Source organism: Roseburia lenta (assembly GCF_014287435.1).
Taxonomy (GTDB): domain Bacteria; phylum Bacillota; class Clostridia; order Lachnospirales; family Lachnospiraceae; genus Pararoseburia; species Pararoseburia lenta.
The window spans coordinates 346,029-403,699 of record NZ_JACOPG010000003.1 but is presented as its reverse complement, the minus strand read 5'-3'; the positions used below and the strand labels follow the sequence as shown (position 1 = coordinate 403,699).

Here is a 57,671-nt window from a genome sequence, read left to right as displayed (position 1 = left end):
CTTATATATCTCGCTTGTATCTGAATAATGCAAACCAGCACTCTTCTTTACATCAGATTCAAATTGATTTATATGTTCTTCTACATCTGCCTCACCAGCAGACCAATCTTTATTCTCATATATAGCATTTTCAGCAGATTGAATATAGGTGTCAATAATAGTCGGATATTCAGAACTACTGTAGATTGCCCGCGTAATATCTTGCTGCAAGTCCCCCATACTCCTATCATCTTCCTCAGAAGATGTTTCCGTATAATGTTCAAAAATTGCAACAAACGGGAAACTATCCATGGCATTACTAACCCAGAACTGAATATTGGACGCCGTCATAATTTGCATAATATGAATTGAAAAGCAGAATATAACAATACATGTCAGTACTCTTTCTTGTTTCCAGCTACATCTTCGCTCTGTCAGTGCCTTTTGTAACCTATATGCATCTTCTTTTGAAAACTCATTGTTTGGTATTTTTAGTAAATGTAAAATGCTATTTTTCATCCTGCCTGCTTTCATACTCATATAACTTTCTTCGGAGTCTCTTTTCCCTGTATTTTTCCATGTTATACCGGATAAAAGCAATCGCAAACATAGGAATAATGTAAAATAAACTCATACCCATACTATAATTTGCCCTATGCTGTACCACGGTCGTGCAGAACCAACTATATATTTCATAATTCATCCCCGCACACAAAAGCCCAGCACTGCACCAGATGAAAACAACACCTTTCTTCCACAAGACTTTTTTTGTTTTTCGATACCATAACAATGCAATTATAAATATTAAAGCTTCGATTGCAAGACCATTATAACCCGACGCAAACCTATAATACAGCTTTACTTCCTTTCTGTAATTTTTGCTCAACTCATCGTATAGCATTTGTGCACGTTCTGTTAATGTCTTCTCGACATCCTCATTACATTCTTCTGTGACATAATTCACATTATCATTCGGATATCTTTTCTTCGCCTGGGATTCCATTTCTTTCCCTATCCGAGAAACATAACCTGTAATATCCACCTCTGATGCATCAAATGCTTTATCCTCGCATACCGCATTGCTAATTAACTTTTCGTATTCTATAACTACTTTCGAATACCCTTTGCTATTCAGAAAGTCTGATTGCATTTCATAATAAATTTTAGTAGACTTTGATTCATCAAAGTATGATTGTTGCATTTCACAGCGATAATAATCGTCTGCACAGTTTTTCAATGCATCCGATAACAACAGCCACATTCTGACATTAAATCGTGCCCAGAAATTCATTATCAATATCGCTATAAGCAAGGTCAGCACGACCATTAGGACAATCTGTACTCCATGAAACGTTGCAGTTTCATCTAATTGTTCACGCAGTTTCTTCGCCTGCTCATCCGTTTTTATTTTCCTCATGATTTTAAACTACCTCTTTCCCCACTTGCAACAATCCGTCCCTTCCTCTTTTTTACCAATTCCTTCATCACATGACAAGTTTTTGGCTGAATCCTGCACATTTCTGGCTGAATTCTGTTCTTGTTGCATACTTTCTTTACGATATAATAAAAGAAAAAGATATTGGGAGATTCACTATGATTCATATTGGAATATGTGATGATGACTCTGTTTTCAGAAATCATCTGAAAGAAGAAATAGCAAAATATTTTACAAATACCACGCAAGACATCTGCTGTCATCTTTTCGAAGATGCCGAGCAACTATTTGCTTATGACATTACATCACTACAACTTTTGTTTTTAGACATACGACTTCCCGGAAAATCCGGTCTGGAACTTGCGCAGACATTGCAGACAAACGGCGCCGCTTCCACACCAATTCTCATATTTATCAGCAGTCTTTCCAATTATGTCTTTGAGGCGATCCATTATGCACCATTCCGTTTTCTTAGAAAAGAATTTCTAGCAGAAGAACTGCCAGAGGCATTGACCGCATTTTTGCAAAAATACCATGCCCCCAATACATCGGTCTGCCAGATACAGCTTGTCGAAAAAGGCAGTTCTCACATGGTATCCTTAAATGAGATACAATATTTAGAGATTAATTTGCACTATCTTGACTTTCATTGCACACAGCAGACCTATCATGTGCGCGGTAAATTATCCGCATATGAATCCATCCTACGCGAACATAGTTTTTGTCGGATCAATCAGAGTTGCATGGTCAATCTTGATTATATCCGTGTGGTCTCCAATAGTTCCATCGTACTACGCAACGGGCAGGAACTATTCCTCTCACGCAGTTACAAAGCTGCTTTTCGTTCTGCATACTTAAAATTTGAAAGGAGCCAAACCCATGTCCTTACTATTTAATCTTTTCGAAATCGCTGCACTTATACTCACTTATGTCTTTTTCTGCCTGGTCGCAAATACTTTTTTTCAAAAATCTCAGCGCTATCATGTCACATATTTAATATTTTTCGGAACTGTCGAAGTAATTCTCGGTTTGCTTCCGCCTACTCTCCTGCCCAATACGATCTTTTCTCTGCTATCCATGCTCCTATCTCTGCTTGTACTCCTATGTTGCTTTGATGGTACATTATGGAAAAAACTGACAATGCTGATTCTCTTTAACATCGTTGACCTGCTCATTTCCAACATCATAACCAATCTGTTCCTGCTATCCGGTCACACAACTGCCAGTATGTTATTTACAAAAGGCTCTTACCTGCGACTCTTATACTTGTTTGTCATCTATATGACCGAATTTGCCATCGTCTACTACCTGAACCATTTCCACACATTTTCTAATGTTCTCACGCAAAAATCACTATGGATATCTTTTTTGTTTTTCTTCTGTGACTTTATCGTAGCATTTCTGCTTCATATTATTTTGGTTTCTTTTGCCCCCAAGTTGCCATATCTCTATGGCATTTGTCTATCTATAGCATTGTGCCTGATTGCTACGACGCTCATGGGTCTTTATCTATTAAAAGCGCAGGAACAAGAACAGGAAAACAGTATAGAAATGGCTCTCTTAAAATTGCAGTTACAGCAGCAAAAAGAACTTATTTTAGAAAGTGAAGAACATTATCAGCAATCTCGGATTTTAAAACACGATATCAAACATCTTCTCCTCAATTACCGCATTTTATTGGCAGAAGGGAAGCAGCAACAGGTTATGGATAATATCACCGAATTTATCTCTGATGCTCCGTCATCTTCGGACATTATCTATACCGATAATCAGCTGTTAAATGCCCTCTTGCATGCAAAACAACAACGTTGCCTTAAGGAAAATATTATCTTTGAGCAACACATTGTTTTAGATCCTTTATACGACAATATCCAAGTAATGATTCTCATTCTCAATCTATTGGATAATGCGATAGAGGCATCCTCAAAAGAACCTGCCGGCAATCGCCTGATACGATTTGAAATCATTCAGACCGAACAGAATATCAGTATTGTCTCCCAAAACAGAATATCTTCTTCCGTATTGGAACATAACCCTGATCTGCTATCAAAAAAGCCGCATTCTCACGAACACGGCTTAGGGTTAAAAAGTATTTCATTGTTGACTGAGCAATATCATGGTATGCTCGACATCTATGAGGAGCAAAACTTATTCTGCGTACATGTTTTGCTTCCATACTAATCTTACGCTTCCAACATCTTTTCCAAGGTTGCCACCTTGACGCATACGCAGAAGATCTCTGCAGCTGCCTTTAAGTCTTCCATCGTAGGATAAGATGGTGCAATTCTGATGACAGAATCTTTCGGATCCTTTCCATATGGGAATGGCGCACCTGCCGGTGTCAGCACAACACCAGCCTCTTTTGCCAGTGCAACGACACGCTTGGCGCAGCCCTCATTTGTCTCATATGTGATGAAATAACCGCCCATCGGCTTGATCCATGATCCTGCTCCCAGACCGGAAAGTTGGCTTTCCAAAGTTTCCAGTACCAGTTCAAATCTAGGTCTTAAAAATTCTGCATGTTTTTCCATATGTTTTGCAATGCCATCGGCATCTTTAAAGAAACGGACATGACGCAACTGGTTGACCTTGTCAAAACCGATCGTCTGAATAGTCAGTGACTTCTTGATATCCGCAAGGTTTGCCTCAGATGCTGCAATGGCTGCAATGCCACCTCCGGCAAAGGAGATCTTGGAGGTAGAGCAGAACTCAAATACCATATCCGGGTTGCCTGCCTTCTCACATTCATCCAAAATATTTAAGATCTTTCCCTTTTCTGCGCCATACAGATGATGTACGGCATAAGCGTTATCCCAAAAGATACGGAAATCTTTTGCTGCCGGCTTTAATGCTGCCATACGTCTCACCGTCTCATCAGAGTAGATCACGCCCTGTGGATTGGAGTACTTCGGTACACACCAGATACCCTTGATGGCATCATCCTCTGCTACCAATTTTTCCACCATATCCATATCCGGTCCTTCTTCTGTCATTGGCACATTGATCATTTCCACGCCGAAATGCTCGGTCACTGCAAAATGACGATCATAGCCAGGCACCGGACATAAGAATTTTACTTTATCTAATTTACACCAAGGGGTCTGGCCCAAATAACCCAAAAGCATTCCACGAGCCACCATGTCATACATGGTATTTAAACTGGAATTGCCACAAACAATGACCTGTTCCGGTCTGACTTCCATAATACCTGCCATAAGACGCTTTGCCTCAGGGATGCCGTCCAGTCCGCCGTAATTACGTGTATCCAGACCGTTTTCTGCCTGCATCAAAGACTCTGCATCCACTGCATTGAGCAGCCCCATGCCCAGATCCAACTGCCCGCTGGATGGTTTACCACGGGACATATCGAGTTTCAGACCCTTGTCCTGATACTCTTTGTAGATCTGACGTACCTTTGTCAGTTCTTCCTGCAACTGTTCCTTTGTCATGTCTGCATATGTTTGCATGCTATTTGTTCCTCCTGTTGCTTGTTCCTTTATTAAATAAACTTTGCCGACCGCTGTCATCGCCCGCAAAGGTCATTTCCTCTTACTCCGCTTCTCTGCGGATCTTTTCCAGATGATCCCGGATCTGTTTTTCGTAGCCCATATCTGTCGGCTCATAAAAACGTGCGCCTGCTAAAGCATCCGGCAGATATTGCTGTGCGACATAATGGTTTTTAAAATCATGTGCGTATTGATAACCAATGCCATGTCCCAGTTTACCGGCGGATTTGTAATGTGAATCCTGCAAATGTACCGGGATCGGTGGTGTCTGTCCGCTTGCCACCATATGCATGGCTGCATCAATGGACAGATAAGAGGCATTACTCTTGGGTGCACATGCCACATAGTTGGTAGCCTCAGCCAGGATGATCTGGCTCTCCGGCATGCCGATGCGTTCCACTGCCTGTGCTGCTGCCACGGCAACCTGCAAAGCCTGCGGGTCTGCATTTCCCACATCCTCTGCTGCACAGATCATGATGCGTCGTGCGATGAATTTGACATCCTCTCCGGCATAGAGCATCCGCGCCAGATAATAGATAGCTGCGTCCGGGTCAGATCCCCGCATACTCTTGATAAAGGCTGAGATTGTGTCGTAGTGGTTGTCCCCACTCTTATCATACTTCACAACACGCCTTTGGATACATTCACTCGCCACGGATAAAGTAATGTGGATCTTCCCATCCGCAGAAGGCTCTGTCGTAAGGACGCCAAGTTCAATGGCTGTCAGTGCACTTCTGGCATCTCCATTTGCCATATCGCTCAGAAAATCAAGCGCATCATCATCAATGACCGCTCCATAAGAGCCAAGTCCTTTTGCACTGTCGGTCAGTGCGCGCCGGATCAAAGTCTTGATGTCCTCCTGGGATAATGGCTTTAGTTCAAAGATGATGGATCTGGATAAAAGCGCGCCGTTGACCTCAAAATATGGGTTTTCCGTCGTTGCTCCGATCAGAATGACCGTCCCATCTTCCACAAAAGGCAAGAGGTAATCCTGCTGTCCCTTGTTAAAACGGTGGATCTCATCAATGAAAAGAATGGTCTTTTTGCCATACATGCCCCGCATGTTCTTGGCATTTTCCACGACCTGCTCCATGTCTTTCTTGCCTGCCGCCGTCGCATTAATGGATGTAAATTCCGCGCTGGTCGTATTGGCAATGACCTTGGCAAGGGTCGTCTTTCCGGTTCCCGGCGGTCCATAGAAAATAATGGATGATATCTTGTCCGCCATGATGGCACGATACAAGAGTTTGTCCTTTCCTATGATATGCTGCTGTCCGACGACTTCATCCAGACTCGTCGGCCGCATACGGGATGCCAAAGGAGATTCCTTTTTTCCATTTTCCTGTCGCATGTAATCAAATAAATCCATGTTTCCTCCGAAATTGCATTTTAAAATATAAAATCTTGCATATTTACTTGCATGTTTCCTATTTTTTCTTGCATTTTCGTTTTAAAATGCAGGATTTCGTATCTGATTATGCGTCACACCTAATAAGATACTAAATAATGGGAAAAAGTACAAGTCTTTTGTCATATATATTTTCTATCACTTGCATGTCATAAACCTATCACGGTTCCACAAGGCGGTCGACTGTCACAAAGGTATAGCCCATTTCCTGCAAAGCCGGAATGAGTTCCCGGACTGCCTCCACAGTGGACGGATAAGCGTCGTGCATTAAAATAATATCATTTTCTCCCACATTTTTCACTACCTTACAATAAACCTGCTCCGCGTTCTGTAGGCTCCAATCCAGAGTATCCACATCCCAGAAGATCCAGAACATGCCTGTCTGCTTTTCCAAGGTCTCATTTTTGCAACCAAACGGCGGGCGGAAAAATTGCGGACGTTTTCCGGTCAGACCTTCTAAAATATCATTAGTCTTTGTTATCTCCTCTGTTGTCTCATCCGCGGAGATCTGGCAGACATTGGCGTGCGTATAAGTGTGATTTCCGATCAGATGCCCGGCATCGCTTACCTTTTTTACAACATCCGGGTAGAGTTCAGCTTCTTTTCCCATCATAAAAAAACTCGCCTTTATACCTGCCTGATCCAAGACATCAAGGATCTCCTCTGTATAGACCGGATGGGGACCGTCATCAAAAGTCAGGGCTACGAGTTTTTCCGCCGGGTCTGCCCAGTCTGCATTGCTTATGACTGTCGCAGTCTTTCGCACCGGGTCCGATCCTTCATAGACCGCATACTGCCAGAAAAGTCCGCCACACGTCACAAGCAGTCCAAAAAGTCCCGTCAGGATATACTTCTTTTTCATAAAAAAAGCCAGCCCTGACTTTTTGCCAAGACTGGCTCTGCTCTTATTCTTCATACTATAGTATATGAAAAATGTGCTCTTTTATGCCTGATGCTTTACGACAGCGGTCAATTCTGTACCCGCTACATCAATATAAATGGTATCGCCCATATCCACTTCATCTGCCAAAATGCATTTGGCTGCCATGGTCTCTACATACTTTTGCAGATACCGCTTGAGTGGTCTTGCACCATAGATCGGATCATAACCATGATCGACAATGTAGGTCTCTGCCTCCGGTGACAATTCCACACGGATCTCACGGTTTGCCAGACGTCCGTTCAACTCCTCCATGAGAAGCGTCACGATATGACCGATATTATCCTTGGTAAGCGGCTTGAACAAAATGGTTTCATCCAGACGGTTCAAAAATTCCGGTCTGAAATGCTGACGCAGTTCGTTCATCACGGCATCTTCGGCTTCCGGTCGGATATTGCCATTTTCATCAATGCCCTCCAACAGATAAGAAGACCCCAAATTACTGGTCATGATGATAATGGTATTTTTAAAGTCAACCGTCCTGCCCTGTGAATCTGTGATACGTCCATCGTCTAAGACCTGCAAGAGGACATTGAAGACATCCGGGTGCGCCTTTTCCACCTCGTCAAAGAGAACAACGGAATAAGGTTTTCTGCGGACTGCCTCTGTCAGTTGTCCGCCCTCATCATAGCCGACATATCCAGGAGGCGCTCCGATCAGACGGGAAACGGAATACTTCTCCATGTACTCGCTCATATCCAGACGTACCATGTTGTTCTCATCGTCAAACAGGCTTGCCGCCAATGTCTTTGCCAGTTCCGTCTTACCTACACCGGTAGGTCCTAAGAAAAGGAAGGATCCGATCGGTTTGTCTGGGTCTTTGATACCCGCTTTGGAACGGATGATGGCTTCACTGACCTTGGTCACGCCCTCATCCTGACCGATGACCCGCTTGTGGAGTTCATCTGCTAAGTGCAGGGTCTTATTGCGCTCGCTCTCATTTAATTTTGCCACCGGAATACCGGTCCAGCGGGAGATGATACGGGCGATCTCCTCCTCGGTCACGCTCTCGTGGACAAGACTCATATCCTTATTCTTGATCAGTTCTTCTTCCTGCTCCAACTGCTTTTCCAACTGTGGCAGTTTGCCGTATTGGAGTTCTGCCGCCTTTTCCAGATCATAATTCTGCTGGGCGATCTTAATCTCATTGCGCAGGCTCTCCAGTTCCTCTCGTAACTGGGAAACCTTTTCTACTGCGTGCTTTTCGTTATCCCACTGGGCTTTCTGTCCGGAGAATTTCTCCCGCAGTTCGGAAAGTTCTTTTTGCAGATTTTCCAGACGCTCCTGACTCAAATGATCGTCCTCTTTTTTCAGCGCAGTCTCCTCGATCTGAAGCTGCATGATACGACGGTTGAGTTCGTCCAACTCTGTCGGCATGGAATCCAATTCCGTCTTGATCAGGGCACACGCCTCATCGACCAGATCGATCGCCTTATCCGGCAGGAAACGGTCTGAGATATAACGGTTGGATAAAGTTGCCGCAGAAACCAACGCACCATCTGTGATCTTAACGCCATGGAATACTTCATAACGTTCTTTCAGACCACGCAGGATGGAAATGGTGTCTTCGACCGATGGTTCATCCACCATAACCGGCTGAAAACGTCGCTCCAGCGCCGGATCTTTTTCAATGTATTCCCTGTATTCATCCAGAGTCGTTGCACCGATACAATGCAATTCTCCACGCGCAAGCATTGGTTTTAACATATTGCCCGCATCCATGGCACCGTCTGTCTTTCCGGCACCAACGATGGTATGCAGTTCATCGATAAAGAGGATGATCTCGCCATCGGAATTCTTAATCTCATCCAAAACGGCTTTCAGACGTTCCTCAAACTCACCACGATATTTTGCACCGGCGACCAGTGCACCCATATCCAGGGCAAACAACTTCTTGTCCTTCAGTCCTTCCGGTACATCCCCGCGGACAATTCGCTGTGCCAGACCCTCTACGGCTGCCGTTTTGCCGACACCCGGCTCACCGATCAGTACCGGGTTATTCTTGGTCTTACGGGATAGGATACGGATCACATTGCGGATCTCTGCGTCTCGTCCGATGACCGGATCAAGTTTCTGGTCTCTGGCACGTTCGACCATATCATAACCGTATTTCTCCAAGGTATCATAGGTTGCTTCCGGATTGTCCGTCATCACCCTCTGGTTGCCCCGCACGGTAGAAAGTGCCTGTAAAAAGCGGTCTCTGGTAATGCCATACTCCTTAAAGATTTCCTTGATGGCACGATTCGGGTAACGGATCATGGCAAGGAAAAGGTGCTCGACGGAGACATACTCGTCCCCCATCGCCTTTGCCTCATCCTCTGCATGGATGAGTACCTGATTTAAGTCCTTACCGACATAGACCTGCCCCCCGGAAACTTTTGTCCTTGCCTCCAGATGCCGGATGGCATTATCCTTAAAATGTTCTAACTGTATCTCCATCTTTTCGATCATCTGCGGGATCAGTCCATTTTCCTGCTGCAAAAGAGCGACCAAAAGATGTTCCTGTTCGATCTCCTGATTTCCATATTCATATGCCAATTTCTCACAGTCCTGCACTGCTTCCATTGACTTTTGTGTAAATTTCTGGATGTTCATATGCTTCACCTCCTAAATCTTATCTTATCACGCAGACGCTCTTTCTGCACCTGCATATTCTCTTAATTTTTGTTTTGCCATCGCATTCAGATGTCTCGGCACATCGACCTCCACGGTCACGTACTGATCGCCGTGGAATTGCGCATTCCGCATGGAGACGATACCCTTATTTTTCAGACGGATCTTGCTGCCGGACTGGGTGCCCTCTTTGATCTGACACTCGACATCGCCGTACAAGGTGTGGACTCTGGCAGATCCGCCCAGGGCTGCCGTTACAAATGGCACACGGATGGTCGAATAGACATCCATGCCTTCCCTACGGAAAGCCTTACTGTCAAGCACATGGACTGCCAGCATCAGATCACCATTCTTGCCACCATTTATGCCCGGCTGACCTTTTCCTGCAAGTCGTACAGTCTTCCCCTCATCGATTCCTGCCGGAATATGCACCGACAAAGTCTGCGGCTGTCTGCCGGATGGATCAGAGATCGTGATCTGCTTGTCACAGCCAAAGGCTGCATCTTCAAAGGATATGGTGATCTCTGCATGCAGATCTTTTCCTTTCATTGCACGGTTGCCAAAGCCCTGTGATCTGCCGCCAAAACCGGAGCCACCACCAAAAGCACCTCCAAAGATGGAATCAAAGATATCTCCCATATCATCCATATTGCCGCCTTCAAAATGAAACTCCATGCCATCACCATTGCGATAGAACTTGGTTCCCCCGAAGCCGGAGCCGCCAAAACCACTTGCCTGGTTCGGATCAAAGCCTTCTGTAAAGGCAGCGTGTCCAAACTGGTCGTACAACTTTCTTTTTTCTTTATCACTCAAGACATCATAGGCTTCTGTGATCTCTTTAAACTTTTCTTCCGCCTTTGCATCCCCCGCGTTGGTATCGGGATGGTATTTCTTTGCCAATCGCCGAAACGCTTTCTTTATCGTACTCTCATCCGCTTTCTTGTCGACACCCAAGACTTCATAATAATCTCTCTTGGCAGACATCCCAACTCACCTACTTTCTTATTTAAAAGAAAACTGGCTACGGATTGTAGCCAGCCTCTTTTGTTCCTATCATCGATCACTCAATGGCGATCGTTTTTTTCTGCTCTACCTTCGGCTGGGCTTCCTTCTTTGGAATATCCAACTTCAAAGTACCGTTTTCAAATTTCGCCTTGATGTCCTCATGGGTGATATCTTCACCTACATAAAAACTTCTCTGGCAGGAACCACTGTAACGCTCCTTGCGAATGTACTTGCCATCTTCGGATTTCTCCTCGTCATTCGTGCTCGTTGTAGCACTGATGATCAGATAGCCATCCTTCAATTCCGCGTTTACATTTTCCTTACTATATCCCGGAAGATCAATCACCACTTCGTAACCTGTCTCTGTTTCTTTGACATCCGTCTGCATCAGGTTTGCCTTAGCAGTCGGTGTGGTCTTTCTCTCCTGTGGGAATACAAAGAAATCATCCATAAAATCATTTCCAAAAATACTAGGCATTAACATAAGTCATCGCTCCTTCCATATCATCAAAACTATTTGTTTTCTTATCTCATTGTTTTAATGTCTTTTCTTTTGACAATTATGTTATAGCACCTTTATTAGCACTCGTCAATAGTGAGTGCTAATAATTTTTGAAAATTCACAAAATCGTCACAAAAATCCCCAGACGGATCTTTTCCATCTGGGGATTGCTGTTTACTCTTTCTTTATTTTATGCGACTACCATATGTTCTTCGATGAAACCCTCCACCTGATTGCGCGGGATCTCCAGCACCGCGGAAATCTCCGAGTACAACTGCATCTCCGCCATCTTCATGTAGCGCTCATCCAGAGCCGTCATCTTCTTGCCCTTTTCCATACGTCCGCGTCCACGCTCCCGCACAGTCTTTAAAAGACGAACCCATTCCTTGCCGTCCAGACTACGGATGCACTCCTTGTATTCGTTCTCACGCTGCTTGTCATTGGTCACGTTTAACATATCGATCTGCGGCATCGCCTTGATCAGTGACATGACATCATCCTTGGTCATAACCCGGCGAATGGAAAGTTTGGGATTGTCCACCGGCGCATACATGATGCTGGTGCCATCTGTCGTCGGCGACAAATAATAATACTGCCGGTCTTTTGGCACATTCGGCATATCCAGGGTGTCGATCTTTACAATCTCGCATACACCATGATGACCATACACTACTCGTTCGCCCACTTCAAACATCTTGACACATCCTTTCACCAATTTCGACAACTCCATCGAGTCCACGACAATTTACACACATTTTACCTATATACATATATATTTTATCAACTTTTGGCAAAAAATGTAAGGGCGAATTTTCACAAAGTATATCTGAAACGCAAATGGATATTTTTCACAAACAAAAGGCACCTATCAAAAGGTGCCTTAAAAGATCCATATATCTAGATCTGTGTCATCACAAAGATATCGTAAATAGCCTTGATAGCATTGTCAAAATCATTGTTGCTGACACCGATAATGATGTTCAACTCGGAAGATCCCTGATCGATCATCTTAACATTGATGTTGGCATGTGCCAGTGCAGAGAAGATCCTTCCTGCTGTACCACGGGTAGACTTCATGCCACGGCCAACGACAGCGATCAGTGCCAGATCCGCTTCCAGATCAATGATGTCCGGATTTACGAGACGACGGATGGAAGAAATAACCTGCTGCTCTTTTCCTTCGAACTCTTCCTGATGTACAAAAACTGTCATGGTATCAATACCAGATGGCATATGTTCAATGGAAATACCATTCTCTTCAAATGCCTCCAGTGCTTTACGACAGAAGCCCACTTCTGAGTTCATCATATCTTTATCAATATTGACTGCTACAAAGCCTCTCTTGCCGGCAATACCGGTAATCGTATAATCTGCCTTTTGACAGGTGCTTTCCACAATCATGGTTCCCGGTTCTTCCGGCGCATTGGTATTCTTGATATTGATCGGGATGCCCGCTTTGCGTACCGGGAAGATTGCATCTTCATGCAGCACGGAGGCGCCCATATAAGAAAGTTCTCGTAATTCTCTATAAGTGATCACCTTGATCGGCTGTGCATTCTCAACGATTCTAGGATCTGCGACCAGACAACCGGAAACATCTGTCCAGTTCTCATAGACGCTGGCATGTACTGCCTTGGAAACGATCGATCCTGTAATATCAGATCCACCTCTGGAGAATGTTTTTACATTGCCATTGCTATCACTTCCGTAAAAACCTGGAATCACAGCCTTTTCTACATGCGAGAGACGTTCTGCCATCGCCTTATCTGTTTTATAGTCATCAAAGTTTCCATTCTCGTCAAAGAAGATCACTTCTGCTGCATCGATAAATTCATAGCCTAAGTAGTTTGCCATGATGATACCATTTAAATATTCACCACGGCTGGCTGCATAATCTTCTCCGGCTTTATCTGCAAAGTTTTTTTCGATTGTTCTGAATTCGTCTTCCAAAGAAAGTGTCAGATTCAGTCCATTGATAATGGAATTGTAACGTTCCTTAATTTTTTTCAGTGCACCCTTAAAGTCTTCCTCGGCTTCTGCTAATGCATAACAGGAATAAAGCATATCTGTTACTTTCGTATCCTTTGCATTACGTTTTCCCGGCGCACTCGGCACAACATAACGACGTGACTCATCCGCGCGGATAATATCTCCTACCTTGGCAAACTGTGCTGCACTTGCCAGGGAACTTCCACCAAATTTTACTACTTTAACCATTGTCTTACTCCTTAACACTCGTGTATATATAAAAATCGTCCGATCAAATCAGATGCTTTCTATATCTTATACTATATCTTATACTGTTTCTTCTTGCGTTGCTACAATATATCCGCTCTCGATTATAGCATATCCTGTCAAGTGCATGCAATGGAAAAACTTTTCGGTTATTCCTTCTGGTTATTCCTGTACGATACGATTGTATGTCCGGGCAGTCATCAGATACACCAGCACATAGATGATACCAAATACCACAAAACAGCCAACCATACACCCTGCCAAAAGCGCTGTATTGCGCATATTAAAGAGTGACAACATACGACGGATCATTGGAAAAGCAAAACAGGTATGGATACAGGCAGCTACAAGCGGCATAAAAAATACCATCAACACCTGGGAACGAATGGCAGAGGACACTTCCTCATGCGTCATGCCGACCTGCTGCATAATATGAAATCTCTTTCGATCATCATATCCTTCTGACATCTGTTTATAATAAATGATCAAAACTGTTGCAATCATAAAGAGTACACCAAGAAAAGCACCCGTAAAGAACAAACCACCATAAAGCGCATTCAACGATTTCTCATTCACGTTTCGATTTTCCACAGAAAAGCTGCTCATGTTTGTGGATGGATACTTTTGTATTTTCTTATAGAGTTCCTTTTGCTGATCAGCATCTCCATCGATATCAATACCATAATATGATCGCAACTCGTTAAAACAGTCATCATACTGATATGGTATGTGCTCTGCTATTTGCTCTACCGCTGCTTCATCTGGGAAAACAATGTAATATCCACTTGACATATAAGATGCCAGTATTCCATTGCACGGTGCCTTTTTCACTTCTTTTGCACGATAATCCTGTCCCATAATCTCAATCATGTCTTTTCCATAACGTTCATGAGCCGCATATACCAAAACCTCTCCCGGTTCTAACGTCTCCTTTGTATGCATGCTCTTATTGTAATCCTCCAGATTCATGCAAAAAAGAACTCCCGCAGACGTTCCCATGGCAGACGCATCTGCTTCAAATGCATCTCCATGTCTTCGGGTATAAATAATACAACCGCGTACATAAATCTCATCTTTGACATCACAGCCGGTTTCCTTCGCCATCTGATGAATGGCTTCTATCATCTTCTGATCGTCACTGCGACTTGTACCGGAAACATAACACATGTTCTGCATCGGATAACGCGTATATAAAATATCGTGCATGCTAAACATCATAGAAGATGTCGTGGAAATCATCACGAGCACCATGGTAGAAAGAACACAAATGTGCGCTAATCCTATCGCATTTTGTTTCATACGATACATCATACCGGAAACACTCACAAAATGATTTGTCTTATAATAGAAACTTTTCTTCTTTTTCAGCAATTTTAGTAACGCAATACTTCCCGCTGTAAACAGCAGATATGTGCCAAAAATGACGCAGAGAACGGCTACAAAAAACATAGCAAGCGCAGACACCGGATCTTCTATTTTCAGTGAAATAGTATAGCCGGTCGCCAAAAGTATGAAGCCAAGAATGGCAAGCAGCCATTTTGCACGTGGTTCCTTTTCGCCCATATCCGTTCCATGTAAAAGTTCGATTGGCGATGTCGCATGAATTTGCGCGATATCATAAAAATAATTTAGTGCCATTATGACAACAAACAATACCACCGTACGTCCAATCGCAAGCGGCGATACAAAAAAGCCCAGCGGAACAGAGAAACCTAGCATGCGTATCAGAACTGCATACAAAAGTTTATCCAAAAGCATGCCAAAAAGAATTCCTGCGAAAAGTCCTATCACAAGTACACTTAAGCTCTCCCAGAACAAGGTGATCGCCAGATGTTTTTTCTCTAAGCCAAGCATATGGTAAACACCAAACTCTTTTCTTCTCTGCTTGATCAGAAAGCTGTTCGTATATAACATGAAAATCACTAGAAAAAAGCGGACAACCCAACAGGCAAATATCAAAATAGAATTCATTGTATCAAAGCCGAGCATGTTCTCAAATCCCGGATTCAGTGCCAATGATTGTATAATATAAAACATTGCCACAGCAGCAATCACGCTGAGTATATAAGGAGTGTATGTTTTTCCATTCTTTTTCATATTCGTTTTTGCCAACTGGCGGTAAAATCCTTTACTCATTTTCATCACCGCCTGTCGTCAAGAGTGTCAGTGTATTGGCAATCTTTTGATACATTTCCTCATTCGTACTGTTGCCACGATACAGCTGATGAAACACTTCGCCATCCTTAATAAACAAGACACGACTTGCATGCGATGCCGCTTTGGTCGAATGGGTTACCATCAAGATCGTCTGCCCTGCCGTATGCAGCTCTGAGAATACCTGTAACAATTCATCTGTTGCCTTCGAATCCAAAGCTCCTGTCGGTTCATCTGCGAGAAGCAGTTCCGGATCCATCATGAGTGCACGTGTCACTGCCGCACGCTGTTTCTGTCCACCAGACACCTCATATGGAAATTTATCTAAAACATCCTCTATGCCCAGTCTTTTTGCCAGAGGCTCTGCTTTTGCCTTCATCTCTTCTGGTTTTTTCCCCGCGAGCACCATTGGTAAATAAATGTTATCTCTTAGAGAAAAGGTATCCAACAAATTAAAATCCTGAAATACAAATCCCAAATGATCACGACGGAATTTAGAAATTTCTTTTTCCGGCAAGTCCGTAATATCACATCCATCTAAAAGAACACTGCCGCTCGTTGGTCGGTCGAGTGCTGCTAAAATATTCAAAAGTGTTGTCTTACCACTTCCGGATTCTCCCATAATTGCCAAATATTCTCCCTGTTCCACAGAAAAAGAAACATCCCATAATGCTTGCACCTGATTTCCGCCCAGACGCGTTTTATATATCTTTTCCAGACAATTTACTTCTAACATAGCCATATTTTCCTCCTGTCCTACACGCATAAACGTTCATCCACTGCGTGTATGCTGCCTTTCTGGTTACAAGCATACTTTAACAAAAGCCCTATAAGTCAACCATCGAATCGTGTGACATATAAGGCTTCTTATGTGACATTTTTGTAAGATAGCAAAAATTATTCTATTACCCGCTCTTCTCTGCGAAGATCCAGTGTGACGGTTGTTCCCTCGCCCACAACGGATGTCAATGAAATACTATGATGCAGGCGGTTCATCGTCCGCTTACATAAATACAATCCCAGACCGGTGGATTTGTGATCTGCTCTGCCGTTATACCCTGTGTATCCTTTTTCAAAAACGCGTGGCACATCTTCAGGCGCAATCCCGATTCCTGTGTCACGAATGGTAAGAAGTCCCGGCGTTTCCATGGCAATGGTTACACTTCCCTGATTTGTATATTTGAGTGCATTGGAAAGCACCTGTTCCAGCACAAAGCAAAACCATTTTTCATCAGTAAGCACATGTGCCGAGATCGTATCATAACAGATTGCAATCTTTTTCTGCACAAAAACGGACGCATATTTACGGATCGTTTTTCGTATCAATTCATCCAAATCATAGGAATCAAAAACAAAGTCCGTTCCCGATTCCTCTAATCTTGTAAAATGAAGAATCATCTCAACATACTCTTCCATACGAAAAAGCTGCAGCTGCAGTTGTCGGCTTTCCGGTGTATCTTTTTTTTGCAGTAACATATTCATCGCTGCCATCGGTGTCTTCACCTGGTGCACCCACGTCGTATAATACTCCTGTCTTTCTTTTGTTGCAGTCTGCAGTTGTTCTGCCTGTTTACAATAGCGTTCCGTAAGCTGACCGAGCAAATCGAGATACTCTTTTTCTACCGGATCATTCGTTTCAAACAAACACAATTCCCGGCTTCCCATATTCTGGGCAACCTGTTTTCTTTTTTCTTCTTTCTCGCGAAAATGCAAAAAATCATGCACCATAAAAAGCAATACCAAAACAGTTGCCAGACCAACGCCATACAAAATGCTCTCCAGTGCCTGTCCATAAAGCAGCTGGACCAGAATTGGAACACTGCAAAGAAGCAGCCATATGCATAGATATCCCCGACGATATTGTAAATATTTCTTCATATGACCTCCTATTCCAAGGGCAAGAGATAGCCGACGCCAACCTTTGTCACAATATAGTCATGCAGGCCAATGCTGTCTAATTTTTTTCGCAAGCGGTTCACATTGACTGTCAGCGTATTTTCTTCTACATAATCATCCATCTGCCACAGACGCATCATAAGCGTATCACGACTGACGATTTCACCTTTGCGCTCCATCAATGTCTGCAAAATGCGAAATTCGTTCTTCGTCAGTTCGATTTTCTGTCCATCATAGGTAATGGTAGAATCCATCAATCCCAGCATCAGACCCCGATGCTCCAACATAGGAAGCTGGTTTCCCATGTCATATGTCCGCCGAAGCATTGCAGTGATTTTTGCCATCATCACATCCAGATCAATAGGCTTTGCCAGGAAATCATCTCCCCCCATATTCATTGCCATAACAATATTCATATTATCAGAAGCTGACGATAAGAATACGACCGGCACTTGCGAAACCTGGCGAATCTGCGTACACCAGTGATATCCATTAAAAAACGGAAGCATAATATCCATCAAAACAAGATGTGGGTCGTACGCCGTAAATTCTGTCATAACATTTTGAAAATGCTCTACAATCCTGGCTTCGTTGCCCCAGGACTCTATCTTTTCTTTCATGGCGTTTGCCATGGTTGGATCATCTTCCACAATAAATATACGATACATTGCCGTCCTCTTTCTCTCTGATTTTAACCCATTATAACACTCTAAAAATCATTGTACCACTTCATCAGACATTAAAAATCCCCACAGAGAAAATCTCTGCGGGGATGACATAGTATTTATGTTGTAATTTAAAATTCTTAGCCTCGCACTAAATTCAAACTTCGCTTACGCTCGTTCTCATTAAGTTGCTTTCGGTCTATCTCTGCACGCGGGCTCCGGCACCACCCATGATTGCTTCTACTTCCTTCTTGCTAGCCATAGTGGTATCACCAGGTGTTGTCATAGCAAGTGCACCATGTGCTGCACCATAGTTAACAGCCAACTCTGCATCGCCTGTTGTCATAAGACCGTAAATCAATCCAGATGCGAAAGAATCTCCACCACCTACACGGTCCATGATTTCAAGTCCCTTGTAATCCTTAGCCTTATGAATTTCACCATCTGCCCAGCAGATTGCGCTCCAGTCATTTACAGTTGCAGTCTTAACTTCACGAAGTGTTGTAGCAACAGCCTTGAAGTTAGGATATGTCTTAGCTGCTTCGTTGATCATCTTCTTGTATCCGTCAAGGTTGAGTTCCTTTAAGTTCTCATCGTTTCCTTCGATTTCAAATCCAAGACATGCGGTAAAGTCTTCTTCGTTACCGATCATAACGTCAACATACTTAGCGATCTCCTTGTTGACTTCCTGAGCCTTAGCCTGTCCGCCAATAGCGCTCCACATAGATGGACGGTAGTTCAGATCGTAAGATACGATCGTGCCGTACTTCTTAGCAGCCTTGATCGCAGCGATAACAGTCTCGCATGACTGCTCTGAAAGTGCTGCATAGATACCGCCTGTATGCAACCAACGAGCACCAAGTTCACCAAAGATATAATCAAAGTCGAAATCTTCCGGCCTTGCCTTAGAGATTGCTGTGTTTGCTCTGTCAGAGCATCCTACTGCACCACGGATACCAAATCCACGCTCTGTAAAGTTGATACCGTTACGGCAGATTCTTCCGATTCCGTCTGTATCCATCCACTTGATCAGAGAGGTATCAACGCCACCCTGAAGGATGAAATCTTCCATCAACTTACCTACTTCGTTATCAGCAAATGCTGTGATAACACCGGTATTCATGCCAAAGCATCTGCGAAGACCACGAACTACGTTGTATTCTCCGCCGCCTTCCCATGCACGGAACTGTCTTGCGGTGCGAATTCTGCCTTCGCCCGGATCCAGACGTAACATAACTTCACCCAATGAAACTGCGTCAAACTTGCACTCACTTGCTGGTCTTAAATTCAAATCCATTTCTCTTCTCCTTTTATTTAAAATATTACGATGCCTACCTAGACATCTTTTTCTACATAACTTACAAGGTGGAGTATAGCACGAAACGAATTTCTTGTTTTACTTTTTTACCAACACCACAACTTGTGCAATGTTTTCCACAAAATTTGCAATCCGCACCTCGCAAAATCTTCGATGTTTCTGGATTACAAAATTTGTAAAAAAAGAGCTGCCCAAGTTGTGGACAGCTCCTTTAAAACTCTTATGAAATTACTTTCGGATACAACGTAACCAAGTTTCCGTGCGGATTACTCAGCGATGTCAGCGTACATGAAGTACCAGTATCCGTTAGATGCATGCCATGCACCTGTAACCTTGTCGCTCATGAGATAGAAATCATTGTAGTATGCAACTGGGATACATGCAGCATCATCCATAAGGATATCTTCTGCTTCGTGAAGTGCTGCAGAACGCTCTGCTGCGTCTGTAGTTGTTCTAGACTTCTCGATTACTGCATCGAATTCAGGGTTGCTGTATTTACCATCGTTGTTACCATTGTCTGTTGTGAACAGTTCAAGGATGTTAGATGGATCAGAGTAGTCACCTACCCAACCATTACGAGATGACATGTAATCACCATTACGACGCATTGGTGTGAAGGAAGCCCATTCTACGACTTCTACATCAACATCAATACCAAGTTCGCCCCAAGCCTTCTGTAAGTACTCAGCAACTACCTTATGATATCCTGCATCATTTGTAGAATATGTGATCTTTGGAATTCCCTTTCCATCAGCATATCCAGCTTCTTTCAAGAGATCCTTTGCCTTCTGAAGGTTTGCATCATAATCTGTTGTGCTGATATATTCCTTACCGCCATTAGCGTTCTCAGAGAAATCAGAACCATCTGTATCTTTCCATCCTGGTCCTACAAGATTACCAGCTGGAGAATATGTTCCCTGCATCAAAGTGTTTGCAACATAGTCACGATCGATAGCAAGTGAAAGTGCCTGACGAACCTGCTTGTTGTTAAATGGCTCTTTCTGAAGGTTCAAGCTTAAGTAGTATGTTCCGATGATTGGCTCTACATGGAAGTCATCAGAATCCTTAAGTGAAGGAATCTCTTCTGTAGGAACATCCTTGATCATCTGACATTCACCTGTCTGGTATGCGCTGTATGCAGCGTTTGCATCTTCGATCAAGTTGAACTTGATTCCGTCTAACTTAATAGAATCAGCATCCCAGTAATTAGGATTCTTCTTCATTAATACATAAGATCCTGGAACCCATTCAGTTACATAGAAAGGTCCGTTAGAAATATATGTATCTGCTGCTGTTGCCCAAGCATCACCATTTGCATCGATTGTTGCCTTCTGAACTGGGTTCAATGTAGCAAATGCTGCAATAGATTCGAAGTATGGGCATGGATTTGCAAGATGTACAACAAATGTCTTGTCATCCTTTGCTTCAACGCCAAGCTTTTCGATGTCTCCAGCTGCTGCCTCATCAAATCCTTCAACCATTCCAAGAACAGTTGATGCATATGGAGCTGCTACGTTAGGATCGCAGACACGCTGCCAACTGTAAACGAAATCTTCTGCTGTCAAATCAGAACCATCTGACCACTTAAGACCATCTCTTAAATGGAATGTGTAGGTAAGTCCATCATCAGATACTTCCCACTTTTCAGCCTGTCCAGCTTCTGGATCGCCATTCTCATCGAGTTTCAAAAGACCCTCGAATGCGTGTAAGATCATCTCACCACCGTCGATTGCGGAGTTAAGTGCTGGATCAACTGTCTCTGGATCTGGACCAGTCTCAACAGATAAAATCTTTTCATCTGATGAAGCACTAGACTTCTTACCATCTCCTGAAGATGATCCACATGCTACAAGACCTACTGTCATTGCAGCAACGAGTAATAAGGAAATCACTCTCTTTTTCATATTTTTTCCTCCTTAAATATGGGCAGTTTCTTTTATACTGCCAGGTTTATATAAACACTGCGAGGGGAAAAACCTCGCAAGGTTTACCATAAATTACTGTACCTTATCCAGGTTGTGGCATGCTGCATAATGTCCCGGAGAAATCTCCCTGAATTCAGGAACCTCCCGCGCACACTGTTCTGTGGCATATGGGCATCTGGTACGGAAACGACATCCGGAAGGTGGATTCAACGGACTTGGTACATCCCCTTCCAAAACAATACGTTTGCTTGTTCTCGCGATCTTTGGATCTGCGATCGGGATCGCAGAAATCAGACTCTTTGTATATGGATGAACCGGGTGTGTTGTCAATTCATAACTGTCTGCCAGTTCTACCATTCTTCCTAAATACATAACACCGATACGATCTGAGATATGCTTTACTACAGATAAATCATGTGCAATGAAAAGATAGGTCAGACCCATTTCTTCCTGCAAGTCTTCAAACATGTTGATGACCTGTGCCTGAATGGATACATCCAGTGCGGAGATCGGCTCATCACAGACAATAAATTCTGGATTGACTGCAAGGGCTCTTGCAATACCAACACGCTGTCTCTGTCCACCGGAAAATTCATGTGGATAACGGTTCGCATGTTCAGAGTTTAATCCAACTTTACGAAGCATGTCAATAATTAATTCATATCTTTCTTGTTTATTTGCAGCAAGATTATGTGTATCGATCGCTTCACCAACGATATCTCCTACCGTCATACGTGGATCCAGACTTGCGTATGGATCCTGGAACACGATCTGCATCTTCTTACGATATGGAAGCATCTGTGCCCACTGATTCTTTTCTACATCAAATACAACGTCGCCGTCATATGTAAAACGTCCGCCTGTTGGCTGATACAAACGCAACAGTGCACGACCTGTGGTAGTCTTACCACATCCAGACTCACCTACGAGACCAAGTGTCTCGCCACGATTGATGCTAAAAGAAACATCATCTACCGCCTGAATGTACTTTTTATGCTTACCATGGCCTCCTGCTGGAAAGTACTGACGCAAATGTTCTACTTCGATAAATTTATCACTCATTTGCTTCTCCCTTCTCCATGGCTTCTTTCTGATTGAGCCAACATTGTGTATAGTGAACATCATCAAACTGGGTTACCGGTGGCATCTCGCGCAGGCATATCTTCATACATGCTTCGCAACGAGGTGCAAAAGGACAACCTGCCGGAGGGTTCAAAAGATCCACTGGAGTTCCTTCGATCGGAACCAGTCTCTCATGTTCCTTGGTATCCAGTCTAGGGATAGAACGGATCAATCCCTTGGTATACATATGGTGTGGACGATAGAAAATATCATCTGTCGTACCATACTCGACGATTCTTCCTGCATACATAACCGCAATGCGGTCACACATGGAAGCAACAACACCCAGATCATGTGTGATCATGATGATCGCCATGCCGAGTTTGTCCTTGAGTTCCATCATCAGTTCCAGGATCTGTGCCTGAATGGTAACGTCCAATGCGGTTGTAGGCTCATCTGCGATCAATAACTTTGGTTCGCAGGCAAGTGCGATAGCGATCATAACACGCTGTCTCATACCACCGGACAACTCATGCGGATACTGCTTTAATCTCTTTTCCGGCTCGTTGATACCAACGAGTTCCAGCAATTCTTTTGCACGGGCATATGCCTGTTTTTTATCTTTGTCGGTATGCAGACGGATAACCTCCGTGATCTGATTACCGATGGTGTAAACCGGATTCAAACTGGTCATTGGATCCTGGAAAATGATAGAGATTTCTTTACCGCGGATCTTGCGCATCTCTTTTTCACCCATTTCCTCAATCTCGTGACCGTTAAACTGTAATGTACCACCTATCAATTTACCAGGATGAGCCGTCAGTCCCATCAGAGAATATGCCGTAACGGATTTACCGGAACCTGACTCTCCAACGATACCAAGGACTTCTCCCTCTTTTAAATGAATGGATACATCGTTAAGCGCTTTAACCTCTCCTGCCGGAGTAAAGAAGGAAAGACGCTCGTTCTTTATATCTACTAAGTATTCTTCTGCCATGACGCGTCCCCTTTCTAATTCTTTAACTTCGGATCGAATGCATCGCGAAGTCCATCACCTAACAGGTTAAAACTCAAAATGATCAAACTGATCGCAACAGCAGGGATGAACAAAAGGTATGGATAAGTTCCGATACCATTGATTGCATCACTTGCCAAACTTCCCAGTGAAGGAAGCGGAACTGCAACACCCATTCCCAAGAAACTCAGGAAAGACTCTGTAAAAATAGAGGATGGGATCTGCAAGGTTGTTGTAACGATCAATGTACCGATACAGTTGGTAAGCAGATGGTTCTTGATGATCTTACCATTGCTGACACCAAGTGCACGGGCTGCGGTAACATACTCGCTTTCCTTTAACATGAGGATTTGGCTTCGTACCATACGTGCCATACCTACCCAGTACAAAAGTGCGAATACGATGAAAATACTGATCAGGTTGGTTCCGACTGTCTGTACCCACTTAAATCCAGGTGCATTTGCCAGATTGTTCAGTGGATCTTTCAAAGCGAAAGATAAAAGTACGATCAAAAGCACGTCAGGAACCGTATATATGATATCTACGATTCTCATCATGATCAGATCGACCCAGCCGCCAAAGAAGGCTGCGATAGATCCGTAAATAGATCCGATCACCAGGATGATCGCTGTAGCGATCAAACCTACCAGAAGTGAGATACGGCTACCCATCATAACACGGATGGCGTAGTCACGTCCCATCTTATCTGTACCGAAGACATGTGGGAATACGGATTCCCCGGCATCGATTCTTGCCTGCTCGTCTGCGGAATATGTAAACGGTGCAAGGTTGTTGGCACCCTTGATCTGCTCATCGTATGTATATGGATAGAACGATGGAACAATAAATGAGAAAATCATGACCAAAATGATAACAACGATAGATACCATTGCCACTTTGTTCTTTCTCAATCTGCGGAAACCGTCTTTCCAGAAACTAACGCTTTCCCGCATGATGACCTGACTCTGTTTTTCCTCCTCAGATGCAGGGAGAAAATCATCAGGATTCAAATCTAACTGAAAACTTAATGGATTCTTCTTCATCTCATTTCTCCTTACTTGAGTGTAATACGTGGGTCGATCAATTTATACACGATATCTACAACCACATTCATGACAATGATAAGGGTTGCAAGGAAGATTGTTGTTCCCATGATCAGTGTATAGTCACGTCCCTGAATGGCTCCGATAAATTCGCCGCCCAGTCCCGGGATCGTGAAGATCTTCTCAACTACGAAACTACCGGTTACTGTGTAAGCAAGCATAGGTCCTACATAGGTAACTACCGGTAAGATAGCATTACGAAGTGCATGCTTAAACAACTGTACTTTACCGGAAAGACCCTTTGCCTTTGCTGTACGCATGTAATCCTGTCCTAATACATCAAGCATAGAAGAACGCATCAGTCTCATGATATATGCTGTCGGGTAAAATGCCAATGCTGCGACCGGCATAATGTAGTTCTGCCATGAAGAAAGTCCCATGGTAGGAAGTATCTTGAACTTCACACCAAAGAAATACATCAGCACGGTACAGATAACGAAACTCGGCACCGCAATACCCATGGTCGATATGACGCTGATCAGACTATCGAGGAACTTGCCACGCTTCAAAGCAGCGATACTTCCAAGCAGTACCCCAAGTATCAGGGAAACCAATACAGAAATCCCACCAATCTTTGCAGATACCGGGAACTTCGCCTGAATGATACCTGCGACGGTACGCCCTCTCTGTTTTAAACTGTCACCAAAATCTCCGTGAGCTACCCCTGAAATATAAGTGACATACTGCTCACCTAATGGCTTGTCCAAGCCATATTTTGCCTCAAGCGCTGCGGTTGCCTGCGGGCTGATCGCTTTCTCTGAAAGGAATGGTCCACCAGGAACCATGTTCATCAGGAAGAAAGTAAGTGTGGCTACTGCCCAGATCGTTACAATTGCAAGCGCTATTCTCTTTACAATGTACTTTAACATCTTGTTAATATTCTCCTTCCAAGGTAAATCTTAATACCTAAAAAGAACGCAAAAACAGCGTTTCGCTTCCGCCCCATTGCGTTCAATCGAGGGTTATTATAGCACAGTGTTGTGCTAAAGTCTACACCAAATTTTCATGCTTTCACATTTTCAACATATTTGTTTTTTCGCGTATTTACGGCGTTTGCGGGGCTTTTTGCCCCGCAGGATTTCCATAATATTCACAAACTGTATATCTATTCATTTATTACCAGTTTCTTCTTATTAAATGGTATATTTATACACTTTTTACGATATTGCATACAATATCTGTGCAGACATCCATCCCCTCAACGGTAATGTGTTCATAAGGACCGTGAAATCCATAACCGCCGGTACCCAGATTCGGACATGGCAAGCCCATAAAGGAAAGTCTGGCGCCGTCTGTGCCTCCGCGGATGGCAACCGTCTTTGGTGTCAGACCAGCCATTCTGGTGGCCTCCTTTGCCCAGTCAATGATCTCCATACATCCTTCGATCTGGCTGCGCATGTTCCGATAAGACTCCTTAATCTCCAGTTCCACTGTTCCCTGTCCGTATTTTTCATTTAATTTTCTGGCAATACGGCGCATATTTTCTTCCTTGGCGTGAAATTTATCCAGATCATGATCACGAATGATATATAAAAGTTCCGTTTTTTCCACATCTCCCTGCATATCGGTCAGATGATAAAAACCTTCGTATCCGCTTGTCTTTTCCGGTACCTCCTCCTTCGGAAGCATACTGTGAAATTCCATGGCAAGAGTCTGGGAATTGACCATAATATCTTTCGCACTGCCCGGATGCACATTATTGCCATGCACGGTTACCTTGGCACCGGAAGCATTAAAGTTCTCATATTCAATGTTGCCTTCCAGATCACCATCCAGGGTATAGGCATAGTCCGCGCCAAAATGCGCCACATCGAAGGCATCTGCCCCCTCGCCAATCTCCTCATCCGGGGTAAAGCCGATACAGATCTTGCCGTGCGGGATCTTGTCTGCCACAATACACTCCATTGCCGTCATAATTTCTGCAATGCCCGCCTTGTCGTCTGCGCCAAGTAAAGTTGTGCCATCGGTCGTGATGAGGGTTCTGCCCACATAATTTTTCAGATGTGGGAAATCCTTGACGGACAAAGTCCTGCCGCTCTTGCCAAGCACGACATCCCCACCGTCATAATTTTCATGTAAGACAGGCTTAACTCCCTGTCCGCAGAAATCCGGTGCCGTGTCCATATGCGCAATAAAGCCGATCACCGGCTTATCCTCCATGCCCTGGGTCGCCGGAAGGGTACCATAGACATAGCACTTATCGTCTACATGGGCATCTGCAATGCCGATCTCCTTCATCTCCGCCACCAGTTTGTGCGCAAGATCAAACTCTCTTTCTGCTGACGGCACAGTCTGGCTCTTTTCGTTACTTGTCGTATATACCACGACATAGTCTAACAATCTTTCATAGGCTCTTTTCATCTTTTTATCCTCCACTCGTTTATGCTATCTGATTTTATCTATTTTTTCTATCAAAAAACTAAGCCATCCAGTTTTCTGCCAAGTGTACCTTGGCTGCCCGGACACTTCCCTGGATCATCTGCGTTCCGCCACCGCCTCTGGCATCGAAAGTCTCCCGCAGATGCGCGGCTTCCTGCCTGCAGTCTTTCGTCCGGCTTCCCACGATGAACTGATATCCCTGCTCATCACCGCCCGCAAAGATCGCACAGTAGCCCGCATGGTCTTTTACCATGTCATTGACGATGCTGCGCATTGCCTTACTATCACAGGCATCCGCAAAAAGGACCACATCCTCTGCATCCGCATCCAGACCTTTTGCCTCCTGCGCCAGGATCTTCTCCTGTGCCTGCCTGAGGGCATACGCCAGATTCTGGTTTTCTGTCTGTAAACGCTTGATATGACTTCTCAGTTCTTCTTCCGATGAACTGAGCAATCCCATCATTTCATCCACAGTCTTTGTCTTCTGCCGAAAAGCATCCAACGCACGAAAGCCACATAAGATACTGATCCGCACACCGCCCTTATAATTCTGCACATGCATGACCTTGAGTCCGCCGACCTCTCCGGTACGTCTGACATGCGGCGCACAGCAGGCACAGACATCAACTCCCGGGATCGTAACGATCCGCACCTGACCTTCCAATTCCTTTTTGCTGCGGTATTCCATGCTCTCTAGCATCTGGGGTGTCGGGAAAGCGATCTCCAAGACCAGATCATCCGCGATCACCTGATTAACCCGCGTTTCGATCGCCGTCACATCCTCCGGGGACAAGACGCCGTCAAAGTCCATGGTCACCACGGAATCACTCAGATGAAATCCCACATTTTCATAGCCAAAGGTAGAATGCACGATACCGGAAAAAATATGTTCTCCCGTGTGCTGCTGCATGTTGGAAAAGCGATAATCCCAATCGATCTGTCCATGCACCTGATCTCCCGGCTCCAACTTCTGTTCTATGACATGCACGATCACACCGTCCCGAATCTGCACATCCAAGACTTCACACCTAGTAGCCGGGCGCAGTCCGTGTCCAACAGACAACCATCCCTGATCCGGTGTCTGTCCCCCCTGTTCCGGGAAAAAGAGGGTCTGATCCAGAATCACTTCGTAACGATCCTGTGCCTCTTTCAATGCCTTTACCGCAAGGACATTGGCATCAAACTCCGTCTCATATGGGAATTTATCATACAAACATTTTGTTTTTTCCATTCGATCACCTCACAGATATCCGGCTTTTACGCCACATAATATCCTATCATAGCACAAGCATGGGATTTATGGTATGATAAAAGACACAAAAAAGAAATGAGAACACAAAACATGAACGAAGAAAAAGATAGAGCCATTCTCGTTGGCTTACAATTAAATGACGGATCTTCTTTTGAACACAACTTAGAAGAACTGGAAAGTCTTTGTCAGGCTTGTGATATTGCGCCGGTCTTTACCATCACACAATCCCTGGATGCCCCGCACCAGGCGCTCTACATCGGTTCCGGTAAGGTACACGAGGTCAAGGAGGCTGCTGCCAATTTGGATGCAGACCTTATCATCTTTGACAATGCCTTATCCCCATCGCAGGCACGCAACTTAAACCTCGAGATCGGACTTCCCATCTTGGATCGCACAGCACTCATCCTTGAGATCTTCCAGTCCAGAGCGCGCAGCCGCGAAGCCAAATTACAGGTAGAACTGGCAAGACTCCAATATCTTCTGCCTCGTTTATCCGGTATGGGAACCGCCATGTCAAGGCAGGGCGGCGGCAGTGGATCACGCTCCAACAAAGGTGCCGGGGAGAAGAAACTGGAACTGGATCGCAGACATATCAGTCACCGCATTACTGAGTGTAAAAAAGAACTCCAGACGATCAAAAAGCAAAGGGTGACCCAGCGCAAGAGCCGCAACGCTTCCCAGACCCCATCCGTGGCTCTGGTCGGATACACCAATGCAGGCAAATCCACCATTTTAAACGCCATGCTGTCGCACTACGGCAATGATGAGATCACAGACATCTCCCACAAAAAAGTCTTGCAGGAAGATATGCTCTTTGCCACCTTGGATACTACGGTGCGCAAGATCACCATTCCCGGCAAGCCTGCCTTTTACCTATCCGATACCGTGGGATTTATTGATAAACTTCCCCATCATCTGATCGATGCCTTCCGCTCCACCTTGGAGGAGGCGATCGGTGCAGATCTTTTGCTGCAGGTGGTGGATGTATCAGATCCTTACTACCGCGAGCATATGCGCGTGACCCAGGATACCTTAAATGATCTGGGTGCCGGCGATATTCCTATGATCATCGCCTACAACAAGGCAGACCGCCTGCCTCAGTTTGCTCATGATCTTCCGATCGTTACCGGAAACCATATCCATATGGCAGCCGGTGCAGACCTTGGCATGGATGCCCTTGCCGACTTGATCTTATCCAACCTCTTTGGCAAGCCTGTGACCATGGAACTTTTGATCCCTTACAGCCAGGGTTCGCTTGTGCACAGAATCTCGGAAGCCGGCGAAGTCGCCAAGACGGAATACCAAAATGACGGCACTTATATGCAGGTCACCTTCACACCATCCGCCAAAGATCATGCCCTTATGCAGGAGGTCGCGTCCTACCGCATCGGATAAGCAGCATTTTCTGTCATACAAACAAAGACCCGACAACCTGTCAGCGCCATAACGCTTAGCAGAATGTCGGGTCTTTTATTTTCATCCTATGCCGGAATGTCTACCTCATCAGACTCAATATAGATCTTGTGCCATACTAAGAATACATAGATTGCCCAGATCTTGCGGCTGTTATCAGCCTTGCCATCTCTGTGGTCAGCCAGCAGTTTCGTCAAAAGGGTCTGATCGAAATACTGTGCCGCTACATCCGAAGAAAATGCCTCCTCAACCCTGTGCAGATACTTCGGTTCTCTCAACCACACACGGATCGGAACCGGGAATCCCAGTTTCTTTTTATTTGCCGTCGACTCCGGCAAATGGCGTTTTGCCGCAATACGAAAGGCTCTCTTGGTTGCCTCATCTGTCACACGATAATCGATCGGCAGATTCTTTATGTATTCAAATACCCTGATGTCAAGATACGGAACACGTGCCTCCAAAGAATGTGCCATACTCATCTTGTCCGCTTTCAGAAGGATGTCCCCCTGCAGCCAGAAGTTCATATCAATATACTGCATCTTTGCAATGTCATTCAAGCCCTTGCACTTTTCATAGTAAGGTGCCGTCAACTCCTGTGGTGTCACATGGGTCAGTTTGGTCTGTAAGATCTCCTCACGCTCCTCCACAGAGAAAAGATTGGCATTGCCGATAAAGCGTTCTTCCACGCTCTTGCTTCCACGAATGATAAAGTTCTTGCCCTTGAAATTAGGCAGTTTCTTGACAATGGATGCCAAGCCCTTGCGGAGTCCCAATGGCAGTTTCTGATAACCAGCCAAAGACAAAGGCTCATGATAGATATTGTAGCCTCCGAAAAATTCGTCTGCGCCCTCACCGGACAAGACAACCTTGATGTCCTTTGCTGCCAGTTCATCTACAAAATAAAGTGCGATACAGGACGGATCTGCCAAAGGCTCATCCATGTAATACATAACCTTTGGAATGCTGTCAAAATACTCATCCGCACTGATGGTCTTATTGATGTTCTTTTTGCCGAGTTCTGCCGTCAGGCTCTCTGCGTAACGGATCTCGTTGTACTTGCTCTCTTTATCCAAAAATCCAACGGTATAGGTCTTTTCTCCCGGGAACTCAGCCACCAGATAAGAGGAATCCACACCACTGGAAAGCGAAGCGCCGACCTCTACGTCTGCAATCATATGCGCCATAGTAGACTCGTGTACGATCTCCTCGATCTCGTTTACTGTCTTTTCCAGAGACTCCGGTTCTTTTGCCGGCTGCATGAGCGGATCGTAATACTGATGGATCTCGATCTCACCGTTTTGCATGAGCATATAATGTCCTGCCGGCAACTTAAAGATCCCCTTGAAGAAGGTCTCCGGCAATACGGAATACTGGAAAGACATATACTGCTCTAAGGCTGCCTCATTGACCTCGCGCTTGATGTTTGGGTATGCCAGAATACTCTTGATTTCAGATGAAAATACCAGATTTCCATCCTGCTGTGTATAATAAAACGGCTTGATGCCGAAGAAATCCCTAGCGGCAAATACCAGATCCTTTTTCATATCATAGATCACAAAAGCGAACATGCCACGCACCTTAGAAAGCAGGTCTACACCGTACTCCTCATAGCCGTGGATCAGGCTCTCTGTGTCTGCATTGTTAGCAAAGACATGCCCCTTGGCAATCAGATCCTCACGCAATTCCAGATGATTGTAGATCTCGCCATTAAATACGATAACGACATCCCCTGTCTCATTAAACATCGGCTGCATACCGTGATCCAGATCAATGATACTCAACCGGCGAAAGCCCAGCGCCACCTGATCATTGACATACATGCCCTCCTGATCCGGTCCACGATGGATGATCTTGTCCATCATCTTCTTTAAGACGGCTTCTCGATCCCAATCCTCTTTGCTTCTTCCAATAAATCCACTTATTCCACACATATCATAATCTTCCTTTGGTCTTGTATTTGCTGTCAATATAGTATGCACGTTTTCTGCTTGTCTATGCGCATCTATCCATACGATTATAATGGTTTCCTAAGATGAAATCAAGGATAAGAAATCCCCCTTAGCCACCGGCTTGGAATAGTAATAACCTTGATAATAGGTTGGATGATACTGCTGCAGATACAACTCCAGCGCCTGATCTTCAATACCCTCAATACAGATATCTGCATGAATCGTCCTTGCCCCATCAGCAATTGCCGATACAATGATCTGATTCATAGGATGATTCTGTATATTCTGCACAAAAGACCGGTCGATCTTGATCTCATCCAGCGGTAATTCCAGTATCAGTTGTAATGACGCATTTCCTGTGCCAAAATCATCCATAGCAACACGTATTCCATTGCTGCGGAAAAATTCGATCTCTCCTCGCAGGAAGTCAGTATCCAGTTCTCGGCAGCGTTCCGTCAGTTCCAGGCAAAGATTCTGCGGCGGGTAACCGGTATCATGTAAAGCATTGAGCACCTCATAATGAAAATCAGGACGTTCCAGTTGCGGTGCCGCAATATTGACATTGATAATAAAATCAGGAATGATCCGACGAATCTCTGTTGCATCCTGCAAAGCCTGCCATATAACCCAGTTACCCAGTTCAAAAATACAGGCGTTCTGCTCAATAAAAGGAATAAAACGGTCTGGCGATACAAATCCATACTTGTCATCCTGCCAGCGTATCAAAGCCTCTGCACCTATGATCCGATTATTTCTGGCATCTACGATCGGCTGGTAGTAGAGGGAAAATCCGGAAAAATCAGTCATAATCTGCTGGTAGATCGTGCCGATCATATCCCGATCGCCAAATTCATGCTTATGTTTTTCCATATTGTAAAAAACAATATCTCCATGATAGATGGTCATGGACTGTCCGATCGCATAACCCAGATTGGCTGTAATACGATCTGTCTCTCCATGTGCATTGCCAAAAATAGCAGCGCTCCCCAGCACACGACAGGTTACATGCTTGTCACCGATGTCAAACCCCCGATATGCCATGGCTCGAATTGCCTCATAGAGCAGTTTGGTCTGTGCCCGATCCATATCATGCATGCAGACCCCATACATGGACGTATCCATGTGATAGACCGTTCCTCGTTCACCAACAATCTTCTGCAGTTCTGCCCCGAAAAACCGCAGCACCTCGTCTCCAAAGCGGTAGCCATACAAGGTATTGATACTGCTCAATTTGTCAATGACCAGCATCATGACCGTAGTTGACCTATCTTCCTCTGTCATTTCTTCCAAGCGCTCTAAAAAGGCGGATTTGCTGGAAAGATGTGTCACATTGTCGACCTCATCCATGATACCATAATTAGTAATGGTACCGGCAAAATAATCTATCTCCCCGTCCTTGCTCTTGAAGACAGCACTCTCACATGAGCACATGACGTATTTGCCCTCAGTGTTTTTTGCACGATACATAAGGTTCTGACTCATGCTTGTACCATCAAAAATACGCTTTATGCTCTCCTGATACATGGCAAGATCGTCCGGATGTACCCGTTTTTCCCAGATAGCGCCGGCATCATACATATATTCTCCCGGCATATCAAAATCCGCCATAGCACGTCTGGACCAGCGTGACACATTGGTTTTCATATTGCAGAGGAAGAGATATCCTCTCTTGGCCGTCGCTGCAAACACATCAAAGACACGATCGGACAGACCGGTCGTGTCTAGGGCATGCATTGTATTATCTTTTACCTGCTCTGCAGATCTTCCTATATCCCCCATAGATCTTCTCCATCTACTCTTTATCAATAAACTTGTCCATGAAATCGTCGATTGGGCAAGGCTTACTGTAATAATAGCCCTGAATATAATCCGGTCCCATCGCCGTAATACGGTCTAACTCGTCCTTTTCCTCGATACCCTCGACCACTTCTTTGATATTGAGGCTATGAACCATCTCAATGATCTGCTTTAGAAGTTGGTGTTCGTAATCACTATTCAGTGCCTTGCAGGTGAACTCACGGTCGATCTTTAAGATATCCGGCTGCATCTGGGATAAGTTGATCAGGTTGGAATAGCCCGTACCGAAATCATCCAGTGCCATCTGCACACCATATTCTTTTAATTTTCTCCAGAGTTTTGTCACAATAGCGTTGCGCGCCAAATATCCGCTTTCTGTCAATTCCACAATGACGCTCTCCGGCTTCAAATGATATTTTTCTATTGCGCTTGTCAGATCCTCATAAACAGAACTCTTTAAAATCTGTACATAAGAGAAATTGATGCTGACCTTAAAATCAGGCCGTATCTTCTGGCATTCCACACATGCCCGCAATGCGGTATCAATGATCCATCTGCCAACCGGCACGATCAGACCGCTTTCCTCCAATTGATCAATAAAACGGTATGGTGGAATAAGTGTTCCCTCGGCATCGCGATAGCGAAGCAAGGCTTCTGCCGCGAAGATCTCCTCGGATCCCACACGCATAATCGGCTGAAAATACAACTCAAAGCCCTGATATTCCTTTGAAACCGCCTTTCGCAGATTGCGCGTCATCTGCCGGTTGGCAACAAAGGTATCATAATCCTCTCGATCAAAGAATACCAGCTGATTCTTACCACGCTCCTTGGCGCGGCTGAGGGAGAACTGCGATAACTTGGTAATCTGTTCGTAGTCCAGCGTTTCTAAATCTGCGTCAGAAATCACCCCACAAGACAAGGTATATAAAGCCTCATATTCGTGCTCCTTGATATGTTCTGCCACATGATATCGGATATTGCTATACAAAGCCTTGGCATCTTCTTTGGTCTTACTGATAAGATCAAAGACCACAAACTCATCCGATGTCATCCGATAAACGGCCTGCCCCGGTTCCAGACAATCCGTGATACAGGTAGCAACATCAAAAAGAACGTGATCGCCATAACCTATGCCCAGCGTTTCATTGATATTTTTAAAATCATCAATCCCCAAACGTAAAATATAGCATCGCGGCATTTTATGGAACTGCTTTATCTGCTCCTGAAAGGTCACTTCACCCAGAAGTCCGCTGACATTGTCAGCCTTTTTCTTCTCGCCGATCTCATTGATGCAGCCGATCATAAGAAAGACTTTGCCATCCTCCGAACGGATCGTACGCCCCTGACAGTTGATCCAGACCGGTTCCTGATTGACACTCATCCAGCGATAACGCAGATTGTGCCAGAACTTACGCCCACTGCGCATCTCGCTCATATCTGTAAGTAGCAGATTATAATCATCTGGGTGAACCACACGTTTGTGCACCTCATCTACATTCTGGAAAACATTAGAGGGCAGGTCAAAACGTGCCACTGCCCTCTCTGTAATATAATAAACGTCATGTTCCAGATCCCAAACATATAGATAATCATTCATGCAGGTAGAAAACAATTCTGCTGCGCGCTCAAAGAAGAGGAAAACTTCCTTTTCCCCTTCATTGTCCGATGTATGCTCGTGTGTGATTGCTTCTTGGGGTTCTCCCAATATCTCCAATAATTCCTGAGAAATCATCTTATCTTTCATGTAATATCCTCCTGTGCTTCATCCTTTGTTATGCCTCCTGCGCAGCACAAAGGATTTTCAGCCTCTGCTGTCCTACTCAAAGGTCTTGTAACCCATGAAAATATTACCATTTATTGTCAGATATTTCAACAAGCGTTTTTAAATTATATGATATAGTTTTACCCCCCCCCGAGAAATTTCAAACAATTTGAGTTTTTCAGAATTTTCTTGCTTTTTCGTAAAATTCTGTTTACTTCTTTTCCCGGGATTTACGCAGTCTTGATCTTGCCTTCCTGCTGTAACCACTGTACTTCATCACGAATGGTCTCGGTATATGGGCGGGTATGGTAGCCTAATACTTTCTTAGCCTTGCTATAGTCAAACGTATTGTTTCTCTCCAGATTATATACGGCAAAGGAGGTCATGACCGGTTTCTTTCCGGATAAGCTGGCTGTCTTTTCTGCAATCTTCGCAATTCCCTTTGCTACCGGCAATGGCAGAAAATGCTTGATCGGTGTGCAGCCGGTCTCGGACGCGATCATATCACTGAGTTGACGCATGGTCACTTCCTCATTTCCAAGGATATAACACTCGCCTGCCACACCCTTATCCGCAGCAGCGATCACACCATCTGCCAAGTCTCTGACGTCGCACAGGTTAAAGGATCCCTCCATACCCATCGGCATATCTCCGTTGATGATACGGATGATGGTTCCGGTCGTCTCGCTGATGGAGAAATCATTTGGTCCAAGGATTCCGCTTGGATGAACGACGCAGGCATTTAAACCTTTTTCCGTGACTGCATCCAAAACCGCCTGTGTTGCCATTGCCTTGGTTCTGGAATACCAGCCTACGACCTGATCCGGATCGAATTTCTTTACTTCATGGATTTTTCTTCCCTTTGGTGCTTCCGGGATGGCTCCAGTGCTGCTGACATAGACAAGTTTGTCACATTCTTTATGCTCTAAGCACTTTGCAATGATATTCTTGGTGCCGCCCACATTAACGTCAACCAATTTCTTGCTGTAATCTGCATTGGTCGTTACCATGCTTGCCACATGAAGGACTACCGTGTGCACGCCATCCTCTACGGCAAAGAATGGCTCCAAGGATTTCTTGTCACACAGATCTCCTTCTACGACTTCCACGGACTCCGGGATATATTTTGCTGCCGGATCGTTTGGCAGAACAAAGGCTCTCACGTCAGCCCCCTCTTCCACCAACTGCCTGCATACCGTGCTTCCCAAAAATCCTGCTGCTCCTGTTACTAAATATTTTCTACTCATGATCTTTCTGCTCCTTTTCTATTTTTAAATTTTTCTTTCTTTGTTTGTTACAGGTAGTATCATAGAGCGTCAGTATTGCACAAATATTTTACTTTTGTTAAGGTTTTATTAAAGAGGGAAACATGTTATAATTTCTTCATATTAAAATGATCGATAGTAGTAGATAAAGCGAGGAAACTTGCCATGGTTACCTATCCACTGAACGAATTACAACCCGGCATGATCGTTGCGGCTGATGTCTTTACGCCCCGTGGACAGTTGATCGTTCTCAGAGGCTCCATTTTAAGTCAGCAGATGATCCAGCACATGAAATACTACCATGTGCCGTCCGTTACGATCCTGCCAAATGAAATTGATCCAATGTCCTTTGAAAAGGCAGACCGTAGCGAACCGACTTACGCCAAACGTATCCGCCAGAGCGAATCTTTCAAAGAATTCAGGGAGCATTATACGCAGAGTGCCAGCATTTTTCAGGAACAGTTGAGTCGTTTTGTTGCCGGCGATGCGCATCTGGATACCTCTGCCCTTTTACAGGACACGCTGGAACTTTTCGACCACAATCGTGCTTCCTTTTCCTTACTGGATATGCTGCACAATATGCGCGATCTGGACGACTCCACCTATGTGCACAGCATCAACGTCGCCGTCATTTCACGCCTGATCGGTATGTGGTCAGATCTGGACGAAGCCAATCTGGATGTTTTGACCCTGTGTGGGCTTTTACATGATGTGGGAAAAGTACAGATCCCGGATGAGATCTTGGAAAAACCTGACCGGCTGACACCGGAAGAATATGAGATCATGAAGACACATACGGTTTTAGGCTACCGCATGATGGAACGGGAGCGCATCGACAAGCGGATCAAGAATGCCGCTCTCATGCACCACGAACGTTTTGACGGCAAGGGCTATCCTTTCGGTCTTACCGGGGACCGTATTGACACCTTTGCTTCCATCGTAGCCATTGCGGATGTCTACGACGCACTGACTTCGGATCGCTGCTACCGTTCGGCAGTCTGTCCTTTTGAAGTGATCGCCCTCTTTGAAAGCAATGGACTAACCGAATACAACCCCAAATTCATCCTGACCTTTTTGGAACATATCGCCCAGACCTATGTCGGCAACTCTGTCCGTCTGAGCGATGGCAGTCAGGGCAAGATCAGCATGATCGACACAAAAAAACTTCTCCGCCCTCTCATCCAATTAGAAAGCGGAGAATTTGTAGATCTGTCCAAACGTCTGGATCTCTATGTCGAAGAGATCATTTAATCAAATAATTTTGCCTTTTGGCGTTCAAAGAAAGCATCGACTTCCGCGATGATCCTTGCAGGCTCCATGGTCTTGAGCAGATAGCCTTCCGGCTTGAGTGCCATGACCTGCATCACACTTTCCCTATCATCCTTACTTGTCAAAAAAATGACCGGAACATCGGAAAATTCTGTCTCTGTACGGATCATTTCCAGCACCTGTCTGCCATCTACGACCGGCATTTCATAATCTAACAGTACCAGATCCGGGCGGTTGGTCGCTAAATACTTGATCGCCATGGCACCGGAATTTGCTAAGATGACCTGATAGCGGTCTTCCAGCCAGCCTTTGACATTGCGCAGCATTGCCCCGGAATCATCTACGACCAGAACCTTTTTCTTGTGCTGTGCGCCAAACTTTGCGATATAGGCATCGATAACTTCCACCAATTCATTGACATTGACCGGGCGCTCAAAAAACTGACGGATGAGGTGGCCTGAGATCACACGTCCGATAGCGTCATTTTCTTCCCTGCTTCCCACCGTAAAGATGGGAATGTCGCGCTCGGCTGACTGGTCTTTGAGATAGATCAGAGCCTGCTGCATATCTCCGATCCCGTCCGATCCACAGATCAGATAGGCACCGATGGTATCACGCTCGGCTGAGATCTGTGCCACATCCGGCTCGACCACGCTCACATCATAGCCCGCCTCTTTTATCTTATCCTTGAGTGACAGGATAAGATAGCCCTGTACCTCCGACACGATCAAAATCTTATACGTTTCCTTCATCATTTTCTCCACTTACTTTTCTTTTTTACCCCAACTTATCCACCATGGCATGACAAAGATCCATGACTTCTTCCATGGCGACATCCGCAACCGCTGCCCGCAGTGCATCCATATCCTCTGCCAGATCTTCCGGCATACGATAGCCTTCCAATTCTGCCATGGCAGCATCTACGCCGTCCAGATCAAAGTCATCCATGGCATTTGCCATCTGACCTAAGATACGGCTCAGTTCTTCCTTTGAGGTCTCCTGTAAATTTGCCTCGTCCAGACTTCCGTAAGGACGCAGGACTTCTTTATAACTTGTATATAATTCTAATACTTCCGGCAGTCTTTCTTCAAGTCCTTTTCGGTCATTGGCATTGCCCAGGTCTTCCATTGCCTTGAAGAGGGCAGACAGACGGTCTGCACCGATCATGCGGGAGGTATTCTTGAGGGCATGGACTTCGATGGTCAGATCCCGGATCATACCATCTGCCAGACACTGCTGCATCTTTTTCGTCTTGGTATCGATCAGTTTGTAGTAGTCTCCCAAGAGGCTCAAGAAAAGTTTCTTGCCTCCCGAGTAATGCACGCCTTCTTCTACATTAAGTCCTTCAATGACAGGCAGTTCTTCTTCCTCCGCCTCTGCTGCCACATCCTCTGTCTTGATGATCTTATCCTCAGGCAGATATTGTTTTAACTTGCCGCAGATCTCCTTGATCTCAATCGGCTTTGCCACAAAATCATCCATGCCTGCCGCTACAAACTCCTCCTTGGCGCCGCTCATGGCGTCTGCCGTGAGGGCGATCACGATCTCATGCTCCTGACTGCCCTTTTCCCACTCACGGATCCGACGGGTGGCTTCCACACCATCCATGACCGGCATCATGTGATCCATAAAGACCAGATCATAGGTATGCGCCTCCAGCATTTCCAGCGCCTGTTTTCCGTTTTCTGCCGTGTCGATCTGCATCTGCAAAGGTGCCAGCAAACCAATCGCAACCTTTAAGTTCATCTTATTGTCATCGACCAGAAGGATCTTTGCCTCCGGTGCCTTGAAATTCAAGACCTCAGAAGTGCCCGCGTAGGTCACCTGTCCCTCTCTGCGGATCGCCTGACAGAAGTTGAGCGAATAGAGCGGCTTGTTCATGACCATGACCTTGGCATCCCGCAAAGCCTCCTGTACCGGATTTTGCAGAACGCAGATCTGCTTATCTCCCAACAAAGAACCATGGATGGCATCCTTGTGCTCCTCGTAGACCAGGGTATCCGTAAAGAGGAAGTCTACATGCGGGCGTTTTTTTGCCATGACATCCGGCGCGATCGGTTCTATGCCGTAGGCACGCACCAGACGCTCGAAGTTCTCCTGCAAATAGGTATTGGAAAAAGCACCACCGATCTGCAGGGTCTTTTTCTCCTCCGGCAGACTGGCAACTGGACTCTCCTCTGCGATCTTCTGGCGGATGGTAAAGTAGAACTCACTGCTCTGTCCGTAAGTGCTTCTGACACCAATCTGTCCCCCCATCATTTCAACCAACTGACGGCAAATGGCAAGCCCCAGACCGGTTCCCTCTTTGGAATGATTTTTCCGGCTGTCAACCTGGGAGAAGGACTGGAAAAGTTTCTTCTGGTCTTCCTCGCGGATGCCGGATCCGCTATCCTTGATACTCACGGCAAGGACAAGATCCTGCTCCGTCTTATCCTCCACCTTGATCGAAAGTTTCACATAGCCTCTTTCTGTAAATTTGACGGCATTGTTTAAGATATTGATGATGATCTGGCGCACGCGCAGACCATCCCCACGTAAAGTCTTTGGCAGGGTCGGGTCAATGTCGTAGAGGAGTTCTACATTTTTCTCGCCTATCCTGGTCAAAAACATAATACCCAGATCACTGATCATAGACATGGGTGCATAGTCTTCTTCTACCAGTTCCATCTTGCCGGACTCGATCTTGGAAAAATCCAGAATGTCATTGATGATATTTAAAAGGGCATCCCCGGATACTTTGATATTGGAAAGGTACTCCTCCTGCTCCTCCGTCACATCCCCGCGCAGCATGATCTCGGTCATGCCGACAATGGCATTCATCGGGGTACAGATCTCATGTGACATATTGGAAAGAAAGGCAGACTTGGCTTCGTTGGCAGCCTCTGCCTCCTGCACCAGTTGTAACTGCTTTGTCACATCTACTAAGATCAGGCTATAACCGGCGATCTTTTTCTTGTGCTTTTCATTCTGATATAAGGTCGCCAGACGGCGCTCGTAAAATCTGCCATCCAGTTCCACCTCATCCTCTGTCGTCTGAAAGAGTTGCAAAACTTCCTCCGGAAGTTCCTGATTTTTGTGAAAACGGCGTAAGACCGGAAAAAGTTTCTTGGCATAACGGTTGGCATCCAGATAACCGTAGGCATCATCCGCGATCAAAAAGACATCGTTAGTATGCTCAAATACCCAGTCACGCCCCTGGTCAGTCACCGTGAAAAATTCACCCACCATGACACTCAAGGTCATGACGCAGATCACGACGGAGGATGCGATCGGCATGATATCGAAAGGAATATCTGCAAACTGGGAAAAGATGAGCATGACCAATAGGAAGCCCTGTGCCAGCATCAGATGAAAAAGGTTGTGTCGCTCGGTCTTATTCTTCATTTTGATAAAACGGCAAAGCGTATAGACAAAGAGGAATAAGAGCATGGATGCGATCAAGCCGTAACGTACATAGTAGAGAACACCGCCATCCATATTGACCTGATACATGCCAAGGCGCTCATCCAGAGCGATATGCACATTTCCCATCCACTGCTTGCCCATCTCACCGATCATACGCTGCCCGTTTTGAACTGCATCGGATGTGTTGCCATTTGCACCCGCAACATTGCCAACTGCCTCTGACACTTTCTGCGCCGCCTGGCCTAACTCCTGTCCTTCCTCATTTAAAATGATATAAGTCGAAGACCGCATCCACATCTGTGGTACCTCGATCAGTTCAAACAGAGGCCACCCGATCGAAACGACGCGGGAAAAGCGCATATGCTGGTATTCCATCATAAAGAGGATAAAGAGGAAAAAGAAAAGTGAGATGCCGACATACTCCATGCGGTACGCCGTCGTCAACGCCTGAGAATTGTCCGTTTCCAGGATCATCAGATAAGCACAGTTGACAATGGAACAGGCGGCATTGGCAAGCATGAGATAGGTTGCCCCCTTACTCTGCTCCTTTTGTAAGATCACAACGATACTGACCACCGGAATAAAGATGCCCGCCAGTTGCAAAGTCTTTAGACAGGTCATCAACTGCTCTGCTGTCAGTGTAAAAAAATAAAAGTCAAATGTCTCCATCTTCCCACCTCTTTTGTCACAACAAATTCTATCTCTAATATACAAAAAGCCCCCCTGCCAAGACAAGGGGGTATTTGTGAAATTTATTTGTATTTTTCCATTGCTTCTTCTAAACTCATGCCTTCTGCGATGGCTTCCTTACGCTTGGCATTTACTTCCTGAATCTCTTTCATGCGATCTCCGGTCAGAGAATAGCCCTTCATAGCGATCAGGGTCACTGCCCACGCGATCATTGGGATCAGGCAGAAGAGGACGATAACAACCCAGTTCATGCCCGGTGCATATGGCGTATCTGCGGTCGGCAGATTGGAAAGTCCGATCACACCTACGGCGATACCTACGACCGTTGCAGCCAGGGAAGATACCAGTTTATCTACCAGCGAAAACAGAGTTCCCATGATTCCCGGGATGTATTTGCCGGAACGATATGTCTCGTAGTCGGAACAATCCGCTACCATCGGGATCGGCATATCGGCGGTTGCATAGTAAGCACCATAACCCACACCAAAGCAGATGATAAAGAGGATCGTATATACGTTGACGCTCGGGAATATCAGATTCATGCCATTTGACGGATTCCACAATAAGAGGAGTGCCAGTACGCCCACATAGCAGACAAGTGCTACGGATACATAACGGACTAAGGATGCTTTCTGTCCCTTCTTCTGGGAAGTACGGACGGTCAAAAGGAAGAATGGTACACTCGCTGCATAGCCTAAGATCATCATCGGCAGATAGAGGCTGTCATAATTGCCCATCATACAACCGTAAAGCATACACAGAACCGTTGTATTTGTCGCGATAGAAAGCGCAAGTTTGCATCCGGCTCCGGCGATCATCAGACGCTGCATCGGCTTGTTGTTCTTGATGATCTCGATGTACTCGGAAACTTTGACTTTTTTCTGTTTTTCTCCACCGACACCAAAGTACTTCGACTGATCCTTTTCCCAGATACCGATCACGGCAAGCAGGGTCAAAACGATTGAGATAACAACACCAATTGGTGTTAATACACGGTAAAAGTCTGCACTTGAGTAATCCGCAACGTTGGCACGCAGGATCGGCGCAACGAACTGCATCACACCCATACCGACTAAAGATCCCACCGTATTGAAGATGGTAAAGAGCGGACGCTGCTTTGGATCGTTAGTAAGTACGGTCTGTCCGGATCTGGTACAGGAAGTCTGGAAAGTGTATCCGATAACCCATACAAAATACAAAAGGACAAAGACCACATAACGCAGCGGCATCATATCTGCCGGAATATACGGCGTTACGATATAAAGTAAGATGATGCTGACTGCCATGACCAGATTGCCGATCACCATAAATGGACGGAACTTTCCGAACTTGCCATTGGTGCGGTCGATCAATGCACCAATGATCGGATCGGTGATAGCATCGCAAAGACGCATGGCTGTTACCATAATAGATGCAAACATCAGTCCAAGTGCAAGTACGTTAGAACCGAATGTCGCAATATAGGAAAGTACCAATACATAGTAGACATTGGTAGCACCATTGTTCAGAGGAAACAGTACCAACTGATACGGCTTTGCGCGGTTCAGTCCACTTGCTTCCACATTTTGTTTTTCACTCATGAAAAAACCTCCTTAAATAAATATCTTTTCTATACCCAGTTCGCGCTCTTAGAACGCTTCTTTGAAAGTTTGTAATTTGCCGGCGTGTCTGTGCGTACAAAAGTTGCCGTATCTTCCAGATCTCCTGCTACCACGCGGATCTCGTTTTCTCCGTCTTTCAAATCGATCTTGCAGGTAAAGACATGATCTGCCTCTTTTGTCGCAACCAGTTCTCCGTTGCAGTAGAATTGCAGACTCGGCTGGTTGGAGTAGGCTTTGACCGTGATACGGTTCTTTTTACGGTCTACAAAGCGCTTGCTGCAAATGTGGACCATAGGCTCTGCATTCCAGTATGCCTTGTAAAGGTAGAAGGAATCCTTCTTGGTCTGGCGGTCAAAGGTCACCAGTCCCTTGTGGTTCATGCCCGGCTCACCGCCCTGATCTCTGGCATCTGCCGCGAAATCAAACATATTCCACACATGGGTTGCCCAAAGCCATGGAAATCTGGCAAAGCAGCGTACCATGTATTCATGATATCTTGCCTGATATTCCTCCGTGTGATCTCCTCTGTGCGGATGCTCACTGTGGAGGTTTGGCATACCCTCTGCACCATACTCAGAATAGCCCAGCACGCGCTTCGGATATCTGGTGTGGAAGATGGCAAAGAAAATATCATTCAAGAACAAGCCCGGCACATACCATCCCAGATAGAGATTGTAACTTACAATATCGGAGATATGTACGACCTTGCCAAACGGATTGCACATAGCATAGCAGGCAAGTACGGTCTTTCTTGTCGCATCCATGTTATGGCAAAGATCATTCAAAACATGATGGTTGTCTAACATGTCCTTTTTATTCTTGGTAGAGATCGTGATCTCATTGGAAAGTCCCCAGGTCACAATACAGGTATGATTGTAATTCTGTAAGATCAGTTCACGCATCTGTGTGATCGTATTGGCACGGGCTGACGGGATATGCTCGGAAATATATGGGATCTCTGCCCATACGACCATACCTTCCTCATCGCACAGATCATAGAAGTACTGATCATGCTGATAATGTGCCAGACGCACGGTGTTGGCTCCGATCTCCTTGATCAGTTCCATGTCACGCTTGTGCTGCTCTTTGGGAATGGCATTTCCGATGCCCTTGAAATCCTGATGGCGGGAAACGCCATGAAGCGGATATGGCTTTCCGTTCAGGTAAAATCCTTTATCCGGATATACTGCAAAAGAACGAACGCCAAAACGCTGGCTGATTTCATCTAGAACTTGCCCGTGAAATAGCAGGCTTGCCTTAGCGGTATATAAATACGGGTCAACCACGCCCTTCCACAAATGTGGCTGGTCCATGTGGAATACATGGGATGCTGCCTGCCTGGCTGTATGGGCAAGATCCACTCTGACATCCGCCACAAGGTCAGCAGCACGCCCCTTGCCCTTGAGCCAGTTTTCGTCTGTAATAGCGCCAAAGCGAGGCTGGTCAAAGGTAAAATCAGCAAGCGATACTTCTTCTTTTAAAACGACCTGTCCTTCATGGTCTAAAATGGAAAGTTCTACAGTGTAAGCAGAGGCATCTGCGCCCTCCTCCAGATACACATAGGATTCCATGTTGATGTCTGCGGCATCGCCCTTTACCTCCGGCGTGATCTGCATACCGGACATACCGTAATAATCTAATTCAAAATGATTCTTGGATACCACCAGCAGATTGACATCACGATAGATACCACCATAAAAGGTGAAATCTGCTTTCTGTGGATAGACTCTCGTGTTGACTGTGTTGTCCACTGCAATGCGAAGATCATTTTCTTCCTGCAAAAGCGCTGTCACATTGGCACGAAAAGTAGAATAGCCGCCGTCATGAGAAGCGACTTTTTGACCGTTCAATAAGACTGTAGCCGTCGCATTGACACCACAGAATTCCAAATAAACATCCTGTGTATTGGCATCAAAGTCAGGCTTTGCAAAAGTCTTTTCGTAAGTGCCGATACCACGGTAATAATCGTTGCCACCATCCTGTCCATCTATGGCATTCCAAGTATGTGGAATGTTGACCTCAATAGCAGGCTGATCTTTTATAGAAAATTTCCAATTTGGGTTCAGGGAAATGCTATTTCTCATACTTCCTCCTTTATAAAACATGCTTATATATGTGCATTTTAAACGCTCCTAAAACAAATAACAACATACTTATCGTAAGTGGTAGTCAGACTTCCCTAAGTGGTCTGCCCCACCTTTTACGGCAAAGGCAGGAGCATTTTCAGTTCAAAGGTATGGTCAGATACGTTCACGCTCATCGTGCCGTCATAGCGTCCCAAACTATGCCGGATACTGCGCAGCCCATAGCCGTGATAGCCATTGTGAGGCTTGGTAGAGACCGGCAGTCCATTCTTTAATTTCACCTGACCGGTCATAGGATTGGTGATATTGATAACCAGAAAACGGTCTCTGGTAAAGATGGCAATATCAATCAGACGCATTCTGGCATCCGAGATCTTTTCCACCGCCTCCATGGCATTATCCACGGCATTGCCAAGAATACCATAGAGATCGACCGGATCAACAAATTCCAGTTTGCTACCGTCCGCGATACAATTGATCTTGATGCCCTTTGCCTGACAGGAAAGGCTCTTTTCCGTTAGAATCGTATCCAATACATCGTTTCCGGTCTTGACGATCGCACCATAGATCTCGACCGACTGCTCCAATTCTTTCAGATAACGTTCCTTGCTCTCATCATCGGCAAGCCCACGCAAAGCTCGAACCTGATGCTTGAGGTCATGGCATTTCTGATTGATCATGTCGATGTTATCGCGCGTGATCTCATACTGTTCTTCCTGCTGCTTCATCAGCATATTCATGGTAAAAAGTTCCTTTTCCAAGGCAGATTTTTTGAAAAGTTCCGACTGGATAAAAAGCAGAGACACACAATAAAGTTGTACGACCAGCAGTACCACATAATACATGAGATTATATCTGCCAAAATGCACGATGCGCATCATCTGATCCAGCATTTCAAAAACTGCTAAGAACAAAACTGCGGATGTCATCTGGCGCGGTCCAATATGGTACTTTCCCTTTTCCGGCATACACTTCGCCGTTGTCAGCCCAACAATCGTCAGCCCCACGGCATAGAATCCAAGCACGCCCCAGAGCAAGGCAGCCAGACTGCCATTATTGCGAAAAGGAGACAACTGATAAAGAACATGCCATAAATTCATAAAAAACTGCGAAGTCACAAGGGACCAGATCGCAACATAAAAAGCCGCACTCTTTTTTATGGTGGCACAATAATAGACGACAAAAGACATAACGACCAGATCTAAGGCCACAAGCAAAAAGTTTGTTGAACCATTCTGCGGCAAGACCACCGCTGGTCCAACCATGAGGGCGCCCCCCATGATGAGTCCCGATAAAAAACGAACTTCGATCGGTTCACGTTTCTGTAAAGGCAACAGATAGACCAGACCGGATAAAACAACAAAAATCTGCTCCAGGAGATTTGCATAAGGTAAAAAATTCATGTTAAAAGCCTCCTCCGATGTAGTCTGTCACTTCCTTCAAAAAGTGCGCCCGGTTTCGTCTGCTGATCTCCAGTTGCGCACCGGCAACATGTACCACATTGTCTTCAATCTCGGTCACATATTTGAGATTGACCAGATACCAATGATTACATTTGACAAAATGATAATCCTTAAACATTTCTTCCGCACTCTGCAAAGTACCACGCTGGGCGAACTCTCCCTCTGCTGTATGATAATGTAAAAATCGATTTTCTATCTCTATATAGTAAATATCGTTAGAATTGAGTTTTTTCATACCGCCCTGCGTATTGATGGCAAACTCTAAGTTATCACGCTTGCCATGCACACGGCCGATAGCACGTTCCAATCGAAAGGCAAAGCCATAATAGTCAATCGGTTTCAAGACAAAATCCAATGCGCCCACTTCGTAGCCTTCGATGGCGTACTGTGCCATATTGGTGATAAATACCATGACCACATCTGCATCGCGCCCACGGATTACTTTGGCTGCATCCATGCCATTTAACTGCGCCATTTCGATGTCGAAAAAGATAATGTCATAGCGCGCCTCTGTATCATCCACGATCTCCTGTCCGTCCGCATAGGTCGTGACCAAAAACTCCAGTTTATGCTCTTCTTCGTATTTTTGAATATACTGACACACTTCATCCCTGTACTGTTCTTCATCTTCGACTACTGCAATCCGATACATGTCTTTTTCCTTTCTCTCCTGATTTCATCTTTCTATAATGCATGATTTTTCCTAATTTCGCAAGGCTTGGAAAAGAATGTGCCAAGGATTTCCCCATAAAAAACGGCAACCGGACAAATATGGTAAAAGATCCGAAGCCTTTTGACCTCGGATCTTTTTCTACATCATTTTATAGGATTGTATTTATTTTTGCTTGCGCGCTTTCTTTGCTTCCTGAAAGTCAGCGTAAGCCTGACTCTTTTTAAATTCCTTTTTCTTCTTGATAAAGAGTAACAAAGATACCACAAACAAGAGGATAAAGACGATCATAACAATTCTTACGATTCTTACCAGTTTCAGTTCCACTGCCTTGACCAGAGTGTTCTCTCCCACGCCGTTCATGGCAACGGAATTGGCAATCGCATATAAGTCATGGTGGCAGGCCTCGCGCATAGCACTGACCACAACCGGATCATTTTCATATTCCGGCAACTGGTTGGTGATGTATGGAAGCATGGCATCAAAGGTAGAGATACCGCCTGCCATCAGACCATCCACACCATTGACATACTTAGTCAATACATTATCGGTGATGGTAAGTCCCTGGCTGCCCCACTCGTTACGCAGGATACCGGTCATCAGGCCCTTGTTGCCGCCTGACCAGATCGCACCCCAACGTGTGTAAGCAACCATGACACCACCGCCATTTCCTTCTTCGATCGGTGCCTGGAAGGCTTTCAGATAGATCTCTCTGGCTGCCTGTTCCGGAAGCCATACACCAAGTCCCAGACGATCCTGCTCACAGTCATTTAAGGCAAAGTGCTTCATAACGACATGCACGCCCTTAGACTCAATGGCTGCCACTTCATAAAGTGACATCTCACCGGACAAAAATCCATCTTCGGAATAATACTCAAAGTTACGTCCGCCATATGGGGAACGATGGATGTTGTTTCCAGGTCCGTATAAAATGGCTACATTTGCAGACAGGCAGTCGTTACCGATTACCTTCCCGATCTCCGTCATAAGGTCACGGTTAAAGGTTGCAGCCATGACATCTTCGGAGGTAAAGGCTGTTGCAGCCATCTTTGCAGAATCTGCATTAAAGAGGGAGGCTGTCAGTCCCTGCGGTCCATTCTCATCACGGGATCCCGGTGCCTGTACAGACTCTACCGGCATGGTCCAATGGAAGGAATCGCCGATCAGGGAAACCATCTCATCGAAAGTCAACTGGTCAAGCAAAGCATCCCACTGTGGATCCTCATAATCCAGACCGATCATATCGTAAAGGGTCAGTTCCTGTGCTGCCCCCATGGTAGGCATTTCCACCTCGTCATAATCTGAGGCATCATACTGTACCAGTTGCAGATCCTCGATCAACTGATCTGTCAGGGCGATCTTTACGGTATCTGTCGGCCAGGTTCCTTCCCAGTCACTACGGCTGAGGTAAGTCACATTCTGTTCTGTACCTTCATAGAGGTTAAGATCTGAATCAGACAACTGGTTGGTGATCTCTGTACCGTTGGCAGAAACCGCATAGGTCGTGGTATCCAATGTCGGATTGTTCCATGAGCCTACAAGGGCTGCATTTCCCTGTCCGTCCATACCGTTTTCTGCACTGTAGCCCTTGGCTGCCAGAATGTTGTTTACGGCATTATGGGCATCGGTTGCTGCTGTAAAATAATATGTACCTGCATCTAAGATATAAGTCTCTGCGCCATAAGCATCATAAGATGCGATGTCTGCGCCGTCTACGACCATCTCAAGTTCCTGAGATTCGCCCGGCTCCAACTCCTGTGTCTTATCAAAGCCGACCAGAGATACGGATGCCTTTTCCACTTTATTCTCGACATCATAAGTGGTATATGGAGACTGCACATAAAGTTGTACGGTTTCCTTGCCAGCCACTTTACCGGTATTAGTCACGGTAACCTTGGCATGGTACTGATGATTTGCCTCATCATAAGAAAGGCTATAGTTGCTATAGTCAAAAGTCGTGTAAGAAAGACCGTAACCAAATGGGAATGCCACATTGTCACCGTAAACATAGTCGCCTGCGGAACCGGTCTGCATAATCCCATCCTCATAACGGGTCTCATAATACTTGTAACCGACATAGATACCTTCCTGATAGATCATATAGGTATCCGCACTGTCCGGGATCACGCCTTCTTCGTAGCCTTCATACTGTACCGGTGTGAAGTTTGCCATTGCCGGTGATGAATAATTGTCATAGCAGTAGGTGTCTACCAGACTACCGGATGGATTGACCTTACCTGCCAAAATTTCTGCAACAGCGTTGATACCGCTAATACCGACATCGCCGATCCAAAGTACTGCGTCAATGTCATAGGTGTTATCCTTTAAGAAATCTACCTGTAAAGCATTAGCGGAGTTGATCAAAAGAACGACCTTTTTGATCTGTCCGTCTTTTTTCATCTGTGCCAGATTGGAAAGCATATCTTTTTCATTGTCATCCAATGTCAGATAATTGCTCTTATCATAGGTTGCATCAGCGCCTTCACCACCCACACGGGAGATCATAACAAGGGCTGCATCACCATATTTTTCTACGGATTTCTTGACATCATCCGTGTATACCTTCCAAGGTACCTCCGATGTCGTTGCACCTGCGGTCGTTACCGTACCGCCACGGTCGGATGCATACTCGGCACCGTCGCCAGACTCATAGAAATCCCACAATTTCTTATTTACCGAAAATCCCGCACTCTCCAAGGCATCTTTCCAGGTATCTGCGGAAGATGCGTCAATATTTCCTGATCCGGTTCCACCATAAACGATATTTACGCTGGAATTGGAGAAAGTACTGACCTTGGCTCCCTCCTTCAGAGGAAGTGCGTCATTTTCATTCATGAGAAGGGCTGCCCCTTCTGCTTCCACGCGCTGGCATAAATCTGTGCCGTATGCTACGTTGTCCTCCACCTTGTCAAAATCTGATGTGAAGTATTGTGCATCCGCATCCTCATTTTCCAGTTTCCAGAAAGTACCGCCGTTAAAGGCTGCTAAGGTATTGTCAAATGTGGAGCAAATGACAAAGACTGCGATAAAGACAACCGCAAAGATAGCAGAAAAAATGCTCATGCCTTTCCAAGGACGGATTGCACGGTGTTTTGCTTTTTTGTAGGCTTTTTTTGCCTGTTTCCATTTTTTTTTGTCCATAATGTTTCCTTTCCTAACCCAATTTAGCAGGTTTCATCTGCCTGAGTTGCTTTCGATATAGTACATAACCTGTGATCGTCGTAATTATTTCTGGCAGAGGACAGGTCAGCCAAAATGCATTTAATCCAAAGTGTGCAAACACCCAGCCCAAAGGCACAAAGAGGACTACCGTTCTGACGATCGTAAGAACGGAACTCTTGATGGGTGCGCCGATCGCCTGAAAATAAACAGGATGTGCATGATCCCATCTTGCCCAAAATCAATGCTGTTTTTGCCTACTGTCTTTTGCACTTTAACTCCTTCTATCCTCCTCTGTTCTATATAAAGCCCATCCATTATAACAAAGAAGTCCGAACATGACTAGCATTTTCGGACTTCTTTTTTTCTTCTATATTCTACCTATCTTATATGCGATCTTATTTTTCATATAAGAATTCTTCCGGGAGGGTTACCCCGAAATCCTTTGCCAGATGACGGAAATCATCCGGTGTGATAGTCTGACGTTTGTTAGGCTGCATAGACAGCATCTTGACTAAGATCTCAGCAGACTTTTCAGCCGTATGCATAAGGCCAAAGGTCAGATCAAAGTCTTCGCCTGCTGCAAAAGTACCATGATGTGCCCAGATGGCAAGATCATATTTCTTCATCAGTTCACTGGTCGCCACAGCAATCTCCCTGCCGCCCGGAACCATCCAAGGTACAACGCCGATACCATCCGGAAATACGACCGGACACTCGGTTGCCATTTCCCACAACTCTCTTGTAAAGACCTTGTCCTCCAATGGAAGAACAAAGGTAAGGGCAATGATATTGGTCGTATGTGCATGATAAACAACACGATACTTCGGATCCTGTAACTTCTTTACTTCCAGGTTCATCAAATGGCTTGGAAGTTCAGAGGTTGGTCTGCCGCCATTGACAAGCCCCCAGACGATACGGTAATTCTCGCCTGCCTCGTCCAACTCGATCATGCAGATGGAATCTTCCGGCTTAATGATGACATTGCGGAAATATTTGCCGCTGCCTGTTACAAGGAAATACTCTCCTGCAAGGTTTGGCACACTTGTGCCGATCGGCTGCCACTCCTTTGGCTCAAAGTTCTCTTTGACAGACTCTACTTCTTCCGGCTTTACACGGTAAGAAAGGTTACCGCCATTTCTCTCATGCCAGCCCTGTTCCCAGCCATCGTTAGCCATACGGATAAATCCCTGTACAAATTCTGCGTCTAAAAATTTCATTTTTATTTCCTCTCTCTTCTATATAAATATATTTTATCTACAAACAACTTCTACCGGAATGTCTAAGATCTTTCCAACCTTTTCAATGACATCGATATGTCTGCCAATGGCTGCTGCCATATGATGTGTCGGACCAGCCTCGCTCCAGCGATTGCAGAACTCTCTGGCACCAATAGAGAAGCGGGTTCTCATATTGGTATCTCCAAACGTAAAGATCGGTCCTTCCTCATTGACACCTTCTGCCACCACAAACTTGAAATGTCCGTCCTTATCCTGTGTGATGGCAAGATAAGTGACATCGCCTGCCGGTGGATAGAACTGGGTCAGATAACCGCCGCCGGTCTTGCCATGGAATACCGGTACGATCTTCATGGTCGGCTTTCTGTCTACGGAAATATCGGCATCACCTGAGCCCGAATGTCCGATAATGCAGATGTCCTCGTTAAAGTCGATAGAGTACATCTCGGACAACTGACCGGTTCCGGCAATGGTCTTTAAGATGCTCATCGCCATAGCAACCTTGATGTCACCCTCTACAGCACATGCCGTCCCCTGCTTGATCAGCATAGAAAATGCAGGGATCAGCATAGAGTCCAGTTTTCCGGCAACGCCCTGTGCAAAACCGTCATAATGGGAAGCAACCAGTGCTAACTGCTCGTCCTTGACCCATTTTTCAAAAGCCACTACATATTTTGCCATTTCCCAGACCGTCTCAACTGTCGCACCGCCTTCGATGTCAAAGGTATCTAAGATGTCTTCTGCCTTGGCACGGATAGCATCTTCATCTGTGATGTCGTCGGCGATCGCCCACATTTTTTCCCAGTCAAACTGCTTGGTATATAAGCCCATACGGTTGTAGAGATTGGTCTCGTCGATATAAAGATCCATCATGCCCGGATACGGACGACCGATCTGGGCGATATTGGTATCACGAAATCTACGTCTTACCTGTGCTGCGGTACACCACTCAGCAATCTGCTTTTCCACCTCAGGATCGCCGCCCTCAACAACACCTGTGATAACAGCATGTCTCTTTCCTGCACGCTCCAAGTCTGCAACCATTTCACCAACAGCGCCGCAGGCGTAAAGTTCGCCCAGCCAGGTGGCTGTATCTGTATTGGCATAGTCCGGTGCTTTTTTCTTCTGCACATTGACCAGTACGACCGGCACATTCAGATCACGAATCGCCGGAAGCATATTGTAGCTGGTCGCATAGGTAAGCATCTGTAAGATAACAAGGTCAACATCTGCTGCGCGGAACTTGTCTCCGGCTACCATGGCTGCCTCTTTTGTTGTGACAATGCCGCCGTCTACCAGTTCGACACTGTCCGGTATGGTCTTTTTAAAATCTGCAAACTGTCCTTCAAATTCAGGAACCAGTGATGGGAACTGTGGTAAATAGGCTCCCAATGCGATGGCAAATACACCAACTCTTGCTTTTGTTTCAACTAACATCCTTTTTCCTCCTTTATTTCAAATGAATGGAATACACATTTTCTTGCTTCTGCCAAGTCCTGCAGTTCGCCTGCTGCGATCATCTGCGCCATGATATTGCCGATGGCTGTCGCCTCCGTTGGACCGGCATAGACCGTTTTTCCGGTAGCCTTTGCCGTAAGTTCATTCAGATAAGCAGCATTGGCACCACCACCTACAATGTTGATGCAAGGATAGGTCACATGCTCGATCTTCTCGATTTCCCTAACCGTATCGGCATAACATTTGGCAAGACTGTTGTAGATCACGGCTGCCACCTGATAGATGCCCTCCGGTACTTTCTGTCCGGACTCCCTGCAAGCCGCCTGTACTTCTGCTGTCATATTCTGCGGTGCTAAAAAACGGTCGTCATTGGCATCCACGATCGATGTGATTGTCTCAGTTGCCGCATGTTCGCAGATAGAACCGAATTCCTCGTCCGGGGATAACTCCTTGCGTACCGACTGGATCATCCAAAGTCCCATGATATTTTTCAGATAGCGATAGCGATGGTCATAGCCACCCTCGTTTGTAAAATTGCATGCCATACTGTCCGGGCTGCAATTTGCTGTCTTTAATTCCGTTCCCATCAAAGACCATGTGCCGGAACTGATATAGAGCGTATCGTCCGACAGGCTCGGCACTGCCATGACCGCCGCCCCCGTATCATGTGTTGCCGGAAGTACCACGCTACAATCAAAGCCCACTTGATCCTGTATCGTCTGGCTCAAATGTCCGACCTCTGTACCCGGCATTTCGATCGGCAAAAAGATGTCTCTCGGATAACCCAGTTTTGCGATCAGATCATAGTCCCAATCATTGGTCTTGGCATTGACCAGTTGAGTCGTGGATGCATTGGTATATTCCTGCTTCTTTACACCTGTGAGCAGGAAGTGGAAATAATCCGGGATCATAAGGAAAGTCTTGGCTTTTCCAAGCAGTTCTGCCTCCTGTGTCTTGTGTGCCATCAACTGATAGATGGAATTAAAGATCTGCTTCTGGATACCGGTCCTGGCATACAGATCTTCCTGCGGGATCTTTTCATAGACTAGGGCATCCATGCCATCCGTCCGACTGTCGCGGTAGGCATAGGTATTTCCCAGTACCTGATCCTTGTCATCCAAAAGCACATAGTCAACTGCCCAGGTATCGATCCCCATAGAGGTCGGGATCTTGCCGATCTTTTTACACTCTTTCATACCGGCGACAATCTCGGCAAAAAGACGTCCCACATCCCAGCAAAGATGTCCGTCCACCTGATCCATGCCATTATAAAAACGGTAGACTTCCTGCAAGCGCATCTTGCCGTCTTCTATCCAACTTAACATATGGCGTCCACTGGATGCGCCAATATCAATCGCTAAATAATACTTCATTTGCTACCCCCATTTTTGATTTCTACTTGTATTCTACTGTCTGTCAGGGCACAAAAAAAGGACACCTTTTAACTAGAAAAAGTGTCCTGTGTTGCAAATTACTGTGATAACTCCCCTACCCTTTTGTAATCCTTTCTGGATATAAGTATTCTTACGCACTTATTGCTTTCATTATTTTCGCCAAAACGTCCTACCGCTCCACCACGATTTATATCCAGAACATGATGTTCTTCCATTGCTCTTACCTCATATTTAATTTTCTTCTCATCCAATATCCGTAAGATGCTATCATATCTTTCATTTTTCAAGCCAATATATATTTCTTTTTTCCCTATCATGGTATTCCCCCTAAGATTAATAAGAATATAGTCTAAATCATTGACACTGTCAACTTCTCCCCTTATAATAAACTCCTAAAACCTACATACTCTTTGTAGGATGTGGACTTTTCAGGCATAGTCTTTTTCGCCACAGTAGAATGTGCATTGCATTTTACTTGTGGCGACTTTTTATGCTTTAAAATATTTATTTTTGAAAGGATGCGCGAAAATGAATCAAACGTTTATGAAAGAAAAGAAAATACTTCCCTTAGTACTTTCCATGGCACTTCCCATGGTCGTTTCCATGGCAGTCAATTCTCTCTACAACATCATTGACAGCTATTTCATCGCAAAGCTGAGTGAGGATGCCATGACAGCCCTCTCTCTTGTATTTCCCGCACAAAATATCATCACCTCAGTCGCCGTTGGCTTTGGTGTCGGTATCAATGCTGCCATTGCCTTTTTCCTCGGTGCAAAGGAACAAAAGACAGCAGATCTCGCTGCAAGCCAGGGCGTATTTTTCAACCTCATCCACGGTGTTCTTTTGACCATTTTGGGGCTTCTTGGCATGAAGAGCTTTTTGTCCATGTACACAACCAATACCAATGTGCTCTCTCTCGCTTTGACGTATGCTAATCTGGTCTTTTTGTTTGCACCTGTCGTCACCGTTGGGATTACCTATGAAAAAATTTTCCAGGCAATCGGCTGGATGAAAGAAACTATGGTCTGCATGTTGGTAGGCTTTGTAACAAATATCATTTTGGATCCACTTCTCATTTTTGGCATTGGTCCTTTTCCAAAATGGGGCATCTGGGGTGCTGCATTCGCAACCGGATCCGGTCAGGTTCTGACGCTGGTTGCATATTTTATTTTTTACTATCGCAAGCCCCGCGTTGTTCATATTACTGTTGCTGACTGCAAACCAGATGCTTCGATTCTGAAAAGACTCTACGGCGTAGGAATCCCGGCAACACTCAACATGGCACTGCCGTCCTTCTTAATCTCTGTGTTAAATGCTATTTTAGCCGGTTTTTCAGAAACGTATGTCATGGTACTTGGTGTGTATTACAAATTACAGACATTTATCTATCTGTCTGCCACTGGTATTGTTCAGGGTATCCGACCTCTCGTTGGATACAATTACGGCGCAGGCGAAGGCAAACGTGTACGCAAAATCTATGCAACCGGTCTTGTACTTACCGTATTTCTCATGGTATTAGGAACAACGCTCTCCTGGATTATGCCGGAGCGCTTATTTGGACTTTTTACCACAAATGCCACAACGCTATCGCTTGGCGTAGAAGCCCTGCACATCATCAGTATTGGCTTTATCGTTTCTGCGATATCCGTGACCACCTGCGGCGCGCTCGAAGGTATAGGCATGGGACTTCCATCCTTAATGATTTCCTTGTTGCGCTACTCTATTGTTATCATGCCTGCTGCATTTGTGCTCAGCCGTATCTTTGGTGCCACAGGTGTATGGATGGCATTTCCGATTGCGGAGACCATCACCGGCATCGCCTCATATATTATCTGGTGTAAAAAGAGAAAATCATTTATAATGGTATCTTAGTAAATGATTGATAGATACAAGGAGGATTTTTCATGAATACAGAAGTATTGACCTTAAATGAAGAAAGAAATGTCACACTGACAACTTACATACAAGATTGCGGGGAAGGATTCGGCTGTGTTGCTAAGCGCCCGGCTGTACTGATTCTTCCGGGTGGGGCTTATCAGATGTGTTCTGACCGCGAAGCTGACCCTGTCGCCTTTGCTTATGCAAAAGCCGGATATCACGCTTTTGTTCTACGCTACTCTGTTATGGATGATTGCACATGGCCAAATCCACTCAATGATTACGAGCAGGCGATAACATTGATCCGCTCCCATGCAGATACATGGCACATCTACGAAGATAAAATTGCAGTCATCGGATTTTCTGCCGGTGGACATCTGGCAACCGCTGCCGCAACACTTGCACAGAACCGCCCAAATGCTGCTATTTTAGGCTATGCCGTAACCAGTCAGCATGTACAGGCCTGCAATCCAAATGCACCGGAGACGATCTCCGCTGTAGACCGGAAAACACCACCTTGCTTTGTCTTTGCAACACGTACAGACAGCATGGTTCCAATCAACAATTCCATTGATTTTATGCGCGCTTTATCAGACAATGGCGTTGCCTTTGAAAGTCATATTTATGCTTATGGACCACATGGTTTTTCCACATGCGAAAGCAGTATTCAGGACACACGTCCACAAACCATCTGCTCGCGTGTACCACACTGGGTGGAAGACAGTATTGGCTGGTTAAAAGACATTTTTGGTGAATGCACACTCGAAGGCATGACAGATCCACT

At 45.3% G+C, this 57,671-nt stretch carries 43 protein-coding genes (2 of these 43 cut by a window edge); 6 read left to right on the top strand and 37 right to left on the bottom strand.

What is annotated here, in order from left to right; genetic code table 11:
* Together H8R94_RS09255 and H8R94_RS09250 are read right to left on the bottom strand one after the other, a co-directional pair.
* On the bottom strand, window positions 1-519 hold the 5' portion of the coding sequence (locus H8R94_RS09255) for a hypothetical protein (RefSeq protein ID WP_186854483.1). Its footprint begins 429 nt before the window's first position; only the first 519 of its 948 coding nucleotides appear in the window; its start codon is at window positions 517-519; its stop codon lies beyond the left edge, outside the window.
* A complete protein-coding gene (locus tag H8R94_RS09250; protein ID WP_186854482.1) occupies window positions 488-1,396 on the bottom strand; it encodes a hypothetical protein in 909 nt (302 codons plus the stop codon). Before H8R94_RS09250 ends, H8R94_RS09255 begins: the two co-directional genes overlap by 32 nt.
* A gap of 176 nt (window positions 1,397-1,572) precedes the next feature.
* On the opposite strand from H8R94_RS09250, the gene H8R94_RS09245 reads away from it, so the two are divergent.
* Both H8R94_RS09245 and H8R94_RS09240 read left to right on the top strand, forming a co-directional pair.
* Window positions 1,573-2,310: a LytR/AlgR family response regulator transcription factor gene (locus H8R94_RS09245; protein ID WP_186854481.1), complete on the top strand. Its 738-nt coding sequence runs from the start codon at window positions 1,573-1,575 to the stop codon at window positions 2,308-2,310.
* The gene (locus tag H8R94_RS09240) at window positions 2,294-3,595 is read left to right on the top strand and encodes a GHKL domain-containing protein (protein ID WP_186854480.1); all 1,302 of its coding nucleotides are present in this window, start codon (window positions 2,294-2,296) and stop codon (window positions 3,593-3,595) included. Before H8R94_RS09245 ends, H8R94_RS09240 begins: the two co-directional genes overlap by 17 nt.
* 2 nt (window positions 3,596-3,597) lie before the next feature.
* Here the strand turns inward: H8R94_RS09240 and H8R94_RS09235 are convergent, their stop codons facing one another.
* The 20 genes from H8R94_RS09235 to H8R94_RS09140 all read right to left on the bottom strand — a co-directional run bounded on the left by H8R94_RS09235 (window position 3,598) and on the right by H8R94_RS09140 (window position 28,371).
* Window positions 3,598-4,881, bottom strand: coding sequence for an aminotransferase class I/II-fold pyridoxal phosphate-dependent enzyme (locus H8R94_RS09235; protein ID WP_186854479.1), 1,284 nt, complete (start codon window positions 4,879-4,881; stop codon window positions 3,598-3,600).
* Between the two features lie 82 nt (window positions 4,882-4,963).
* Entirely contained in the window at window positions 4,964-6,289 is a 1,326-nt protein-coding gene (locus H8R94_RS09230; protein WP_186854478.1) for a replication-associated recombination protein A, read from the bottom strand.
* Window positions 6,290-6,488: 199 nt separating this feature from the next.
* Complete coding sequence (locus tag H8R94_RS09225) at window positions 6,489-7,190, bottom strand: polysaccharide deacetylase family protein (protein WP_158573055.1); 702 nt, start codon at window positions 7,188-7,190, stop codon at window positions 6,489-6,491.
* A gap of 81 nt (window positions 7,191-7,271) precedes the next feature.
* Entirely contained in the window at window positions 7,272-9,863 is a 2,592-nt protein-coding gene (clpB, locus tag H8R94_RS09220; protein WP_186854477.1) for an ATP-dependent chaperone ClpB, read from the bottom strand.
* A 27-nt stretch (window positions 9,864-9,890) separates the two neighbouring features.
* Window positions 9,891-10,865, bottom strand: coding sequence for a DnaJ C-terminal domain-containing protein (locus H8R94_RS09215; RefSeq protein WP_186854476.1), 975 nt, complete (start codon window positions 10,863-10,865; stop codon window positions 9,891-9,893).
* 76 nt (window positions 10,866-10,941) lie between these two features.
* Window positions 10,942-11,370 carry an Hsp20/alpha crystallin family protein gene (locus H8R94_RS09210; RefSeq protein WP_118281673.1) on the bottom strand — a complete coding sequence of 143 codons (429 nt, stop codon included), beginning with the start codon at window positions 11,368-11,370 and terminating at the stop codon, window positions 10,942-10,944.
* Between the two features lie 208 nt (window positions 11,371-11,578).
* Entirely contained in the window at window positions 11,579-12,082 is a 504-nt protein-coding gene (locus H8R94_RS09205; RefSeq protein ID WP_186854475.1) for a CarD family transcriptional regulator, read from the bottom strand.
* A gap of 203 nt (window positions 12,083-12,285) precedes the next feature.
* Window positions 12,286-13,605, bottom strand: coding sequence for an aspartate kinase (locus H8R94_RS09200; protein WP_118281671.1), 1,320 nt, complete (start codon window positions 13,603-13,605; stop codon window positions 12,286-12,288).
* A gap of 180 nt (window positions 13,606-13,785) precedes the next feature.
* Entirely contained in the window at window positions 13,786-15,759 is a 1,974-nt protein-coding gene (locus tag H8R94_RS09195; protein WP_186854474.1) for an ABC transporter permease, read from the bottom strand.
* Window positions 15,752-16,519 carry an ABC transporter ATP-binding protein gene (locus H8R94_RS09190; RefSeq protein ID WP_186854473.1) on the bottom strand — a complete coding sequence of 256 codons (768 nt, stop codon included), beginning with the start codon at window positions 16,517-16,519 and terminating at the stop codon, window positions 15,752-15,754. Before H8R94_RS09190 ends, H8R94_RS09195 begins: the two co-directional genes overlap by 8 nt.
* A gap of 155 nt (window positions 16,520-16,674) precedes the next feature.
* The gene (locus H8R94_RS09185) at window positions 16,675-17,655 is read right to left on the bottom strand and encodes a sensor histidine kinase (protein WP_186854472.1); all 981 of its coding nucleotides are present in this window, start codon (window positions 17,653-17,655) and stop codon (window positions 16,675-16,677) included.
* A gap of 8 nt (window positions 17,656-17,663) precedes the next feature.
* The gene (locus H8R94_RS09180; protein ID WP_186854471.1) at window positions 17,664-18,341 is read right to left on the bottom strand and encodes a response regulator transcription factor; all 678 of its coding nucleotides are present in this window, start codon (window positions 18,339-18,341) and stop codon (window positions 17,664-17,666) included.
* A gap of 196 nt (window positions 18,342-18,537) precedes the next feature.
* Window positions 18,538-19,635, bottom strand: a complete 1,098-nt coding sequence (locus H8R94_RS09175) for a sugar kinase (RefSeq protein WP_118281666.1) — start codon at window positions 19,633-19,635, stop codon at window positions 18,538-18,540.
* Window positions 19,636-19,922: 287 nt separating this feature from the next.
* Window positions 19,923-21,560: a peptide ABC transporter substrate-binding protein gene (locus H8R94_RS09170; protein WP_118281665.1), complete on the bottom strand. Its 1,638-nt coding sequence runs from the start codon at window positions 21,558-21,560 to the stop codon at window positions 19,923-19,925.
* A 93-nt stretch (window positions 21,561-21,653) separates the two neighbouring features.
* Window positions 21,654-22,643, bottom strand: coding sequence for an ABC transporter ATP-binding protein (locus H8R94_RS09165; RefSeq protein WP_186854470.1), 990 nt, complete (start codon window positions 22,641-22,643; stop codon window positions 21,654-21,656).
* Entirely contained in the window at window positions 22,636-23,640 is a 1,005-nt protein-coding gene (locus H8R94_RS09160) for an ABC transporter ATP-binding protein (protein WP_118535330.1), read from the bottom strand. The genes H8R94_RS09165 and H8R94_RS09160 overlap by 8 nt, the downstream gene beginning before the upstream one ends.
* A gap of 14 nt (window positions 23,641-23,654) precedes the next feature.
* Complete coding sequence (locus tag H8R94_RS09155; RefSeq protein ID WP_118535331.1) at window positions 23,655-24,701, bottom strand: ABC transporter permease; 1,047 nt, start codon at window positions 24,699-24,701, stop codon at window positions 23,655-23,657.
* 11 nt (window positions 24,702-24,712) lie between these two features.
* Window positions 24,713-25,630, bottom strand: a complete 918-nt coding sequence (locus H8R94_RS09150; RefSeq protein WP_118281661.1) for an ABC transporter permease — start codon at window positions 25,628-25,630, stop codon at window positions 24,713-24,715.
* 277 nt (window positions 25,631-25,907) lie between these two features.
* A complete protein-coding gene (gene pepT, locus H8R94_RS09145) occupies window positions 25,908-27,122 on the bottom strand; it encodes a peptidase T (protein WP_186854469.1) in 1,215 nt (404 codons plus the stop codon).
* Between the two features lie 58 nt (window positions 27,123-27,180).
* A complete protein-coding gene (locus H8R94_RS09140) occupies window positions 27,181-28,371 on the bottom strand; it encodes an alanyl-tRNA editing protein (RefSeq protein WP_186854468.1) in 1,191 nt (396 codons plus the stop codon).
* 111 nt (window positions 28,372-28,482) lie between these two features.
* Here H8R94_RS09140 and hflX point away from each other — a divergent pair, with 111 nt between their 5' ends.
* Entirely contained in the window at window positions 28,483-29,787 is a 1,305-nt protein-coding gene (gene hflX, locus H8R94_RS09135; RefSeq protein WP_243069554.1) for a GTPase HflX, read from the top strand.
* 86 nt (window positions 29,788-29,873) lie between these two features.
* Here the strand turns inward: hflX and asnB are convergent, their stop codons facing one another.
* The 4 genes from asnB to H8R94_RS09115 all read right to left on the bottom strand — a co-directional run bounded on the left by asnB (window position 29,874) and on the right by H8R94_RS09115 (window position 36,560).
* The gene (gene asnB, locus H8R94_RS09130) at window positions 29,874-31,736 is read right to left on the bottom strand and encodes an asparagine synthase (glutamine-hydrolyzing) (RefSeq protein ID WP_118281657.1); all 1,863 of its coding nucleotides are present in this window, start codon (window positions 31,734-31,736) and stop codon (window positions 29,874-29,876) included.
* 96 nt (window positions 31,737-31,832) lie between these two features.
* Window positions 31,833-33,533, bottom strand: a complete 1,701-nt coding sequence (locus tag H8R94_RS09125) for an EAL domain-containing protein (RefSeq protein WP_186854467.1) — start codon at window positions 33,531-33,533, stop codon at window positions 31,833-31,835.
* Window positions 33,534-33,546: 13 nt separating this feature from the next.
* Window positions 33,547-35,295, bottom strand: a complete 1,749-nt coding sequence (locus H8R94_RS09120) for a bifunctional diguanylate cyclase/phosphodiesterase (protein ID WP_118281655.1) — start codon at window positions 35,293-35,295, stop codon at window positions 33,547-33,549.
* Between the two features lie 248 nt (window positions 35,296-35,543).
* Entirely contained in the window at window positions 35,544-36,560 is a 1,017-nt protein-coding gene (locus H8R94_RS09115) for an NAD-dependent epimerase/dehydratase family protein (RefSeq protein WP_118281654.1), read from the bottom strand.
* 183 nt (window positions 36,561-36,743) lie between these two features.
* Here H8R94_RS09115 and H8R94_RS09110 point away from each other — a divergent pair, with 183 nt between their 5' ends.
* On the top strand, window positions 36,744-37,829 hold the full coding sequence (locus H8R94_RS09110; protein WP_118281653.1) for an HD-GYP domain-containing protein: 1,086 nt from the start codon (window positions 36,744-36,746) through the stop codon (window positions 37,827-37,829).
* Here H8R94_RS09110 and H8R94_RS09105 read toward each other — a convergent pair.
* The 11 genes from H8R94_RS09105 to H8R94_RS09050 all read right to left on the bottom strand — a co-directional run bounded on the left by H8R94_RS09105 (window position 37,826) and on the right by H8R94_RS09050 (window position 55,326).
* Window positions 37,826-38,599 carry a response regulator gene (locus tag H8R94_RS09105; RefSeq protein ID WP_243069553.1) on the bottom strand — a complete coding sequence of 258 codons (774 nt, stop codon included), beginning with the start codon at window positions 38,597-38,599 and terminating at the stop codon, window positions 37,826-37,828. The two genes, H8R94_RS09110 and H8R94_RS09105, sit on opposite strands and share 4 nt — an antisense overlap.
* A 25-nt stretch (window positions 38,600-38,624) precedes the next feature.
* Entirely contained in the window at window positions 38,625-41,921 is a 3,297-nt protein-coding gene (locus H8R94_RS09100) for a hybrid sensor histidine kinase/response regulator (RefSeq protein WP_186854466.1), read from the bottom strand.
* Between the two features lie 83 nt (window positions 41,922-42,004).
* Window positions 42,005-43,522: an MFS transporter gene (locus H8R94_RS09095; RefSeq protein ID WP_186854465.1), complete on the bottom strand. Its 1,518-nt coding sequence runs from the start codon at window positions 43,520-43,522 to the stop codon at window positions 42,005-42,007.
* 29 nt (window positions 43,523-43,551) lie between these two features.
* Entirely contained in the window at window positions 43,552-45,627 is a 2,076-nt protein-coding gene (locus H8R94_RS09090) for a glycoside hydrolase family 2 protein (RefSeq protein ID WP_243238492.1), read from the bottom strand.
* 116 nt (window positions 45,628-45,743) lie between these two features.
* Window positions 45,744-47,030: an ATP-binding protein gene (locus H8R94_RS09080; RefSeq protein ID WP_186854464.1), complete on the bottom strand. Its 1,287-nt coding sequence runs from the start codon at window positions 47,028-47,030 to the stop codon at window positions 45,744-45,746.
* Window position 47,031: 1 nt separating this feature from the next.
* Window positions 47,032-47,742 (bottom strand): LytR/AlgR family response regulator transcription factor, encoded by a 711-nt coding sequence (locus tag H8R94_RS09075; protein ID WP_118281648.1) that lies wholly within the window; start codon window positions 47,740-47,742, stop codon window positions 47,032-47,034.
* A 183-nt stretch (window positions 47,743-47,925) separates the two neighbouring features.
* Window positions 47,926-50,901 (bottom strand): beta-glucosidase, encoded by a 2,976-nt coding sequence (locus H8R94_RS09070; protein WP_186854463.1) that lies wholly within the window; start codon window positions 50,899-50,901, stop codon window positions 47,926-47,928.
* A 416-nt stretch (window positions 50,902-51,317) separates the two neighbouring features.
* On the bottom strand, window positions 51,318-52,139 hold the full coding sequence (gene rhaD / locus H8R94_RS09065; RefSeq protein WP_186854462.1) for a rhamnulose-1-phosphate aldolase: 822 nt from the start codon (window positions 52,137-52,139) through the stop codon (window positions 51,318-51,320).
* A 33-nt stretch (window positions 52,140-52,172) separates the two neighbouring features.
* The gene (locus H8R94_RS09060; RefSeq protein ID WP_186854461.1) at window positions 52,173-53,594 is read right to left on the bottom strand and encodes an arabinose isomerase; all 1,422 of its coding nucleotides are present in this window, start codon (window positions 53,592-53,594) and stop codon (window positions 52,173-52,175) included.
* A complete protein-coding gene (gene rhaB / locus H8R94_RS09055; RefSeq protein ID WP_186854460.1) occupies window positions 53,588-54,988 on the bottom strand; it encodes a rhamnulokinase in 1,401 nt (466 codons plus the stop codon). Before rhaB ends, H8R94_RS09060 begins: the two co-directional genes overlap by 7 nt.
* A gap of 98 nt (window positions 54,989-55,086) precedes the next feature.
* Window positions 55,087-55,326, bottom strand: coding sequence for a hypothetical protein (locus H8R94_RS09050; RefSeq protein ID WP_118281643.1), 240 nt, complete (start codon window positions 55,324-55,326; stop codon window positions 55,087-55,089).
* A 211-nt stretch (window positions 55,327-55,537) separates the two neighbouring features.
* Between H8R94_RS09050 and H8R94_RS09045 the strand changes: the two genes are divergently transcribed.
* Both H8R94_RS09045 and H8R94_RS09040 read left to right on the top strand, forming a co-directional pair.
* Window positions 55,538-56,881 carry an MATE family efflux transporter gene (locus H8R94_RS09045; protein ID WP_186854459.1) on the top strand — a complete coding sequence of 448 codons (1,344 nt, stop codon included), beginning with the start codon at window positions 55,538-55,540 and terminating at the stop codon, window positions 56,879-56,881.
* A 32-nt stretch (window positions 56,882-56,913) separates the two neighbouring features.
* On the top strand, window positions 56,914-57,671 hold the 5' portion of the coding sequence (locus tag H8R94_RS09040; RefSeq protein WP_186854458.1) for an alpha/beta hydrolase. The gene runs 289 nt beyond the window's last position; 758 of the gene's 1,047 nt are visible here — the first part of the coding sequence; it begins with the start codon at window positions 56,914-56,916; its stop codon lies beyond the right edge, outside the window.

What these genes read in the sequence shown, in the direction of transcription:
- pepT (WP_186854469.1), bottom strand. Translation starts at nt 27,122, where the DNA reads ATGAAAAGAGCCTATGAAAGATTGTTAGACTATGTCGTGGTATATACG.
- H8R94_RS09155 (WP_118535331.1), bottom strand. Translation starts at nt 24,701, where the DNA reads ATGAAGAAGAATCCATTAAGTTTTCAGTTAGATTTGAATCCTGATGAT.
- H8R94_RS09075 (WP_118281648.1), bottom strand. Translation starts at nt 47,742, where the DNA reads ATGTATCGGATTGCAGTAGTCGAAGATGAAGAACAGTACAGGGATGAA.
- H8R94_RS09090 (WP_243238492.1), bottom strand. Translation starts at nt 45,627, where the DNA reads ATGAGAAATAGCATTTCCCTGAACCCAAATTGGAAATTTTCTATAAAA.
- H8R94_RS09225 (WP_158573055.1), bottom strand. Translation starts at nt 7,190, where the DNA reads ATGAAAAAGAAGTATATCCTGACGGGACTTTTTGGACTGCTTGTGACG.
- H8R94_RS09195 (WP_186854474.1), bottom strand. Translation starts at nt 15,759, where the DNA reads ATGAGTAAAGGATTTTACCGCCAGTTGGCAAAAACGAATATGAAAAAG.
- H8R94_RS09045 (WP_186854459.1), top strand. Translation starts at nt 55,538, where the DNA reads ATGAATCAAACGTTTATGAAAGAAAAGAAAATACTTCCCTTAGTACTT.
- H8R94_RS09115 (WP_118281654.1), bottom strand. Translation starts at nt 36,560, where the DNA reads ATGAGTAGAAAATATTTAGTAACAGGAGCAGCAGGATTTTTGGGAAGC.
- H8R94_RS09080 (WP_186854464.1), bottom strand. Translation starts at nt 47,030, where the DNA reads ATGAATTTTTTACCTTATGCAAATCTCCTGGAGCAGATTTTTGTTGTT.
- H8R94_RS09140 (WP_186854468.1), bottom strand. Translation starts at nt 28,371, where the DNA reads ATGGAAAAAACAAAATGTTTGTATGATAAATTCCCATATGAGACGGAG.
- H8R94_RS09210 (WP_118281673.1), bottom strand. Translation starts at nt 11,370, where the DNA reads ATGTTAATGCCTAGTATTTTTGGAAATGATTTTATGGATGATTTCTTT.
- H8R94_RS09245 (WP_186854481.1), top strand. Translation starts at nt 1,573, where the DNA reads ATGATTCATATTGGAATATGTGATGATGACTCTGTTTTCAGAAATCAT.
- H8R94_RS09175 (WP_118281666.1), bottom strand. Translation starts at nt 19,635, where the DNA reads ATGGATTTGAATTTAAGACCAGCAAGTGAGTGCAAGTTTGACGCAGTT.
- H8R94_RS09125 (WP_186854467.1), bottom strand. Translation starts at nt 33,533, where the DNA reads ATGGGGGATATAGGAAGATCTGCAGAGCAGGTAAAAGATAATACAATG.
- H8R94_RS09050 (WP_118281643.1), bottom strand. Translation starts at nt 55,326, where the DNA reads ATGATAGGGAAAAAAGAAATATATATTGGCTTGAAAAATGAAAGATAT.
- H8R94_RS09180 (WP_186854471.1), bottom strand. Translation starts at nt 18,341, where the DNA reads ATGTATCGTATATTTATTGTGGAAGATGATCCAACCATGGCAAACGCC.
- H8R94_RS09215 (WP_186854476.1), bottom strand. Translation starts at nt 10,865, where the DNA reads ATGTCTGCCAAGAGAGATTATTATGAAGTCTTGGGTGTCGACAAGAAA.
- H8R94_RS09095 (WP_186854465.1), bottom strand. Translation starts at nt 43,522, where the DNA reads ATGAGTGAAAAACAAAATGTGGAAGCAAGTGGACTGAACCGCGCAAAG.
- H8R94_RS09170 (WP_118281665.1), bottom strand. Translation starts at nt 21,560, where the DNA reads ATGAAAAAGAGAGTGATTTCCTTATTACTCGTTGCTGCAATGACAGTA.
- hflX (WP_243069554.1), top strand. Translation starts at nt 28,483, where the DNA reads ATGAACGAAGAAAAAGATAGAGCCATTCTCGTTGGCTTACAATTAAAT.
- H8R94_RS09200 (WP_118281671.1), bottom strand. Translation starts at nt 13,605, where the DNA reads ATGGTTAAAGTAGTAAAATTTGGTGGAAGTTCCCTGGCAAGTGCAGCA.
- H8R94_RS09185 (WP_186854472.1), bottom strand. Translation starts at nt 17,655, where the DNA reads ATGAAGAAATATTTACAATATCGTCGGGGATATCTATGCATATGGCTG.
- H8R94_RS09150 (WP_118281661.1), bottom strand. Translation starts at nt 25,630, where the DNA reads ATGTTAAAGTACATTGTAAAGAGAATAGCGCTTGCAATTGTAACGATC.
- asnB (WP_118281657.1), bottom strand. Translation starts at nt 31,736, where the DNA reads ATGTGTGGAATAAGTGGATTTATTGGAAGAAGCAAAGAGGATTGGGAT.
- H8R94_RS09060 (WP_186854461.1), bottom strand. Translation starts at nt 53,594, where the DNA reads ATGTTAGTTGAAACAAAAGCAAGAGTTGGTGTATTTGCCATCGCATTG.
- H8R94_RS09165 (WP_186854470.1), bottom strand. Translation starts at nt 22,643, where the DNA reads ATGAGTGATAAATTTATCGAAGTAGAACATTTGCGTCAGTACTTTCCA.
- H8R94_RS09240 (WP_186854480.1), top strand. Translation starts at nt 2,294, where the DNA reads ATGTCCTTACTATTTAATCTTTTCGAAATCGCTGCACTTATACTCACT.
- H8R94_RS09205 (WP_186854475.1), bottom strand. Translation starts at nt 12,082, where the DNA reads ATGTTTGAAGTGGGCGAACGAGTAGTGTATGGTCATCATGGTGTATGC.
- H8R94_RS09160 (WP_118535330.1), bottom strand. Translation starts at nt 23,640, where the DNA reads ATGGCAGAAGAATACTTAGTAGATATAAAGAACGAGCGTCTTTCCTTC.
- clpB (WP_186854477.1), bottom strand. Translation starts at nt 9,863, where the DNA reads ATGAACATCCAGAAATTTACACAAAAGTCAATGGAAGCAGTGCAGGAC.
- H8R94_RS09110 (WP_118281653.1), top strand. Translation starts at nt 36,744, where the DNA reads ATGGTTACCTATCCACTGAACGAATTACAACCCGGCATGATCGTTGCG.
- H8R94_RS09120 (WP_118281655.1), bottom strand. Translation starts at nt 35,295, where the DNA reads ATGAAAGATAAGATGATTTCTCAGGAATTATTGGAGATATTGGGAGAA.
- H8R94_RS09250 (WP_186854482.1), bottom strand. Translation starts at nt 1,396, where the DNA reads ATGAGGAAAATAAAAACGGATGAGCAGGCGAAGAAACTGCGTGAACAA.
- rhaB (WP_186854460.1), bottom strand. Translation starts at nt 54,988, where the DNA reads ATGAAGTATTATTTAGCGATTGATATTGGCGCATCCAGTGGACGCCAT.
- H8R94_RS09105 (WP_243069553.1), bottom strand. Translation starts at nt 38,599, where the DNA reads ATGAAGGAAACGTATAAGATTTTGATCGTGTCGGAGGTACAGGGCTAT.
- rhaD (WP_186854462.1), bottom strand. Translation starts at nt 52,139, where the DNA reads ATGAAATTTTTAGACGCAGAATTTGTACAGGGATTTATCCGTATGGCT.
- H8R94_RS09190 (WP_186854473.1), bottom strand. Translation starts at nt 16,519, where the DNA reads ATGGCTATGTTAGAAGTAAATTGTCTGGAAAAGATATATAAAACGCGT.
- H8R94_RS09235 (WP_186854479.1), bottom strand. Translation starts at nt 4,881, where the DNA reads ATGCAAACATATGCAGACATGACAAAGGAACAGTTGCAGGAAGAACTG.
- H8R94_RS09070 (WP_186854463.1), bottom strand. Translation starts at nt 50,901, where the DNA reads ATGGACAAAAAAAAATGGAAACAGGCAAAAAAAGCCTACAAAAAAGCA.
- H8R94_RS09100 (WP_186854466.1), bottom strand. Translation starts at nt 41,921, where the DNA reads ATGGAGACATTTGACTTTTATTTTTTTACACTGACAGCAGAGCAGTTG.
- H8R94_RS09230 (WP_186854478.1), bottom strand. Translation starts at nt 6,289, where the DNA reads ATGGATTTATTTGATTACATGCGACAGGAAAATGGAAAAAAGGAATCT.